General features: G+C 62.2%; 56 protein-coding genes, 2 tRNA genes and 1 pseudogene (2 of these 59 only partly in view). 29 read left to right on the top strand and 30 right to left on the bottom strand.

Annotated features, from left to right (window positions below):
• Positions 1-217, bottom strand: the 5' end (the start) of a protein-coding gene (locus Har1131_RS03980) for a DUF6789 family protein (RefSeq protein WP_014041413.1). It extends 308 nt beyond the left edge of the window; 217 of the gene's 525 nt are visible here — the first part of the coding sequence; it begins with the start codon at positions 215-217; its stop codon lies beyond the left edge, outside the window.
• A gap of 117 nt (positions 218-334) precedes the next feature.
• Between Har1131_RS03980 and coxB the strand changes: the two genes are divergently transcribed.
• The 3 genes from coxB to Har1131_RS03965 are packed head-to-tail and all read left to right on the top strand — an operon-like array spanning position 335 to position 3,952.
• On the top strand, positions 335-1,114 hold the full coding sequence (gene coxB, locus Har1131_RS03975; RefSeq protein ID WP_064288672.1) for a cytochrome c oxidase subunit II: 780 nt from the start codon (positions 335-337) through the stop codon (positions 1,112-1,114).
• Entirely contained in the window at positions 1,111-3,681 is a 2,571-nt protein-coding gene (locus Har1131_RS03970) for a cbb3-type cytochrome c oxidase subunit I (protein WP_151145174.1), read from the top strand. Before coxB ends, Har1131_RS03970 begins: the two co-directional genes overlap by 4 nt.
• Positions 3,682-3,685: 4 nt before the next feature.
• Positions 3,686-3,952, top strand: coding sequence for a cytochrome C oxidase subunit IV family protein (locus tag Har1131_RS03965; RefSeq protein ID WP_014041416.1), 267 nt, complete (start codon positions 3,686-3,688; stop codon positions 3,950-3,952).
• A 20-nt stretch (positions 3,953-3,972) separates the two neighbouring features.
• Here Har1131_RS03965 and Har1131_RS03960 read toward each other — a convergent pair whose 3' ends face one another.
• Complete coding sequence (locus Har1131_RS03960) at positions 3,973-4,413, bottom strand: hypothetical protein (RefSeq protein WP_151103864.1); 441 nt, start codon at positions 4,411-4,413, stop codon at positions 3,973-3,975.
• A 179-nt stretch (positions 4,414-4,592) separates the two neighbouring features.
• Between Har1131_RS03960 and Har1131_RS03955 the strand changes: the two genes are divergently transcribed.
• Entirely contained in the window at positions 4,593-5,024 is a 432-nt protein-coding gene (locus Har1131_RS03955) for a hypothetical protein (protein WP_225306785.1), read from the top strand.
• A gap of 237 nt (positions 5,025-5,261) precedes the next feature.
• On the opposite strand, the gene Har1131_RS03950 is transcribed toward Har1131_RS03955, so the two are convergent.
• The gene (locus Har1131_RS03950; protein ID WP_050037135.1) at positions 5,262-7,184 is read right to left on the bottom strand and encodes an ABC transporter ATP-binding protein; all 1,923 of its coding nucleotides are present in this window, start codon (positions 7,182-7,184) and stop codon (positions 5,262-5,264) included.
• Positions 7,185-7,223: 39 nt separating this feature from the next.
• Positions 7,224-7,811 (bottom strand): DUF192 domain-containing protein, encoded by a 588-nt coding sequence (locus tag Har1131_RS03945; protein WP_050037136.1) that lies wholly within the window; start codon positions 7,809-7,811, stop codon positions 7,224-7,226.
• Between the two features lie 97 nt (positions 7,812-7,908).
• Between Har1131_RS03945 and Har1131_RS03940 the strand changes: the two genes are divergently transcribed.
• A tRNA-Val gene (locus Har1131_RS03940) sits at positions 7,909-7,982 on the top strand.
• A gap of 524 nt (positions 7,983-8,506) precedes the next feature.
• Positions 8,507-8,580 (top strand) — tRNA-Phe (locus Har1131_RS03935).
• Between the two features lie 296 nt (positions 8,581-8,876).
• Here the strand turns inward: Har1131_RS03935 and Har1131_RS03930 are convergent.
• Positions 8,877-10,076 carry a glycosyltransferase family 2 protein gene (locus Har1131_RS03930; protein WP_050007334.1) on the bottom strand — a complete coding sequence of 400 codons (1,200 nt, stop codon included), beginning with the start codon at positions 10,074-10,076 and terminating at the stop codon, positions 8,877-8,879.
• A gap of 157 nt (positions 10,077-10,233) precedes the next feature.
• Between Har1131_RS03930 and Har1131_RS03925 the strand changes: the two genes are divergently transcribed.
• Positions 10,234-10,803 carry a hypothetical protein gene (locus tag Har1131_RS03925; protein ID WP_151145171.1) on the top strand — a complete coding sequence of 190 codons (570 nt, stop codon included), beginning with the start codon at positions 10,234-10,236 and terminating at the stop codon, positions 10,801-10,803.
• 96 nt (positions 10,804-10,899) lie between these two features.
• Positions 10,900-11,145, top strand: coding sequence for a hypothetical protein (locus Har1131_RS03920; RefSeq protein WP_014041423.1), 246 nt, complete (start codon positions 10,900-10,902; stop codon positions 11,143-11,145).
• On the opposite strand, the gene Har1131_RS03915 is transcribed toward Har1131_RS03920, so the two are convergent.
• Together Har1131_RS03915 and Har1131_RS03910 are read right to left on the bottom strand one after the other, a co-directional pair.
• A complete protein-coding gene (locus Har1131_RS03915) occupies positions 11,146-11,820 on the bottom strand; it encodes a class I SAM-dependent methyltransferase (RefSeq protein ID WP_151145167.1) in 675 nt (224 codons plus the stop codon). It abuts the gene before it with no gap.
• A 155-nt stretch (positions 11,821-11,975) separates the two neighbouring features.
• On the bottom strand, positions 11,976-12,500 hold the full coding sequence (locus Har1131_RS03910; protein WP_129755651.1) for an Hsp20/alpha crystallin family protein: 525 nt from the start codon (positions 12,498-12,500) through the stop codon (positions 11,976-11,978).
• Positions 12,501-12,721: 221 nt separating this feature from the next.
• Between Har1131_RS03910 and Har1131_RS03905 the strand changes: the two genes are divergently transcribed.
• A complete protein-coding gene (locus Har1131_RS03905) occupies positions 12,722-15,787 on the top strand; it encodes an FAD-binding and (Fe-S)-binding domain-containing protein (protein WP_151145165.1) in 3,066 nt (1,021 codons plus the stop codon).
• Here the strand turns inward: Har1131_RS03905 and Har1131_RS03900 are convergent.
• Positions 15,779-16,306 carry a hypothetical protein gene (locus tag Har1131_RS03900; RefSeq protein ID WP_014041427.1) on the bottom strand — a complete coding sequence of 176 codons (528 nt, stop codon included), beginning with the start codon at positions 16,304-16,306 and terminating at the stop codon, positions 15,779-15,781. The two genes, Har1131_RS03905 and Har1131_RS03900, sit on opposite strands and share 9 nt — an antisense overlap.
• A 52-nt stretch (positions 16,307-16,358) precedes the next feature.
• Positions 16,359-17,555 carry an ATP-binding protein gene (locus tag Har1131_RS03895; RefSeq protein ID WP_225306786.1) on the bottom strand — a complete coding sequence of 399 codons (1,197 nt, stop codon included), beginning with the start codon at positions 17,553-17,555 and terminating at the stop codon, positions 16,359-16,361.
• Between the two features lie 223 nt (positions 17,556-17,778).
• On the opposite strand from Har1131_RS03895, the gene Har1131_RS03890 reads away from it, so the two are divergent.
• Together Har1131_RS03890 and Har1131_RS03885 are read left to right on the top strand one after the other, a co-directional pair.
• Complete coding sequence (locus Har1131_RS03890) at positions 17,779-17,973, top strand: cold-shock protein (RefSeq protein ID WP_004515390.1); 195 nt, start codon at positions 17,779-17,781, stop codon at positions 17,971-17,973.
• Positions 17,974-17,975: 2 nt separating this feature from the next.
• Positions 17,976-18,170 (top strand): cold-shock protein, encoded by a 195-nt coding sequence (locus Har1131_RS03885; RefSeq protein ID WP_004515391.1) that lies wholly within the window; start codon positions 17,976-17,978, stop codon positions 18,168-18,170.
• Positions 18,171-18,291: 121 nt separating this feature from the next.
• Here Har1131_RS03885 and Har1131_RS03880 read toward each other — a convergent pair whose 3' ends face one another.
• The 3 genes from Har1131_RS03880 to Har1131_RS21630 all read right to left on the bottom strand — a co-directional run bounded on the left by Har1131_RS03880 (position 18,292) and on the right by Har1131_RS21630 (position 19,532).
• Positions 18,292-19,035: a DUF429 domain-containing protein gene (locus Har1131_RS03880; RefSeq protein WP_050037138.1), complete on the bottom strand. Its 744-nt coding sequence runs from the start codon at positions 19,033-19,035 to the stop codon at positions 18,292-18,294.
• Positions 19,036-19,146: 111 nt separating this feature from the next.
• Entirely contained in the window at positions 19,147-19,332 is a 186-nt protein-coding gene (locus Har1131_RS03875; protein ID WP_005537226.1) for a hypothetical protein, read from the bottom strand.
• 41 nt (positions 19,333-19,373) lie between these two features.
• Positions 19,374-19,532, bottom strand: a complete 159-nt coding sequence (locus Har1131_RS21630) for a hypothetical protein (RefSeq protein ID WP_014041430.1) — start codon at positions 19,530-19,532, stop codon at positions 19,374-19,376.
• Between the two features lie 74 nt (positions 19,533-19,606).
• On the opposite strand from Har1131_RS21630, the gene Har1131_RS03870 reads away from it, so the two are divergent.
• Positions 19,607-20,314 (top strand): nucleotidyltransferase family protein, encoded by a 708-nt coding sequence (locus Har1131_RS03870; protein ID WP_151145162.1) that lies wholly within the window; start codon positions 19,607-19,609, stop codon positions 20,312-20,314.
• A gap of 80 nt (positions 20,315-20,394) precedes the next feature.
• Positions 20,395-20,992, top strand: a pseudogene (locus tag Har1131_RS03865) (DUF4864 domain-containing protein).
• Here the strand turns inward: Har1131_RS03865 and Har1131_RS03860 are convergent.
• The 3 genes from Har1131_RS03860 to Har1131_RS03850 are packed head-to-tail and all read right to left on the bottom strand — an operon-like array spanning position 20,989 to position 24,320.
• Positions 20,989-22,068 (bottom strand): sugar ABC transporter permease, encoded by a 1,080-nt coding sequence (locus tag Har1131_RS03860; protein WP_008307631.1) that lies wholly within the window; start codon positions 22,066-22,068, stop codon positions 20,989-20,991. The pseudogene Har1131_RS03865 and the gene Har1131_RS03860 sit on opposite strands and share 4 nt — an antisense overlap.
• Positions 22,068-23,030, bottom strand: a complete 963-nt coding sequence (locus Har1131_RS03855; RefSeq protein WP_014041434.1) for a carbohydrate ABC transporter permease — start codon at positions 23,028-23,030, stop codon at positions 22,068-22,070. The genes Har1131_RS03860 and Har1131_RS03855 overlap by 1 nt, the downstream gene beginning before the upstream one ends.
• Before the next feature lie 9 nt (positions 23,031-23,039).
• Entirely contained in the window at positions 23,040-24,320 is a 1,281-nt protein-coding gene (locus tag Har1131_RS03850) for an extracellular solute-binding protein (protein WP_191907464.1), read from the bottom strand.
• A gap of 211 nt (positions 24,321-24,531) precedes the next feature.
• On the opposite strand from Har1131_RS03850, the gene Har1131_RS03845 reads away from it, so the two are divergent.
• A complete protein-coding gene (locus tag Har1131_RS03845) occupies positions 24,532-26,631 on the top strand; it encodes an alpha-amylase family glycosyl hydrolase (protein ID WP_151145156.1) in 2,100 nt (699 codons plus the stop codon).
• Positions 26,632-26,723: 92 nt separating this feature from the next.
• Entirely contained in the window at positions 26,724-27,890 is a 1,167-nt protein-coding gene (locus Har1131_RS03840; RefSeq protein ID WP_050037144.1) for an ABC transporter ATP-binding protein, read from the top strand.
• 144 nt (positions 27,891-28,034) lie between these two features.
• On the opposite strand, the gene Har1131_RS03835 is transcribed toward Har1131_RS03840, so the two are convergent.
• On the bottom strand, positions 28,035-30,053 hold the full coding sequence (locus Har1131_RS03835; RefSeq protein WP_151145153.1) for a glycoside hydrolase family 15 protein: 2,019 nt from the start codon (positions 30,051-30,053) through the stop codon (positions 28,035-28,037).
• Between the two features lie 172 nt (positions 30,054-30,225).
• Here Har1131_RS03835 and Har1131_RS03830 point away from each other — a divergent pair, with 172 nt between their 5' ends.
• The gene (locus Har1131_RS03830) at positions 30,226-31,278 is read left to right on the top strand and encodes a TrmB family transcriptional regulator (RefSeq protein WP_014041439.1); all 1,053 of its coding nucleotides are present in this window, start codon (positions 30,226-30,228) and stop codon (positions 31,276-31,278) included.
• A 36-nt stretch (positions 31,279-31,314) separates the two neighbouring features.
• On the opposite strand, the gene Har1131_RS03825 is transcribed toward Har1131_RS03830, so the two are convergent.
• Entirely contained in the window at positions 31,315-31,788 is a 474-nt protein-coding gene (locus Har1131_RS03825) for a type IV pilin (protein ID WP_014041440.1), read from the bottom strand.
• Between the two features lie 108 nt (positions 31,789-31,896).
• Entirely contained in the window at positions 31,897-32,895 is a 999-nt protein-coding gene (locus tag Har1131_RS03820) for a glutathione S-transferase family protein (protein WP_014041441.1), read from the bottom strand.
• 222 nt (positions 32,896-33,117) lie between these two features.
• Here Har1131_RS03820 and Har1131_RS03815 point away from each other — a divergent pair, with 222 nt between their 5' ends.
• Both Har1131_RS03815 and Har1131_RS03810 read left to right on the top strand, forming a co-directional pair.
• Positions 33,118-33,651, top strand: coding sequence for a 50S ribosomal protein L16 (locus Har1131_RS03815; RefSeq protein WP_023843429.1), 534 nt, complete (start codon positions 33,118-33,120; stop codon positions 33,649-33,651).
• Between the two features lie 252 nt (positions 33,652-33,903).
• The gene (locus Har1131_RS03810) at positions 33,904-34,101 is read left to right on the top strand and encodes a hypothetical protein (protein WP_146416846.1); all 198 of its coding nucleotides are present in this window, start codon (positions 33,904-33,906) and stop codon (positions 34,099-34,101) included.
• A 54-nt stretch (positions 34,102-34,155) separates the two neighbouring features.
• Here Har1131_RS03810 and Har1131_RS03805 read toward each other — a convergent pair whose 3' ends face one another.
• Entirely contained in the window at positions 34,156-34,587 is a 432-nt protein-coding gene (locus tag Har1131_RS03805) for a universal stress protein (RefSeq protein ID WP_050037147.1), read from the bottom strand.
• A gap of 189 nt (positions 34,588-34,776) precedes the next feature.
• Between Har1131_RS03805 and Har1131_RS03800 the strand changes: the two genes are divergently transcribed.
• Positions 34,777-35,640: a RimK family alpha-L-glutamate ligase gene (locus tag Har1131_RS03800; RefSeq protein ID WP_146416845.1), complete on the top strand. Its 864-nt coding sequence runs from the start codon at positions 34,777-34,779 to the stop codon at positions 35,638-35,640.
• A gap of 55 nt (positions 35,641-35,695) precedes the next feature.
• On the opposite strand, the gene Har1131_RS03795 is transcribed toward Har1131_RS03800, so the two are convergent.
• Positions 35,696-36,082, bottom strand: a complete 387-nt coding sequence (locus Har1131_RS03795; RefSeq protein WP_004590910.1) for an Hsp20/alpha crystallin family protein — start codon at positions 36,080-36,082, stop codon at positions 35,696-35,698.
• A gap of 200 nt (positions 36,083-36,282) precedes the next feature.
• Here Har1131_RS03795 and gap point away from each other — a divergent pair, with 200 nt between their 5' ends.
• Together gap and Har1131_RS03785 are read left to right on the top strand one after the other, a co-directional pair.
• Positions 36,283-37,287, top strand: coding sequence for a type I glyceraldehyde-3-phosphate dehydrogenase (gene gap / locus Har1131_RS03790; RefSeq protein ID WP_008307604.1), 1,005 nt, complete (start codon positions 36,283-36,285; stop codon positions 37,285-37,287).
• Between the two features lie 327 nt (positions 37,288-37,614).
• Positions 37,615-38,820 (top strand): phosphoglycerate kinase, encoded by a 1,206-nt coding sequence (locus Har1131_RS03785; protein ID WP_050037149.1) that lies wholly within the window; start codon positions 37,615-37,617, stop codon positions 38,818-38,820.
• Here the strand turns inward: Har1131_RS03785 and Har1131_RS21625 are convergent.
• Entirely contained in the window at positions 38,817-38,963 is a 147-nt protein-coding gene (locus Har1131_RS21625; RefSeq protein ID WP_008307600.1) for a hypothetical protein, read from the bottom strand. The two genes, Har1131_RS03785 and Har1131_RS21625, sit on opposite strands and share 4 nt — an antisense overlap.
• 128 nt (positions 38,964-39,091) lie before the next feature.
• Here Har1131_RS21625 and Har1131_RS03780 point away from each other — a divergent pair, with 128 nt between their 5' ends.
• On the top strand, positions 39,092-39,670 hold the full coding sequence (locus Har1131_RS03780; protein WP_014041448.1) for a riboflavin synthase: 579 nt from the start codon (positions 39,092-39,094) through the stop codon (positions 39,668-39,670).
• Here Har1131_RS03780 and Har1131_RS03775 read toward each other — a convergent pair.
• A complete protein-coding gene (locus tag Har1131_RS03775; RefSeq protein ID WP_014041449.1) occupies positions 39,667-40,701 on the bottom strand; it encodes a PrsW family glutamic-type intramembrane protease in 1,035 nt (344 codons plus the stop codon). The two genes, Har1131_RS03780 and Har1131_RS03775, sit on opposite strands and share 4 nt — an antisense overlap.
• Positions 40,702-40,864: 163 nt before the next feature.
• On the opposite strand from Har1131_RS03775, the gene pdxT reads away from it, so the two are divergent.
• From pdxT to Har1131_RS03760, 3 genes are all read left to right on the top strand, one after another.
• A complete protein-coding gene (pdxT, locus tag Har1131_RS03770) occupies positions 40,865-41,458 on the top strand; it encodes a pyridoxal 5'-phosphate synthase glutaminase subunit PdxT (RefSeq protein ID WP_008307597.1) in 594 nt (197 codons plus the stop codon).
• A 36-nt stretch (positions 41,459-41,494) separates the two neighbouring features.
• On the top strand, positions 41,495-41,791 hold the full coding sequence (gene hisE, locus Har1131_RS03765; RefSeq protein WP_014041451.1) for a phosphoribosyl-ATP diphosphatase: 297 nt from the start codon (positions 41,495-41,497) through the stop codon (positions 41,789-41,791).
• Between the two features lie 63 nt (positions 41,792-41,854).
• On the top strand, positions 41,855-43,792 hold the full coding sequence (locus Har1131_RS03760; protein ID WP_050037151.1) for a response regulator: 1,938 nt from the start codon (positions 41,855-41,857) through the stop codon (positions 43,790-43,792).
• Positions 43,793-43,815: 23 nt separating this feature from the next.
• Here Har1131_RS03760 and Har1131_RS03755 read toward each other — a convergent pair whose 3' ends face one another.
• On the bottom strand, positions 43,816-44,133 hold the full coding sequence (locus Har1131_RS03755) for an ASCH domain-containing protein (protein ID WP_151103874.1): 318 nt from the start codon (positions 44,131-44,133) through the stop codon (positions 43,816-43,818).
• A 94-nt stretch (positions 44,134-44,227) separates the two neighbouring features.
• Here Har1131_RS03755 and Har1131_RS03750 point away from each other — a divergent pair, with 94 nt between their 5' ends.
• Positions 44,228-45,223 (top strand): GTPase, encoded by a 996-nt coding sequence (locus tag Har1131_RS03750; RefSeq protein WP_050037152.1) that lies wholly within the window; start codon positions 44,228-44,230, stop codon positions 45,221-45,223.
• 218 nt (positions 45,224-45,441) lie between these two features.
• Here the strand turns inward: Har1131_RS03750 and Har1131_RS03745 are convergent, their stop codons facing one another.
• A complete protein-coding gene (locus tag Har1131_RS03745; protein WP_151145150.1) occupies positions 45,442-46,155 on the bottom strand; it encodes an SIMPL domain-containing protein in 714 nt (237 codons plus the stop codon).
• Positions 46,156-46,216: 61 nt separating this feature from the next.
• Positions 46,217-47,497, bottom strand: a complete 1,281-nt coding sequence (locus Har1131_RS03740) for a TIGR00341 family protein (protein ID WP_014041456.1) — start codon at positions 47,495-47,497, stop codon at positions 46,217-46,219.
• Between the two features lie 147 nt (positions 47,498-47,644).
• Here Har1131_RS03740 and engB point away from each other — a divergent pair, with 147 nt between their 5' ends.
• On the top strand, positions 47,645-48,262 hold the full coding sequence (gene engB / locus Har1131_RS03735) for a GTP-binding protein EngB (RefSeq protein WP_058990855.1): 618 nt from the start codon (positions 47,645-47,647) through the stop codon (positions 48,260-48,262).
• Positions 48,263-48,547: 285 nt separating this feature from the next.
• Here the strand turns inward: engB and Har1131_RS03730 are convergent, their stop codons facing one another.
• The gene (locus Har1131_RS03730; protein ID WP_151145147.1) at positions 48,548-49,570 is read right to left on the bottom strand and encodes a site-specific integrase; all 1,023 of its coding nucleotides are present in this window, start codon (positions 49,568-49,570) and stop codon (positions 48,548-48,550) included.
• Positions 49,567-49,689 carry a hypothetical protein gene (locus Har1131_RS22470; protein ID WP_255359480.1) on the bottom strand — a complete coding sequence of 41 codons (123 nt, stop codon included), beginning with the start codon at positions 49,687-49,689 and terminating at the stop codon, positions 49,567-49,569. Before Har1131_RS22470 ends, Har1131_RS03730 begins: the two co-directional genes overlap by 4 nt.
• 357 nt (positions 49,690-50,046) lie before the next feature.
• Between Har1131_RS22470 and Har1131_RS03725 the strand changes: the two genes are divergently transcribed.
• Positions 50,047-50,295 (top strand): winged helix DNA-binding protein, encoded by a 249-nt coding sequence (locus Har1131_RS03725; RefSeq protein WP_151145144.1) that lies wholly within the window; start codon positions 50,047-50,049, stop codon positions 50,293-50,295.
• 7 nt (positions 50,296-50,302) lie between these two features.
• Here Har1131_RS03725 and Har1131_RS03720 read toward each other — a convergent pair whose 3' ends face one another.
• From Har1131_RS03720 to Har1131_RS03710, 3 genes are all read right to left on the bottom strand, one after another.
• A complete protein-coding gene (locus Har1131_RS03720) occupies positions 50,303-50,527 on the bottom strand; it encodes a hypothetical protein (RefSeq protein ID WP_151145135.1) in 225 nt (74 codons plus the stop codon).
• Positions 50,528-51,195: 668 nt separating this feature from the next.
• Positions 51,196-52,260, bottom strand: coding sequence for a Cdc6/Cdc18 family protein (locus Har1131_RS03715; RefSeq protein WP_151145124.1), 1,065 nt, complete (start codon positions 52,258-52,260; stop codon positions 51,196-51,198).
• Positions 52,261-52,320: 60 nt separating this feature from the next.
• Entirely contained in the window at positions 52,321-54,369 is a 2,049-nt protein-coding gene (locus tag Har1131_RS03710) for a P-loop NTPase fold protein (protein WP_151145116.1), read from the bottom strand.
• Between the two features lie 99 nt (positions 54,370-54,468).
• Here Har1131_RS03710 and Har1131_RS03705 point away from each other — a divergent pair, with 99 nt between their 5' ends.
• On the top strand, positions 54,469-55,765 hold the 5' portion of the coding sequence (locus Har1131_RS03705) for an ATP-binding protein (protein WP_151145113.1). Its footprint extends 1,190 nt past the window's final position; only the first 1,297 of its 2,487 coding nucleotides appear in the window; the start codon lies at positions 54,469-54,471; the stop codon falls past the right edge of the window.

Raw genomic sequence — 55,765 nt, 5'->3', positions numbered from 1 at the left:
CGAGTTCGGTGAGGATTGCGAAGTCGTCGAGACTGAACGCGCCCAGTGACTGGGCGATGAGGAAGACGACGGACATCATCGCGGTCCCGACCAGCCCGCCGGCAGCACCGACGACACCGTCGGCGAGAATCCCGGCGAGGCTATCGAACTCCTCGACCTCTGTGAGGCCGTCGTCGTTGATAGGCGGGTCCTCGACGCCGGGTGACGTGTCTTCCATGGTGTGTTGTAACATGGCAGTAGATAAAAAAGTTCCCGCACACGTTAGGCCAGCGAAGGACATATGTCAGAAATCTGTCCGCAATACCTATTACAAGGTGGGAAGAATCATGAAGAAATGGCGGTATCCTTGATAACATACGCCACGGTTGTGTTCCCCTTGCACGGTGGCGACGTCAGGGCACCCAGTGCGGTGTTCGACCAGATCTTCGAGGTGTTCCTGCTGCTGGGAACGGCCGTCGGGGTGGTCGTCGTGGCGTACACGATGTACCACGCGCTCAAGTACCGCGACGACGGGGGCGGAACGGACCCGTACGCCGACAAGGTCGAACGGCCCGAAATGGGGGAGATGCCGACCGGCGGCGCGGGTGGCCGGAAGGTGTTCTACTCGTTCAGCATCAGCGCCATCATCGTCGTCTCGCTCATCGCCTGGACGTACTCGCAACTGCTGTACATCGAGCAGGGGCCCGATCTGGCTCAAGAGGAGGCGCTGGAAATTGACGTGGAGGGATACCGGTTCGGCTGGGACTTCGTGTACCCGAACGGGCACACGACCAACACGCTCTACGTGCCACAGGACCGGGTGGTCAGGTTACAGGTGACCTCGACGGACGTGTTCCACAACTTCGGGATACCGGAGTTGCGAGTCAAGACCGACGCCGTTCCGGGCCAGTACACGTCGGCCTGGTTCACGGCCAACGAGACGGGGACCTACGCCGCCAAGTGCTACGAGCTGTGTGGCAGCGGCCACTCGCTGATGACGACGGATGTGGTTGTGATGCCACAGGACGAGTACGAGGAGTGGTACGCGGAGACGAACGGGACGGCGGCGAGCGGCAACGAGACGGACCAGCGAATCGCGACTGAGGCGACCGCCCTCGGAGGTGCGCCCGCATGAGCCACGACCACGAACACGGATTGCCGCCCAAGTCGTCGGTCAGCCGGTGGTTCCTCACGACCAACCACAAGGACATCGGCGTGCTGTATCTCATCACCGCGCTGTTTTTCCTGATTTTCGGCGGCGTCCTCGCCCTGCTGTTCCGCCTCGAACTGATTTCCTCAGGCGCTGACTTGCTGGGGTCAATGGGGTACAACCAGGCAGTGTCGACCCACGGCCTCCTGATGGTGTTCTGGTTCATTTCGCCGTTTGCCTTCGGCTTTGCGAACTACCTCGTCCCGCTACAGATCGGCGCGGACGACCTCGCCTTCCCGCGGTTGAACGCCCTGTCGTACTGGCTGTACCTGTTCTCGGGCATCCTGATGGGCGTCTCCTTCTTCCAGGGGACTACCTTCGCGGGCGGGTGGACGATGTACGCCCCGCTGAACACGCCGGCGTACATCCCCGGCGAGGGCCTGGGCGCGACTTCCGTCGTGCTTGCGCTCATCATGTTCACGGCGGCGGTGACGCTGGGGTCGGTGAACTTCCTGACGACGATGTACCGCATGCGCGCCGAGAACCTCCGGATGCGGGATATCCCCATCTTCTCGCTGTCGATCAATCTCACCGTCTGGATGATGCTCTTTGCCTTCGCGGCACTGCTGGCCGCGCTGATGATACTCGCCTCCGACCACATCCTCGGGACGACCTACTTCCAGTACTCTATCGACGGGACGACGATGGCGACCGACGCGGACAACCCGGGTGCGTCGCTTTTGTGGGCGCACCTGTTCTGGTTCTTCGGCCATCCGGAGGTGTACATCGTCTTCTTCCCCGCGCTCGGCGTGATGGCCGAGTGCTTCCAGACCTTTACCGGCCGGCGGCTGGTCGGCCGCAAGTGGTTCATCATCTCGATGGTGCTGGTGGCGCTCCAGAGCTTCGTCGTCTGGATGCACCACATGTTCCTGACCGGCATCAACCTCCCAATCAAGACCATCTTCATGGCGACGACCATCGGTATCTCGCTACCCTTCGACCTGATGGTGTTCTCGCTCATCTACACGATGGCGAAGGGGCGGGTCCGGTTCACGACGCCGTTCCTCTTCTCGCTTGGCGCGCTCATCCTGTTCATCATCGGCGGCATCACCGGCGTCTTCCTCGGCGCAATCGTGCTCGACTACCAGTTCCGGGGGACATACTGGGTCGTCGCCCACTTCCACTACGTGATGGTGGCGGGCGCGACGGCTCTCTTTGGCGGCCTCTACTACTGGTATCCCAAAATAACGGGGAAGATGTACAACCAGACGCTGGGGAAGATACAGTTCGGCGTCTACTTCCTCGGGTTCAATCTGCTGTACTTCCCGATGTTCATCGCCTGGGAGACGCCGCGGCGAGTGTTCGTCTACCCCGATGGCCTGCAGATCTGGCACACGATGGCCACTGTCGGCGGGTTCATTCTCGGCGCGAGCTTCCTCCTCATGTTCTACAACCTCTTTGTGAGCCTCTGGCGCGGGGAGGATGTCGGGCCGAACCCCTGGGAGTACGCCACCTCCGCCGAGTGGGCCGCCGCCTCGCCGCCGCCGCTCGAAAACTTCCCCGGTGTACCGAGCTACGCCACCGGGAAACTGGAGTTCCTCGACGAGGAGACGGTCGCCGAGCGGACCGAAAGCATGCCCGGAGCCGCGGCCCACGGCCACGCGGCGACCGACGGCGGGACCGCGACGGACGGCGGCGCGGTGACAGCGAGGGCCGCGGCGACGGCCACTTCGGTGGAGCCGGCCCACGAGGTCGGCGGCGAGGAACACGCCAGCCACGCCAGCTTCTGGCCGTTCCTCGTCAGCCTCGGCGGGTTCATCGCCTTTCTCGGGCTCTCGGGCGTGCGGACGGGGAGCGTGTTCTACCTGTCGATGGCGGCCATCGGCGGGGTGGCGACGTTCGGGTCGCTTGTCGGCATGACCCGCGAGCCGTTCCACGCGCCGGAGATGGCCATCGCCGAGCGGTGGCCTTTCGAGCGCGTCGAGAAGATGAAACTCGGGATGTGGACGTTCCTCGCCAGCGACATCGTCCTGTTCGGGGCCTTCATCGGCTCCTACGCCTTCGTCCGGGTCGCGTACGGCTGGACGGCCTGGCACCACGACCTCATCCCGGCCGAACATGTGACGATGCCCGGCCTCATCAACACGTACCTGTTGCTCACGTCGAGTTTCCTCGTCGTGCTCGCGATGGTCGCCGCAGAGCGCGAGAGCAAGCGTGGGACCGTCGCCGCGCTCGTCGGGACGTTCGCGCTCGGAGTCGGCTTCCTCGTCAACAAGGGACTGGAGTGGCAGCACCTGTTCCACATCAGCACAGAGGCGTTCCCGAACGGCTGGAACCTCTCGACGAACATCGCGTCGTCGACGTTCTACCTGACGACGGGGCTACACGGGGCCCACGTCATCATCGGGCTCATCATCTGTGCGTACATGACCGTCCGGGCCTGGAACGGGGCCTACCAGGGCGACGACAGGGCCATCGAGTACTTCGGCCTGTACTGGCACTTCGTCGACATCGTCTGGCTGTTCCTGTTCCCCCTCTTCTACATCCTCTAGAACAATGGACTGGAAAGGCTACACCGTCATATACGTCGTGTTGTTCGTGTTCGCGACCGCGCAGGCCGTCGTCGAGTTCGCCGGCCTCGTCGACAGCGCCTACTGGGCCGCCTTCGCGCTCATCATGGTGCTGTCGGTGATCAAGGCCGTCGGCGTCGCCGCGTACTACCAGCACCTGCGCTGGGAACCACGGGCCGTCACGTACCTCGTCCTCGGCGGGACTGTCGCCGCGCTCGCGCTGACCGGCGCAGCGGCGTACTCGATACTGTGACCGGCCAAGCAACCTGAAAGTCAGGCCACCAACTGGAAGCCAATGGCGATGAGGAAGAGCACGCCGGCGACGGTCGCGGACTCGGCGACGGCCAGCGAACGGGGATGCCCTCGTCGCGTCGCCGACAGGTAGACGCCAAACAGCAGGTAGCCACAGAGACCCGCCCCGCCGACGACAGCGACCGCCAGCCCGGCTATCGACTGGGTCTCGACGGGGCCGGAGATGGACGCGACGACACCGATGAGGAGCCCGACGACCAGCACCGCGAACGCGGCGACCCAGACCATCGGCTCGTCAGCGTACGTCTCGAACCGACTCTCAAGGTCGCCCGCCTGGGACCGGCCGCTCGTCGACGCCCCCGGACTGTACTGATACCAGCCGCGCCCGCGGACCATCCATGCGACCACCGCCATCACCAACACGCCCATTAGTGCCGTGCTAGCGAGGTACGTGGTTGACATGTGATAGCATTACAACACAATGCGTAATAATCGTTTGTGCCCGGCCGACGAGAAACCGGTGTTCTCGTCGCTGTTGTCGTCGGCAACCGCTGCTAACGGACAGATGTTGCTATTTGGCCAGCGGACGGTGTCTATCCTTTCACAGAAAGTCTATGCGTGTCTAAGAACAACTTGAATCTGTGCAATTCGCCCCGTTCGCCGGTGAACAGCCGTTTATGGGTGCTGCTTTCGCGCTTTCGGTCGCCATCATCCTTGGAAATCTGATCGCACTGGGCTACTGGGCCCGTGCGGAGGCCAGCGCACGTAACGGCTCAACTCTCTGGACGTTCCTGTTTCTGTATACGGGTTTTGGCCTGGTCTACTATGTCTGGGTCCGCTACGTCCGAAACGACTGGGAGCCGCGCACGGAGCCAGCCGACCGGCGTGAACGGGTGGTCACTGCCTACTCGCTGGCCGTCCTTCTGGCGTTCGTGGTCGGCGCGTTCGTCACACCGCCAGACCCGATGATGCAAGTTCTGGCTCTCCCGCCGCTGTTTGTGGTCTCGTTCGTCGTTTCGTATCTGTTTGTCACGCGAGGGTCGGTCGGCGATAGCGGCGGAACTGCTGCCTAAGCTGTGAGAGTGTGCTGTAGCCCATCGTATGGCCCAGCTGGCACTGTCAAGCTAAAGTGACAGGATAGAGGTTGAGTCTGGGAGGATACACCCTTCAGCGACCGGCTGTTTCAGCCCATTTTAGGTCTGGAGAAGCGGCTGTTAACAGAGCCAAACGGCTCAGACATGGCGTCCTCACCGCTTCAGTCGTCGGCAACTGCTGATAACTGACGGTTCGAACATTGCGTTCTCACCGTTTCAGTCATCAGCATCCGTCCGCGCCCGTCGCTGAATCGCACGCTCGACGAACTCTTCGGGGAGTTCGTCGATTTCGCCGGCCTGAACCGCCCAGAGGTTGGCGTAGAGGCCGTCCGCGGCGAGCAGGTCGTCGTGACTCCCCCGTTCGACGATACGGCCGTCCTCGACGACGAGAATCGTGTCGGCGTCTTTCACCGTCGAGAGACGGTGGGCGATGGCGAACGTGGTCCGGTCGGCGGTCAGGTCGTCAAGCGACCGCTGGATGAGCATCTCCGTCTCCGTGTCCACGTCGCTGGTCGCCTCGTCGAGGATGAGAATTTCGGGATCTTTCAGAATCGCCCGGGCGATAGCGATGCGCTGGCGCTGGCCGCCCGAGAGCTTGACGCCGCGCTCGCCGACCATCGTGTCGTAGCCGTCCGGGAGATTGCGGACGAACTGGTCGGCTTCGGCGGCTTTCGCAGCGGCGACGATTTCCTCGTCGGTCGCGTCGAACGTCCCGTAGGCGATGTTCTCGCGGACGGTGCCGTAGAACAGGAACGTCTCCTGACTGACGTAGCCGATGGCGCGACGGATGCTCTGAATCTGGACGTCCTGAACGTTCTGGTCGTCGATGCGGACCGTGCCGGAATCCACGTCGTACATCCGGAGCAGGAGCTTCAGGACGGTGGATTTCCCCGCACCGGTCGGGCCGACGAGGGCGACCGTCTCGCCGCCGTCAGCCTCGAAAGAGATGTCCGAGAGCACCGACTCGTCGTCGCTGTCGTAGCTGAAGGACACGTCGTCGTACTCGACCCGTCCCTCGGTCACGTCGAGCGGCGGCGCGTCCGCGGCCTCTTCCAGGCGGCCGGGGGTGTCCATCAGCCCGAACACGCGCTCGGCGGAGGCGTAGGCCCGCTGGTACATGTTGATAATCTGTCCGAATTGGGCCATCGGCCAGACGAAGCGCTGGGTGTAGATGATGAACGCGACGAACTGCCCGCGGGAGAGACTCGCCGTGAGCGGCCCCGGAGCCTGACCGGTCACCATCAGCCCGCCGACGATGAAGGTGACGACGAAGCCGATGCCAGAGACCAGCCGGAGGCCAGGGAAGAACGTGATTCGCGTCTCGATGGCGTCCCAGTTGGCGTCCAGATAGTCTTCGGAGGTGTCCTCGACCCGGTCGGCCTCGTAGGGCTCGGTGTTGGCGGTCTTGATTATCTGGATGCCGCTGAGGTTGTTTTCCAGTCTGGAGTTGAGCTTGCCGACCGTCGACCGCACCTCGGCGTACTTGGGCTGGATGACGTCGATGAATCGCTTCGTGAACACGGCGATAATCGGGACCGGCAACAGCGCGACCAGCGCCAGCTGCCAGTTCATGTAGAACAGGTACGTGGCGATGCCGACGACCATGATTATCATCCGGGAGGCGGAGTTGAGGCCGTCGTTGAGGAACTTCTCCAGCCGGTTCACGTCGTTCGACAACACCGACATCATCTCGCCGGTCTGCTTGTCGGCAAAGAAGTCCATGTTCAGCCGCTGCATCGTCTCGTAAGTGTCCGTCCGGACGGCGTGCTGGACGTGCTGGGCGAACTTGTTCCAGCCCCAGTTCCGACTCCAGTGGAAGACGGCCCCGATACCGAACGACGCGGCGATGATGCCGGCCGTGAGCCATAGCTGTGGGCCTTGCCCGCTGGGAATCCATGCATCGGGAACCAGAAAGAGCCCGTATTCGACCTCCTGCAGAAAGATAGCGTCGATAGCCAGCGCCAAAAGAATCGGCGGCAGCAGGTCCAACATCCGAGCCACGATAGAACTGCAGAGGCCGACGACGAACGCTCCCCACTGTCCTCGGCCGTAGCCGGTGAACAGTCGAAGCATCGGCTGGTCGACGCGTTCCCTGGCGTCTTCGAACACGTCGTCGTCCGAACCCGCGTCGAAATCCATTGTCGAATCCAAGGGTTGAGCCCGCAAAAGGCCGTCGGGCTACGTGGCTTCGGGCGGCAGGTCGACCCGGTCGCCGACCGCAACGCCGGTCCGGTTTGTCCACCCGCGGTTCACTTCGAGGACGTACTTGCCCCGCCCCGCGTAGCCTGTCAGGCCGTTCTCGGAGGTCCCCTCCGGCGGGAGCGCCGCGTGGTGGATGGTCGTGATAGTGCCGTTGGCGTCGATGAAGATGATGTCAAGCGGGAACGACATGTTCCGCATGACGTAGGTGTGCTGGCCCGCCTCGTCGTGGACGAACAGCATTCCTTCGTTGGGCCCAAGCGACTCGGTGTTGCTCAGGCCGACGTACCGCTGATCGAACGTCTGTGCGATGCGAACCTCGACCGTGCCCAGCGGTTCCCCAGCCTCTTGTTCACGGGCCGCGATGGTCGTCTCCGGCATCGAAGTATCCGTCGAAGGCTGTGTCGCGGTCGGTGTCGCCGCGTCCGAGGCTTCCCGAACCGTCACTGTGCCCTCCTCGTACTCGCCGGTCCCGAGTACCTCGATCCAGAGGCCAGTCTGGAGAACGACGGCAGCCGCGACGAGGAGGCCGACGAGTCCGAGAACAATCACAGCGGGGCGCTGCATACCCCGTGTGAGGGGCAGGCCGTGGGTAATACTGTCGGTGCCCACTGTCGACCGAGAGAGAAAGCGTTATTCCTGCCGATGGAAAACGGTGGCATACGGGTCCGTGGTCTAGTTGGTTATGACGTGGCCTTTACAAGGCCGAGGCCGGTGGTTCGAATCCGCCCGGACCCACTGAACTTCTCGCGGCGCTCACCTCCGAGCGCCGCATGTGTGATTCGGCCGGGCGGTTCGAATCAGGGAACGAAGCAGCGCGGAGTGACCGTGGTTCGAATCCGCCGGGAGAGCACTGCTCTCCCGAGCCCTCGTTCGCTTCGCTCACGAGGACGCCCGGACCCATCCTGCGACGAACGGACGTGAGGAGCGGATGGTCCCTGTGGATTCGATTCCTGCGAGTCGCGCACGATATCATGACCCAGGTACCAGAGCGTCTATCTCGATTGATAGTCGCCCGTAATCCATATATCCGGAGTGGTGGTAGTGCGTGGCATGATAGATGGCTCGACGTGTCCGGCCTGCAGCGGGCACGTCTCGACGACTAACGGCACCGAATACGAATGCGACGACTGTGGCGAGACGTTCGACAGCGCGGACCTGTTCCTCCCGTAATCGGCGGTCGAACCGCCCGGCCGACCCCACAGAACCTGCGCCCGCTTTCGAAATGCTTTTTTCTACCCTCGTCATCGCTTGGAGTGCACGCCGCCTTAGCTCAGACTGGGAGAGCACTCGACTGAAGATCGAGCTGTCCCCGGTTCAAATCCGGGAGGCGGCACTTCTGTGGTTCTGACCGGTGAGCGGAGCGAACCGTCAGAATCCAGTGTGCGAACCGAGCGGATTTGAACGAGACGAGTCACAGCCCGCGCAGCGAAGCGAGCAGGAATGTCTCGGCGTAGTTCACAATTCGGGAGGCGGCATCCCGATTCTACGCGGTTTCCATTCGCGTAACTTTTATACTCGACTGAAGATCGAGCTGTCCCCGTCCCTGCGAGCGGGGAGCCGAGAGTTGCGTTACGACAGGCTGCCTGTAATCAAACACCGAGAGTACTAGATAGCGACTGAAGCGAGGGGTTACCCGTTGCCGACCTTCTCCGTGACGCGGAACCCTTCGGGTGGGTCGAGGATGCCGGCGACAGTACCCATCGAGTGGACGACAGTGATAAGCGGGGCAAGTGGGGCAGCCAGCAGCCACTCGGTTTTGTCCGGGCCGTAGTACTGAACGCCGCGAAGATACCAGAAGAACGTCAGCAGCCCAAGCGTAACCGAGGCAAGCGTAAACAGGCCACTAGAGCCAACGCCGACGCCGAGAACCGACAGCGGGACGACGATGAGCGTGACAATCGGTGAGAGCGCCCATGCGTAGTTCCGGACACGAGTGACTAGCTGGTAGCCCACAGGCAGATCTGTCGATGCTTCGAGGTTGCCGGCGGCCCAGCGGCGGCGTTGCTGAGTGATTTCGGTCAGCGACGGCGGAGCTTCGTTGCGGCAGGTGGCCGTCGCGAGCTCGAACGAGAAGTCCTCGAGTCGCTGGGCGGCCGCCCAGACGAACGCGGTGTCCTCGACGATAGTTTCGCGGTTCCAGGTCACGTCGTCCTCGACGGACTGCCTCACGGCGATGCCGCCGCCCCACGCGAACAGCGGGATCGAGAGGCGGGCGAAGGCGCGCTGTTCGACCTGGACGCCCATCCGATAGACGTCAGCGAGATAGGACAGTACCGACCCGGTGCGGCGGGGCTCCTCGCGGAGTTGGACGATATCCGCGTCCGGTAGCCCCTCGAAGGACTCGACGTGGCTGTCTTCGTCGAGATACAGCACGAACTCCCGGTCGTGGTCGAGCGTGCGACGGGCCCACTCGATGGCGCGACCCTTGCGGACGGCCGCACAGTCGAACCCGTCGGGGACGGCGTGGACGGTTGCGCCGTCGACGTCGATGTCCGTCTCGGCGATGACGCGGATGTCGTCGAAGGTCACGGGCAGTGAGTCCACGGTCGCCTGCACGACATCTGCGGCATCGACGGTGAGGATGCGGACCTGGATGTCGTCGCCACCGTGGACGGGCTCCGGCGGTTCATAGCCAGCACCGATGACGTAGGTGAGCACGAGCCAGATGAGCGCGGACGTGGCGAACAGGACCGTCGTTCCCCAAAGGAGGAGTTCGAACACGCTGTGCCAGTCGACGAGGCCGAGTGTCAGCGATGGCGTGAGGACGGCCACGGCCGTGAGGAGCAGGACCGCCCCGACTCCGGAGAGCGTGATGCGTTCGACTTTCATTGTGGTTCCATCCAGTGCCCCACGCCACTTCATGCAGGAACACCGTCAGCCCGTCTTACCGTCGTTTTTGGCCGAATTAAGCTGATTTACACGGGATTGAGGTCGGTTTGAATTGCGGCCGACCGCCGGAACAGGTAATTCCGTGGCGACAAGTAGCATGGGTATGACAGAGGAGCCAGCACACGAGCAGATGGAGCGCCATGCGACCCTGACAGACGAACTCGCGGCCCTCAGTGTGGAGCGGGACGCCGTCGCGGCGGCAGTGCAGGACCGGCTTGCCGACGCGGTTTCGGAGGCGATAGCAGAAGCGGGCGCGAACGTCGGGAATCTCGGGCAGTCCAAAGACGGTAAGCGGTTCCGGTTCGAGGCGCGACTCGACCGGGCGGCGCTGGTGGCGACGGTGACGGAAGCGCTGCCGGACGGATTCGTCGTCTCCCACGTCAACGAGGACGGGACGCTGAGCGTGGACTGGACCGGCGACAGCACCACGCCGTCGAAGCGTGAACATGGGGCCATCCTGAAGGCAATTATCGCAGAGGAAACAGAGACGGACAGCGACGGCTTCATTGAGTCTGTACCCAGCCGAGACCGCGTTCTGGCGCGGGCAGTGGAACTGGGCGTCGACGAGGGTGACGCGGCAGACCGCCTCAGTCGGCTGGCGACGCTGGATGTTGTCGATATCACCGACGAGGGGGTCTACCCCGACGAGAACTTCTCGCGGTACTAGCGCTTGGAACCGCCCGACAGCGGGCGTCGGTACGCAGGTAGACCGAGTGGCGCAACCGACGTTTATTACTTAGCCCGGCCAGAAATGTCACACAGAATGGCAGTACTATCGACAGAAGACGAGGGGAAGTTCCTCATGGACGCACAGGGAGAGCAGATCGGCATCGTGACCGAGGTCGACCCGAAGGGACAGGTCGCGTACGTCGAACCGGATCCGGACCTCACCGAGGCCTGGGTGCAGGGGCTCGGGTTCGGTGACGCCGACGAGGACGATATCGAGGTCGCCGCCGACGCCATCGGAACGATCACTGACAGCGAACTGCGCGTGACTGTCGACCTGTAGTCACGCTCCGGATTCGGGACGCTCGCCCACCACGAGCGTCCACCACTTGACGAACTGCGTCCGTTCGTAGAGGTTGAGCAGCCGCACCGACGCGTCCGACTCGGAGATGCTCGCGAGCATCAACGGCGATCCGAGCGTCCGTTTCTCGGCGACTTCGAACGATTCGGATACGAGGTCGGTGACGGCGGTCTCCGAGAGGTGGCCGTAGATGTCGGTGTCTTCCTCCAGCAGCCCCAGCCGGAACGCGGCACCCTTGGTGAGCTTGCGGTACAGCCCCGGCGTCCCTTCGAGCAGAGCGATACGGCCCGCAGGGCGGAGGACGCGGGCGGCTTCGCGAATGATTTCCGGACGGTCCGCGGGCGGGACGTGGTGGAGGAACCGGCGGCCGATGAGAGCGTCGAAGGAATCGTCGGCGAACGGGAGCGCTCGGGCGTCACCAGCCAGCGCTGGCTTGCGGACGGTTTCAACGTTCGACGGCCAGCCTTCCAGTCCGACATCGGCGCGGGGATGCATATGCTGGCCGAACGCGAGTTCGAGCGTCCGGCCGGGCGGGAGCTGTTCGGCTAGTAGCTCGTCGTGTCGCTCGTAGATTCGGTGCAACAGCGGGTGTTTCCGGACGTTCCGCGGCCGCTCGACGATTGCGCCGTCCTGAACGTCCCAGGTCACGTCGGACATATTACGGCCTCACAGCACGGAGTCCCCGGCGGTCGCACGAAACTATAGAGGCGATAATAGAGCGGCAGCTGACTAATACCGGAATAGTAGGTTGCTAAGGACGTTCTCACTGGGACAGTCGTGTAACGTCGGCAGACAACAGCCGAAAAGCGAGTCTATTCGATTTCGATCCGGTTCGAGTCGTCGGCGTCGTCCGCGCGCGGCAGCGTTATTTCGAGAACGCCGTTGTGGTAGGTGGCGGTGATGTCGTCGTCCACGACCGGTTCGGGAACAGTGACCCGTTCGGCGACCCGTCGGCTGTGGCGGCGAGCGCCGTCGCTGGTCTCTTCAGCGACCGTGCTCTCGCCCTGGATGCTGAGGACGCCGTCCTCGAAGCGGACGACGAGGTCGTCGCGCTCGAAGCCCGGGAGGTCGACCATCACGGCGTATCCGTCGTCGGTCTCGTCGACGTGGAGGTTCGTGTCGATACCGGGCCGGCGGTGGCCGCTCCGGCGTACGTCCGTGGACGGTCGGTCGGCGCGGAGTCCCGGACTGTCGTCCATCCGGTGTCTCGAATCGTCACCCATCCGGCGGCCCAAACTGTCGTCTGTCCAGCGACTCTGGCTGTCGTCCATCATCGACCGTCGCGTCTGTGCGAAGAGTCGGAGCATCGTCTCGAACGGATCGTTGCTGTGTGTCATAATCACCTTATATAGGCTAGTACTGATATTAACAGTTGCGTAACATGTGCTATCACAGGGAGACAGAAGCGCGTGCCCCGGGCAGACGCTCGACCGGGTCAAAAGTGCCTCATGGGCTACCGTAGCGGAACTGTTTTGGCAGGCGTACAGCTAGAACAGCCAGAGCAAACCGCCGAGTACCCGGTCCGTCGGTGGCCGGGCGACTGGAAACGAGACACACCATGGCAACCGATTCCGGCACCCGGATAGATCCTTCGGCTGACGAGGTATCGAACTACGACTACCAGAACGACACCGTCGCCCGGTCGGGCCTCGTCGACGACCTGCGAGCGCGCATTGACGGCGAGGTGCGGTTCGACGAGTACTCGCGACAGTTGTACGCGACCGACGCCAGCCTCTACGAGGTGCTGCCTATCGGCGTCGTCTATCCGCGGTCGACCGATGACGTAGCCGCGGTCATGTCCTACTGTGCCCAGCGAGAGATTCCGGTTCTTCCCCGGGGCGGCGGGACGAGCCTCGCCGGTCAGACGGTCAACGAGGCCGTCGTACTGGATTTCTCGCGGTACATGAACGACCTCGTCGAGGCCCGGCCCGACGACCGGCGAGCGCGAGCCCAGCCGGGCATCAAGCTCGGCGACCTGAACGGGGAGCTGGCCGACCACGGGCTGAAGTTCGCGCCGGACCCGGCGTGGGGCGACAAGAGCGTTCTCGGCGGCGCTATCGGTAACAACTCCACCGGCGCACACTCCCTGCAGTACGGCAAGACCGACGCCTACATCGAAGAGTGCGAGGTCGTCCTCGCAGACGGCACCGTCACCACGTTCGGCGAGGTCACCCGCGAGGAACTGCGCGACCGAGCGGACCCCGACGGTGACCTCGAAGCCCGGATTTACGCCGAAATCGAGCGGATACTCGCCGAGGAAGGCAAAGAAATTACGAGCCACTACCCGGACCTGAAGCGCAACGTCTCGGGGTACAACCTCGACTGGGTCCTCGGAGATGCACAGGACGGGACTGTCAACGTCGCGTCGCTGCTGGCGGGCAGCGAGGGGACGCTTGCCATCGTCACCGAGGCCGAGGTGTCCCTGGAGCCGATTCCCGAGACCAAGTCGATGGCCCTGCTCGCCTACGAGGGGCTCATCGAGGCCATGGAAGACGTTTCGGACATCCTCGAACACGACCCGGCGGCCGTCGAGGTGCTCGACGACGTGCTCATCGACCTGGCCCGGGACACCGCCGAGTTCGAGGACGTGGTCGGCATGTTGCCCGAGGGGACTCGCACGGTCCTCATCGTGGAGTTCTACGCCGACGACGCGGAGAGCGGCCGGCGGAAGGTCGCCGACCTCCTGGCAGACCGAACGAACGGCGTCGATTCGATCGCTGCCCCAACAGATGGCCGGACCGTCGTCGACGCGCCGGTGCGGGCGTTCGACGCCATGGAGGCCCACGACGAGGCAAAACGCGAGAAGTTCTGGAAGATGCGCAAGTCCGGCCTCCCCATCCTGCTCTCGCGGACGACCGACGAGAAACACGGCTCGTTCATCGAGGACACCGCCATCCCGCCCGAGAACCTCCCGGAGTACGTCGCCGACTTCCAGGAGATTCTCGAAGAACACGACACCTTCGCCTCCTTCTACGCCCACGCCGGCCCCGGTGTGCTCCACATCCGCCCGCTCATCAACACAAAGACAGTCGAGGGCGTCGAGACCATGGAGTCCATCGCCGACGCAGTGACCGACCTCGTGGTGAAATACGGGGGCAGCGTCTCGGGCGAACACGGCGACGGCCGCGCCCGCACGCAGTGGAACGAGAAGCTCTACGGCCCGGACCTCTGGGAGACGTTCCGGGAGCTCAAGTCCGCGTTCGACCCCGACTGGCTGCTCAACCCCGGCCAGGTCGTCGGCGTCGACGCCGCCGCTGTCGAGTCCGGCGAGAAACCCGAGCGGGCACGCACGGTCGACATGACCGAGAACCTCCGATTCGACCCGGCCTATGAGTTCGACGCCGGCTTCGACCCCGCGCTGGAGTGGGACAACGACAACGGGATGCAGGGGATGGTCGAACTCTGTCACGGCTGTGGCGGCTGTCGCGGCCCGCAGGAGACCACCGGCGGCGTGATGTGCCCGACCTATCGCGCATCCGAGGAGGAGATGACGACGACCCGCGGCCGCGCGAACATGCTCCGGCAGGCCATGAGCGGCGACCTGCCGGACGATCCCACCGACGAGGAGTTCATGCACGAGGTGCTGGACCTCTGTATCGGCTGCAAAGGGTGTGCGAAGGACTGCCCGAGCGAGGTCGACATGGCGAAGCTCAAAGCCGAGGTGACCCACGCCTACCACCAGGAACACGGCTCCAGCATCCGAGACAGAATCTTCGCCAACGTTGACGCACTGGCAGGTCTGGGCAGCGCCTTTGCGCCGCTGTCAAACCTCGCGACGAAAGTTCCGGGTGCTCGAACCGTGCTGGAGAAGGCGGTCGGCATCGCACCCGACCGGACGCTGCCGACCTTCCGGCGTACGACGCTACAGGACTGGTTCGACGAGCGCGGTCCGCAAGTCCCGGCGGATGAAGCCGAGCGGCAAGCCCTGCTGTTCCCCGACACGTACACGAACTACAGCCACCCCGAGGTCGGGAAAGCCGCCGTCCGCGTGCTCGAAGCCGCGGGCGTCCACGTCCAGCTAGCCAACCGGACCGACAGCGGGCGACCGGCCCACTCGAAGGGCTTTCTGGACCAGTCTCGGGCGACTGCGCGGGACAACGTCGACGCGCTCGTGCCCGCCATCGAGGAGGGCTGGGACGTGGTGCTGGTCGAACCCTCTGATGCCGTGATGTTCCAGTCGGACTATCTGGACTTGCTCTCTGGCGAGGACGCGGAGACGCTCGCGGCGAACGCCTACGGCGTCTGTGAGTATCTCGACACCTTCCGGCTGGACCAGGGGGCCGACTGGGACGCCCCTGGTGAGACGCTGACCTACCACGGCCACTGCCACCAGAAGGCGACGAAGAAGGACCACCACGCCGTCGGCGTCCTCCGGCGGGCCGGCTATGACGTCGACCCGCTGGACTCGGGCTGCTGTGGCATGGCCGGCTCCTTCGGCTACGAGGCCGAGCACTTCTCGATGAGCAAGGCCATCGGCTCGATCCTGTTCGACCAGATTGGAGAGAGTCGCGGCAACACCGTGGTCGCGCCCGGCGCGTCCTGTCGCACGCAACTGGACGACTGGGACGAAAGCGACGGCGAACCGCCGCATCCGGTGGAGAAGCTCGACGCTGCCTTAGCCTGAGTCAATCTCGTCTGGCTGGCGAACCGCCTGTGCGATACCGACTGTCTGGCCGACCAGCGCAAGCCCGATGCCGGCAAGCAACGCGGTTTCCGCCGGCGGGAACAGCGCACTGGCGTAGACCGCCCCACCGAGAACGCTCAATACTGCTCCGGCCATGTACGCCCGCTGGCCTGCTGGAACGCGCTTGCCAGTGTGGTAGAGACCCACGCCCGGAACGACCATCCATCCCAGTATCGTCGTCGTCAGGAACGGGATCCGAAGCGGAGCGTAGAGCAAGCCGACGATGCCGCCGACGGTCAGGAGGAGGCCGACGAGGAGAATGTCGCGCCAGACCCGGAGGACGCCCGTCTCCATCTCGTCCCACGAAAGGACGGCGAACGCAGCGATGAGGACGGCAGCGACGACGTGAAACACCAGCACCGTCCGGTCAGTGACCACATCGAGATGAGCCAGCCCCACGAGCAGCCACGCGAGCGGGATGAGTACGGTCGGGCCCTGTGCGCGCAAGCGAGGGAACATACGCCTCACTGTGCCTCCCACAATCAAGAAACGTCGGTCGTGCGGACTGGTGTCATGCCCGCGGGAGTTCGACGACGAAGTGCGCGCCGTCTAGGGCGGTGTCGGGGAAGGGCGCGTCGGTTTTGCTGGCGGTGTCGGCGAGGGAGATATCGCCGCCGAAGCTCGTAACGAGTGTCTCGACGAGATGGAGCCCACCGCCGTGCGTGTCGCCCGCCCGCGGGTCGAAAACGCTGTCACGCCGGTCGTCGGGAATCCCCGGTCCGTCGTCGACGACGTGGGTCTCGACATCGTCGTCGGTCTCCCGGATCGCGACAAACACCGATGGCTGATGATATCTGTCTCCCGTCAACTCTGTCGTCTCCGCCCGCTGTGCCTCGCTCGGCAGCGCTGCTCCGTCCGTCGCGGTCCCCTCGGCGGAGAGTTCTGCTGCCGGCGTCCCGTGTTCGATAGCGTTCTCGATGAGGTTCCGGAGAACCGGGCGAGCGGCCTCGTTGGTGTATGCCATTGCGCTGTCCGGGGCTTGAACTTCGATGGTGATGGGATGTGTTTGCTCGATTCGCTGTATCACCGCCTCGGCAATCCCGACGATGTCGGTCGGTTCGAATGCCGGGTCGGAACTGAGGGTCTCAACGACCGCCCCGGCGTTGTCGACCAAGCTATCGAGTTCGGTTACCTGCTCGTGGATCGCGTCCGCTGCCGTTTGAACCGTGTCCGAGTCGGCGTTCCGTCGAATGATCGTCGCGCGGCCATCAATAACGACGAGTCCGTTCGCGATATCGTGTCGAAACAGGTCGTTGACGAACGACAGCGTGTTCGCGGTTCGGGTCGCCCGACTGGCATCCTGACGGGCCCGAACCGCAAGCGTGCCCGCGATGAGTCCCGTGACAGCGCCCGTCTCCATCGCCAACAGGGTGACGAACACCGGTTCGGCGATTGTTCGACCCTCCATCATGCGGATAAAGACGCTCAAACCGATGATAGCCCCGACCGCAGCGCTGCCGACAACGCTCCAGACGAAAACTGTCCATATCTGCTCCCCCGGTGTCGACGACGAGACGAGGCGATAGCTGCCATACACTAGCACCAGCGGCAGTAGCCCGTCGAGGGCCAACGCGAGCGCAGGGCCGCCGACCTGTCCGATACGCTGTGTCTCGATACCGAGGTGCCAGACGATGGCCGCACCTGTGAACGCGAGTCCGAAGCCAGCAAGCAGCCACGGCGCAAGGCGGGCCCGGGCACCACGGTACATAATTATGACTTGTGCTCGAACGGCTAATTCCATTTGGTTAGTGATCCGGTAAGACCGAACGCGACGCCGTGGCGTCTATAGCCAGCCGGGAGAGCCGGCGGCGCATGTGCCATGACAGTATTACACACCCCCTAATCGCCAGACAGCGGTCGGATCTTTCTGTTTCCCACCAGAGCATCGTACCGACACTGTTATCCGTGGTGCTGGCATCTCTTTGGTTGCAATGGCGAAAGGAACGGTTGATTTCTTCAACGACACTGGCGGTTACGGTTTCATCGACACTGAGGACGCGGACGAGGACGTCTTCTTCCACATGGAAGACATCGGCGGCCCGGACCTCGAGGAAGGACAGGAGCTCGAATTTGACATCGAGCAGGCGGACAAGGGTCCGCGCGCCAACAACGTCACGAGGCTCTAACAATGGCGGAAGGCACTGTCGACTTCTTCAACGACACTGGTGGTTACGGCTTCATCGAAACCGACGATGCGGACGAAGACGTCTTCTTCCACATGGAAGACGTCGGCGGCCCTGACCTCGAAGAGGGGCAGGAAGTCGAGTTCGACATCGAGCAGGCGGACAAGGGTCCGCGTGCGACCAACCTCACGCGACTGTAAGACGGCTTCTGTCTACAGTCTAGCACTATAATCACTTGTCAGCGGTCGCGGTGTAGCGTACACGGCAGTGTCGCTGGCATGCACATAACCCACGACGAGCGACGGCGCTCGCCGGAACACGTCACGACGTGATCAGTGGCGACGCCGCCCGATAGACGATCTCCATCGGCAGCCCCGCCGCATCTCGCGGCGGCTCGGGCGGCAGCGTGTACAACTCCCTGTCGCCCGGTTGCGCCGTATAGGAGAGAGTGACGGCGTCCAGCACATCGTGAACGGCTACCGCCGCGCCGCCGGTCGCTTCGGCGGCTTTCTGGACCGTCGGGGCGGCGTCGCGGTCGTAATGTGCGAGAATCCGCATCCGCTCGGCATATCCCCCGGCGGTGCGCTTCGAGTAGCTAAGCGGCTCGCCGCCGAAGGCCCGAAAACAGACCTCTGGGTGGGATTCCCGAATGGCTGCGGCAGCCTCGGGCAGTTCCTGCAAGAGTTCATCGATCCGGGCGAGGCTGTCGCTACGTGCGAACGCCTGCTCAGAGAGTTCCTGTCCGGTCTTGCGCCTGTGGACGCGGTTGGCCGTCGAGTAGCGCTGTTTCCGGGTCGCTTCTCGTACCGGCGGCGTGCGAACTGCCGCGCTCCGCTCGCCGAGCACCGACCGGGCGAGTTCGTCACACCGGCGGTCCGGATCACCGGATTCCACGAGCCCAATCGGCACTCCGACCAGAATCAGCCGAGCGCGCTCCTCGTACGCTGACCAGCATTCGCCGATACTGTCGAACACCGACGCGTGGTCGAACCCGTCGCCGGTGAGCGCCACAGCGACCCAGGACTCGTCGCTCCGGTCGACACCGACGTACAGCGGTTCAGCCATTATCGATACTCGTTCGGATAGGCGCAAAAGTGTATCCCGAGGTGTTCGTTGTCCAACCGGTCCAGCGTCCGAGCTATCGGCCGCGGCGCAGACTGTTCCGGCGGCTGTTCATTACGACTGCCCGAACTTCGTGAGTTCCTTGAGCGGTACTAGCCGGTGTTCCATCGCTGGCTTCGTGTAGCCGGCCGACTCCTCGGAGACACCGCTTGTGAACACCAGCATCTTCTGTTGGAGGACGTGCGGTACGCCGTCGTTGTCCCGGATGATGTCGACCGAGCGCCACGCTTCGTCTTCCATGCGTCAGAGTCACACACTGCTGCTACCTGTCTCTTTCCCCGTCAGGAGTCCGGCCCGACGAATATTGTCCGGAGCCGCGCACCGCAGTCCGGACAGCACAGCGTCTGCCAGCGGTCGTTGTCGAGGTCACCGAAGGTCGCCCGGCGGACCGCCTCGTCGACGGTGACCGACCGGCCGCAGGTGTCACACTCCTCAGCCATGCGTCAAGGTTGGCGGCCACGGACAGAACCCGCTCGCCCACAGGCATTTAGCCGGCGCAAGCGTGGGGCCGGATATGGACGGCTTCGTACTCGCTGCCGGCGAAGGGACGCGGATGCGACCGCTCACTGCAGACAAGCCGAAGGGACTGGTCGAGGTGGCCGGAAAGCCGCTGCTGACACACTGTTTCGACACGCTGCTGTCAGTCGGCGTCGACCGCCTGGTCGTCGTCATCGGCTACCGCGGCGACGACATCGTGGCACACTACGGAGAGCAGTATCGGGACACGCCGATAGCGTACGTCCGGCAGGACGAACAGTTAGGACTGGCGCACGCGCTCGAACAGGCCCGCACAGCCGTCGACGGGACCTTCGTCGTGCTGAACGGCGACAACGTTTGCCGGGCAAATCTCGACGGGGCCATCGAGCACCACCTCGAGACCGACGCCAGCGCGACGCTGCTCGTCGAGGACGTGTCGCGGGCCGAAGCCAAGACGACCGGTGTCGTCACGACGGACAACGGGGGACAGGTGACCGGCCTCGTCGAGAAGCCGTCGGACCCGGCGTCGACGCTGGTCACGCGGGGCTTTTTCGTGTTCGAGCCGGCCGTCGGCCACGCCTGCGCGCTGACGCGACCTTCCGAGCGGGGCGAGTACGAACTCCCCGACGCAATCGACCTGTTACTGAGCGCCGGCCACCGCGTCGAGGCGGTCGAACTGGAGGGCTGGTGTCACAACGTCAACGAACCGAGCGACGTCGACGCGGTCGAGGAACGGCTCGGCTGACGGCATCGACCGCTGCCAAGCGAAACAGCGCACGGACGCGGCGACGGAACATCGAAGGAGCGTCACCCCAAGACAGGGGTATGACAGCCGTTCGGTCGCTGGCGCTCGTCGCGCTCGCCGTTCTCGTTTCGCTGGCGGGCTGTGGGGCGTTTTTCGGCGGTGGCGACTCGGTAGGGTCGGAAGCGACGATAACGCCCGCGGAAGTTCCGACAGAGGACGCGAAAGCGGTAGAACCGGCAGCGGGCGGGCGGGAGTACTGGGGCAACGTCTCCGTCGACACCAACAGATCGGCGGTGACACAGCCGCGGGTCCTCGAACTGCGACCGAACTGCGAGCGCCCGCCGGGGCTCGTCGTCCACATCCAGGTGCTCGCACTGCAGAACAACGACCCGGCGACGAACGAGGGCATCAACACGACCTGGCAGTTCGCGTCGCCGTCGAACCGGGGCCTGACGGGGCCGTACTCGAACTTCGTCCGAACCATTCGAAGTGGGTTCGAACCGCTGTTGAACGCGACCGGCGTGCGGTACGGACCGCTCGACCGCGACGGCCGCGTCACAGCCGGTGACGGTCGTCGATGGGAACGGAACGACGACGAGCTACCAGTGGACGGTCGAAAAGCAGAGTGACGCGCCGTATGAGGGGTGCTGGATGACGGCGGGCGTCGCGCCAGCTTAGCCTTCCATCCCGCTGAAGGAGAGGCCGCCCTCGATGTAGCGCTGCGCGAACAGATAGGCCAGCATAATCGGCGAGGCGAAGGTGAGCGCGAACGCGGAGAAGCGCGCCCACGGGATGGAGTACTCGTCGACCATCGCGTACAGGCCGACCGGCAGCGTGTAGTTCTCCGTCCCCAGCAGCGTCTGGGCGACGACGAACTCTGTCCACCCGGTGAGGAAGACGAAGATGAACACCGTTGCCAGCCCGGCGGTCGACATCGGGATGATGACCTCGGTGACGACCCGCCACGGCGGCGCGCCGTCGACGACGGCGGCCTCCTCGTAGGAGACCGGGATGCCGTCCATGTAGGTCTTCAGCAGCCAGGTGTTGAACGGCACGGCGGTCGCCGCGTAGTACACCGCAAGCGCCAGTTTGCTGTCGTTGATGCCGAACTGGACGTACAGTGCGTACATCCCGATGAGCAGGGCAACGCCGAGACCGCCCCCGACCTGTGTCATCAGGACGTAGAGGAACAGGATCTTCCGGCGGAAGAGGAACTCCCGCCGCGAGAGGGCATAGGCCGCCGGAATGATGAGCGACATCGCGATCAGCACGGTGGGAATCGCCACCATGAGGCTGTTCCAGAGGAAGTGCTTGAACTCCGAGGGGCGGTCGACGCCGTAGTCGGAGGCGTCGAGAATCTCGATCCCCGGCGTCTGGAACACGAAAGCGAGGTCGGTGAACGGAATGGCGGCGGATATCGAGTACGACGGCACGATGAGGTCACCGATGACCCAGATGAACGGTTTGACCGTCGGATTAGTGGGAAACAGCGAGAAGCTCTCGGACGTGTACAGCGAGCTTCCGGAGCCGGAGAGGGCCGCCATCAGAATCCAGTAGATCGGGAAGAGCAGTGCCAGCACGACCAGCGTCGCGCCGATGGTCGAGAGAATGACCTTCAGGACTTCGGACGCGGGCAGTTCGCCCCGACGGACGGCCTGCACAGTGTAGGACCACTTGCGGACCGTCCGTGCGGGCATCGTCGCGAACGTCTTGATGTCGTTGCCGAGCTTTCTGGCGATTGCACCGAGGAGCATTAGTCGTTCACCCCGTCGGCGAGTTTGCCTTTCTTGACGTTGAGCCACATGAACGCGCCGATGAAGGCGAGCGCGATGATGCTGATGGCCGCACCGCGACCGTACTGCTGGAACGACAGCGCCTCACGATAGCCGTAGACGACGATGAGTTCGTTCGCCCGTGCCGGGCCGCCCTGATTGAACACGAACGGGATGAGGAACTGCTGGAACGAGGCCGCGGAGGTCAGAATAGACGCGAACAGCACGGGCCGTTTGATCGACGGCAGCGTGATATGAGCGAAGCGTGCGAGGAATCCCGCGCCGTCGACGACGGCCGCCTCGTGGAGTTCCTCGGGTACGTCCTGTAGCGCGCTGACGGTGATGATGACCATGAACGGGTACGCCAGCCACGCCTCCGTGACGTTGTACGCGACGAAGGCGGTCCAGCGGCCCGACAGCCACGCGACCGAACTCGCGCCGAACGCGGTCAGTAGCTGGTTCATCAGCCCGAACTCGGCGGAGCTGAAGATGCCACGCCACACGGTGATAGTGAAGATCGGCGGCAGGCCCATCGGGAAGATGATGAGCGAGCGCAGGACGCGCTTGCCGCGGACGAGTTCACTGGTCACGATAAGCGCGATAGCCAGGCTCGCCCCGATCTTGAGCGTGACGCTCGTGGCGACGAACAGCCAGGTGACGCCGAAGGAGTTCCAGAACTGGCCGTCGGTCAGCACGTCGGCGTAGTTCTCCAGGCCGACGAACAGCGCGTCGCCGAACGTGAGCACGGCGACGACGCCCTCGCCGGCGAACAGGTTCGCCGGCTCTGCGTTCGTAAAGGAGATTCCCAGCAGGTAGAGGACCGGGAACAGCATGAACGCCGAGAAGACGAACAGCCCCGGGAGCACTAGCAGTAACGACGCGTCGTCCCGCGTCAGAAACGGGACCGACTCGATGCGGTCCGCCGCCCGTGAAACCGTACTCATGGGCGTTTCTCACTCCCAGTTGCTTCGGATTTCTTCGGCGGCGGTCGTCAGTGCGTCTTCGGCGCTCGCGTCGCCGTTGAACGCCTCGATGAGCGCGTTCTCCAGTGGCGACCACACCTTGTTCATGCGCGGGTCGGTCGGCATCGGGACCCCCTGGCTGACGGTCTGGGAGTACGTCTGGACGTGGTCGGGGAGTTCGTCGCTGCCGACGAGGCTGTCGAGCACCGGAATCGCGCCCTGCTCCTTAGCGAGTCGCGTGGCGTGGTCTTCGTTGGTGGCGAACCACTCGACGAAGTTCCGGGCGGCCGTGGCGTCGGCCCCGCCCTCGCTCATCGCGTCCGCGAAGTACCACATCGAGATGCCGGTGTACGGCGTCACCTCGCCGCCGTTGATATCGGGGAACGTCGCCACTTCGTAGTTCACGTCGCTCTGGTTCAGCGTCGCCAGATACCACGGTCCGTTGACCGCGAAGGCGGCGTTCCCCTCGGAGAACGTCGCAGCCTGCGGTTCGTAGTTCGGGTCGTCGGGCATGTACGGACGGAGGGTGTCGAGAGCGAACTGGAGCCCCTCGATAGCTTCGTCGGCATCCAGCCCGAGCGCCGGGTCCTGCTCCGGGTCGAAGTAGTAGCCACCGAAGGCCTGTATCCACCCGCTCGTGAAGTACGGGTCAAACGGCGCGGCGAGGCCGTACTGGCTGCTGCTCGGGTCGTGGTACGATTCCATGGCCGACACCATGTCGTCGATAGTCTCGGGCGCTTCGTCGACGATGTCCGTGTTGTAGATGAGCGTCACCGTCTCCGCCGAGTGCGGGAGGCCGACGACGGCGTCGTCGAACTGGACGGCGGAGGCGGCGGCGTCCGTGAACTGGTCTAAGCTCACGGAGAGTTCGTCGGACTGGTCGACGACGAACTCCCGCTGGTAGTAGTCGCCCACCCAGTCGTGTGCCCACTCGAAGACCTCCGGCCCCTGCCCGGCCGGAATCGCGCTCGTGGTCTTCTTTTCCATATTGGAGATGTCCGACCCGTCGACGCCGAACTCCGTCTCGCTCGCGAACGTCTCCATCGCGGCCTCGCGTGCGGGTATCTCCGAGTCCTGAAGCTGGTACCACGCCGTCGCGGTCCCGCCGGACTGTTGACTCCCGCCGCCTGACCCATCGCCCGAACCATCACCGGAAGCCGTTTCGCCATCCGAGCCGCTACTGCCCTGCTCTTGCACACTACAGCCAGCCAAGGCTGTAGCCGCCCCGACACCGCCGATCCGCTTGAGCACTGTCCGTCGTTCCATTGTCATGGATAGATATGGGATGAAATAGTCCTTCATAACTTAAATCATTCGGAAATAGAAGGAGACAATGATGATAGATTCCGAGACCCGGCGAGAATTTGCCTCGCCGTGTATCGGTTTCAACAGATCGGATAGGGGAGAATAAGCGAAGTAATATCTTTTCTAAAATTCAACCGGAAGCGTAACACTCACAGTACCGACCCCGTACCGTAGGCGTATGCACCATCCAGGCCCGCCACGGTTCGCCACCGTCGGCGAATCGGTCGAACTGGCCCCGCGTCAGCCCGACCCCGGCATGGCTGCCGAGTGGCGGTTAGTCGAGCGGCCAGCGGCGAGTACGGCAGCGCTCGGCGACGGCCCGGTCTGTCACCTCGAACCCGACGTGCCGGGCGTCTACCGAGCGGAGGTAACCGCACCGGACGGCACACACGAGCAAGTCGTCCGGGCGTTCCCGAGCATCACCGAGACGGCCCGGTTCAGCGTCACGGCGGAGGACTTCGACTGCGACGGCGGTACCGACGACCTCACCGTCGCCGACCGCGCCATCGTCATCGGGACGTTCAACGATTTCACGATGGGGACACACTGGGCCGAGCGCGACGGCGACGAATGGGTCATCGAAACCGACCTCCCACCGGGGACCCACCACGCGATCTTCAGTTTCGACGGCTCCTTCGAGTCGACCGCGACAGACGAGGTCACCGTCGAGGGACCGGGTCGCCCCCGGGTCGAACTCACCGGTGAGACGGTGAACGGAGACTTCGTCGTCTCGGCGGACGCCCGCGCGGCCCCGTCGGGGAGCGAACCGGAAGTCGAGTTCTATCTCGACGGCCGCGACGCGCTGGAAGAGTCGGCCGTGACCATCGACGGCGACGAACTCCGGGTGCCACACGAAGCCCTGCCGGAGATGGCCCGCGTTCACGCGGTTGCCGTCGCCGAGCGCCACAGCGTCGCGGACACGCTAGTCGTGGAACGCGACAGTGGAACCGGAAACGCGACCGCAGGCGGCACAGTGCCCGTCACACGGCCGGCCGACCCGCCGGCCTGGGCCGGCGACGCCACCATCTACGAGATATTCGTCCGGTCGTTTGCCGGCGAGACCGTCGACACGACCTTCGAAGCCATCGAGCGGCGGGTCCCCTACATCGAGTCGCTGGGCGTCGATGTGGTGTGGCTCACCCCTATTCAGGCGAGTCCGACCCGGCACGGTTACCATATCACGGACTTCTTCGACACCGCCACAGACCTGGGAACGCGCGACGAATTCGAATCGCTGGTCGACCGGCTCCACGACGCCGGGATTCGGGTCGTCTTCGACCTGGTAATAAACCACAGCTCGCGGGACCATCCGGCCTTCCAGCTCCACCGGGCCGGCGTCCCCGAGTACGCCGACTACTACGAGCGGATTCCGGTGTCACAGGACGTCTCCGATATCGACTGGGCGGGCGAGGACGCGCCGGGCTACTACTTCAACTGGACGCGAATCCCGAACCTCAACTACGACTCGCTCGCGGTGCGGCGCTGGATGCTCGACGTGGTAGACGAGTGGCGCGACGTGGTCGACGGGTTCCGCTGTGACGTTGCCTGGGGCGTGCCACACGGGTTCTGGAAGGAAGTCCGGGAGCGGGTGAAAGCCGACGACCCCGAGTTCCTGCTGCTCGACGAGACGGTCCCACGCGACGCCGCCTTCGCCGAAAACGAGTTCGACGTTCACTACGACACGGACCTGTTCGACACGCTCCGCGACATCGGGACCGGCGAGGAACCAGCGTCGGCGCTGTTCGAGGCGCTCGACGCGACGGCCGAGCACGGCTACCCCGACCGTACCGCCCACATGCGGTACGTCGACAACCACGACGAGGACCGCTATCTCGACGAGTGCGGAGCCGCGTCACTGCGGGCGGCCGTCGGGGCCACGTTCACGCTCCCCGGAACGCCGATGGTTTACGCCGGCCAGGAACGGGGCGTCGAACAACAGCGCGGGACGATGCGCTGGCACGACGGCGACAACGCACTGACCGACTTCCACCGGCGACTGGTGGCGCTGCGAGCGGACCACGGGGCACTGCGCGCGTCCGGGGTACGTCCGGTTCCTCACACCGTCGAATCGGGCGATGCGAACAGCGTCGTCGCGTACGAGCGCACCGACGGCGATGAAACGCTCGTGGTCGTGCTACACTTCGGCGACGGGACGGCGAACGTCTCGCTCGACACCCCGGTCGGGGACACCGACCTTCTCAGCGGCGACCCGGTCGATAGCAGCGGGACGGTCGAGGTCGGAGATATCGTTGTGGTACCGGCGACGAGAGAGCGCTGACAGCGCTCGGTTCCACAACCGAACCGACTCTGCTAGAACTTCTATGAAAAATCCCATCAAACTTATTAGCGATGGGTGTGAGACTCTGTGTAATGGCGAGTCTCGAACTAGACGGTCTCCGGAAGGAGTTCGACGGTGGCTCCATCGTGGCGGTCGACGATGTCGACCTGTCCATCGACGACGGGGAGTTCGTAACGGTGGTCGGCCCGTCGGGGTGTGGGAAATCGACGACGCTACGGATGATTGCCGGGCTTGAGCGGCCGACGAGCGGTCGTATCCGCATCGGCGACGAGGACGTGACGGACGTTCACGCCCGCAAGCGCGACGTGGCGATGGTGTTCCAGAACTACGCGCTGTACCCACACAAGTCCATCCGGCAGAACATGGCCTTCGGCCTCCGGATGAGCACGGACCTCTCGAAGGAAGAACGGCAGGAGCGAGTCACTGAGACGGCGGAGATGATGGGCATCGGGGACCTGCTCGATGACACGCCGGACCAGCTCTCCGGCGGGCAGAAACAGCGGGTCGCGCTCGGGCGCGCCATCGTCCGGGAGCCGGACGTGTTCCTCTTCGACGAGCCACTCAGCAACCTCGATGCGAAGCTCCGGACGACGATGCGGACGGAGATCCAGCGCCTGCAGGAGGAACTCGGCATCACGGCCGTCTACGTCACCCACGACCAGGAAGAAGCAATGACGATGGGCGACCGCATCGTCATCCTCAACGACGGGAAGCTCCAGCAGGCCGGCCGGCCGAAGACGGTGTACGAGAACCCGACCAACCAGTTCGTCGGCGGCTTCGTCGGTTCGCCCTCGATGAATTTCCTCGACGTGACCGCGGAGCCACTCGGCAGCGGCATCCGGCTTACCGGCGCTCACGACGACTTCTCCTACGACCTCACGGGCGGCCGTGCCAGTGCCTTCGGCGACATCGAAGGCGGTTCGTACGTGCTGGGTATCCGACCGGAACACGTCTCCGTCAGCGACGGCGGCGACCAGAACGCTGTTCCGGCGACGGTCGACGTGCTCGAACCCATCGGTAGCGACAACTACCTCTACCTCGATCTGGGCGAATCGAAAACCGGGTTCGAGGGCGACGGCGCACCGGATTTCATCGCCAGGGTAAGTACTGACGTGGAGCCGGCCATCGGCGACCGCGTGCAGGTGTCGTTCGACGAATCCGCCGTCCACCTGTTCGACCCGGAGACCGGCGAGACGGTTACGGCCGGCGAGGACGCGCCCGTCGCAGCACCGCAGTAGGACGATAGTCAGTGATCCGCGTCCGGGCGTAGTCACTGTTTTCGATCAGTTATAGAGTCCCTACGGCCATCTACTACGTTTGCGAGTGCGCGAGCAGCACGGTCCGTACAAAAACCACTCGCGGGCACTCAGCGGCTCGGCAGTTCACTCGCGGGCGCTCAGCGGCTCGGCAGTGAGCGCCTCGGCGTCAGCGAGGTGGGCGACGGTTGCCAGCCGGAGCGCGTGGGGCCAGCCGAGCGGCGTACCACAGTCCGGCGTCCCGTCGTCGAACAGTTGCTCGGGGAGGTAGCCGCTGGACTGGACGAGCGAGCCACCGGGAAGGATCTCGTCCAGCAGGTCCCGGGACCGGGCGTAGGCCGCCGTCGCTCGGCTGTCGTCGGCGTCACGCAGGAGCGCACCCAGCTGGGCGGCACTGTTTGCGCCCCACGCCGTCGAGACGGTCCAGACTTTCTCGCGGTCCTGCGAGCCGCGCCGCCAGTCGTCGCCCTCGAAGCGGATGAGACCACGGATGTCGCCGGTGTCCCGTTCCAGCCCGTCGAGTGTCGTCTCGACGTGGGTGTAGAGCCGGTCACGGGTCGCCGCCGGCAGGTCGATGGCCTCGGCGGCGACGCGACAGGCGGCGGGGAGGGCCAGCGTCGCGGAGTCCAGTCGGTCGTCGATGGTCCCGTCGTGTTCGCGAAGGGCGTAGCGGTCACCGGTCCACAGCGCATCCAGGGCTGACAGCACTGTTTCGGCCTGTGAACGGGCGTGATCCCGGAGCGCGGCGGAGACGGGTGCGCGGGCGACGGCCGCGTAGGCGTGCAAGAAGGTCGCAGCGGTGTGCGTGAACCGCCCCTGCATGTTCTCCCAGGCGTTCTGGCAGGCGATGGGGAGGCCGTCGTCGGCCAGCGTGTCGTCGATGCTCTCGACGGCACGTCCGAGCGTGGCTTCGATGCACTCCGGGTCGGCCGGCTCGCCGGTCCGGAGATACGTCGCGAGGAAGGTGGTGACGCTTGCGGTCTGGTCGGCCTGGTAGTCGGCGTCAGAACCGCTTTCGAGCCGGGCGTTCGCCCAGCCTGGCGCGAGCGTCTCGTCGCCGGGCCAGACACGGTGGGGCCAGCTCCCGTCCGGTTGCTGCGTGCGACAGTAGAACGCGGCGGAACGCTGGTGCCACGGCGATAATCCGAGGTCGAACGTCCCGTCAGCTTCGAGCAGGAACGCCGAAATTTCGGCGTCGTCGCGGAACCACGTATAGCCGTACCCGCCGGAGGTGACGTAGTACGGGTCGAAGTCCGGCGCGGCGATTCTGGCCCCGTTCGCAGCCGAAAGCAGCGAGAGGACCCGGAGGTCGGCGACGACACTCTCCCGGTTCGGCGTCTCTGCGGGCACGCTCCAGCGGCGCTGTGCCTGCCCTGCTTCGAGCAGTGTCTCCGAAGTGTAGTGGTCGCTCACCAGACGGTCGATGGTCGACAGCGCCGTATCGCGGTCGGTGTCGTCCGCGTCCGTCAGCAGCGTCGTCAGCGTGACGCCACCGTCGACGAACGGCGCGGACAGCAGGACGCCGCCAGTTAGCGTCGTGTCCTCGTACCGTCGCTCCCCGGTCGCCCGTGGGAACGAGACTGGGTCGTCGTCGACAAGTTCGGGGAACCGCTCGGGAATCTGGCCCTGAACGGCGTCGAGTTCGGTAGAGACGCCGACGAAGTCGTGTTCGGAGCGATGGTAGGCCTCGACGGTGTTGCCGTGCATCAGCAGGCTCTGTTGGCCGTCCCGTCCGTCGGGTGCGAAATCGACAAACGCCCGAAGCGATACGTCGGCGGGGACATCGCCGCGAAGTTCGAACCGGGTGACGTGGGCCTGCTCGATAGTGCAGTCCGTCTGGACGACGGCCCAGTCGCCGCAGTCGTGGATAGTCTCGACGACGCCAGCGTCACCACGATACCGCTGGTCGGCGTCGGCGTCGAACCACGTCGTCGAACCCGTGTCGATACCGAACCGCGAGCGGTCGATCCCCGTGAGCCCACACAGCGGATAGGAGTAGTCCCGCAGTGAGCCATCGCTGTCGACGTGCACCAACCGGCTGTCGAGTCCGGAGAAAGTGCCCGTCGTAGAGCGGAACTCGCCCGGGAACTGGTGGCGGCGGTCCCGGGTCCGCTTGAAGTCGTTAAGTGCCGTCCGGAGCGTCATTGGTGAGAGACACCACTGCGGGGAATATAAAATATGGTGTAATAGTTTTTCATTCTTGTGAGCTCGGTGTGGGCCAGTCGACGATACGGCCCATTGGGGCGGCTTCGGAGGCGTTGGCGGGCCACATAGCACCGAAACACAGTTATCCGCCGCCGTTACCAGATGTGAACAGATGGACGATTCGACTCTCAGGGACAGGCTGGGGCAACTGGGCCTGTCGGAGAAGGAAGTCGACACGTACCTGTCGATTCTCGGCAGCGGCGAGGCCACGGCCAGCGAAATCGCCGACGACACCGGGGTCTCCAAACGGTACGTCTACAGCATCAGCGAATCGCTCGAAGACCGTGGGTTCATCGAGGTCAACGACCACGTCGTGCCCACGACGATACGCGCTCGGCCGCCCGAGGAAGTCATCGACGCCCTGACCGACCGACTCGAAGAGATGAGCGGTGCGCTCGATTCCAGATACTCGGCGAGTGCGCGGGAACCACAGCAGTTCGACGTCATCAAGTCCCGGGTGACAGTCATCAAGCGACTCACGGAGTACATCAGAAACGCGGAACGGGAGATCATGCTGTCGGTTCCCCAGCAGTACCTCCCGGAGATCTCGGAGGAACTGGTCGCAGCTGTCGACCGCGGCGTCCTCGTGATGCTGGTCGTCAGCAGCGCCGACGGCCTGGAACCGGACGACGTGCGCGGGCTGGCCTCCGTGGTCCGGTCCTGGAACCAGCCGATGCCGATAATGCTCACCGTCGACGCCCAGTTCGGCCTCGTCTCCCCGGCGGAGATGGTGACACGGACTAACTCCGACCAGCGGGCCATCGCCTTCGTCCAGCAACAGCTCGTCCCCGTGCTGTCAGGGTCGTTCCTCGGGAACTACTGGCTGATGGCCACCGAGGAGACCGTCACCGACCCGGCCCCGCTCCCAGCCACCTACCACGACTTCCGCCACGCCGTCCTCCAGGCGACGCTCCACCTGCGCGCCGGCCACGACATCCACGTCTCCGCCGAAGTACGGGCAGTACAGGCGGACGACGACACAACGACCATCGAAGGGACCGTCGTCGAGACGAAACAGGGCGTCGCCGAGCCACAGACCAACTCCTACCCCATCGAACACACGCTAGTCGTCGACGTCGGCGACCGGACTGTCTCGCTGGGCGGCTCCGGGTCGTTCATCGAAGATTACGAAACCGACGCGGTCACGCTCTCGCTGGCCGAGTGAGGAGAGCCGGTCCGACAGCGGGGCCGAAACGCCCGCTCAGTTACGCTGGCTCGGGTCCGGCCACCGGTAGATGACGTATGTTTCCGATTCCGGTTCGTCCGCTGGGTTCCAGACGAGTCGAAGCGTCGCGTCGCTCAGGTCCAGATGCTCCCCGCTCGTGATGCCGGCGAACTGTCCCTGATGTATCGTAATTTCTGTCCCCGACGTAATCCGCGTCGAGGCCTGTGCCTGTATCGGATCGGTGTCAAGCGTCACGTCGCTGCCGTCAGAACTCCTGGCATCGGAGACGACGACAGTGAGGTTGTCCCGGTAGACGGTTTCACCGCTGCTGAAGCTGAGGTTCAGATACTCCCCGTTGCCGGTGGTCCGCTCGCTGTAGTCGGCCACGATAGCGACCTGCGGTGCCTGCGTGGGTCGCTGCTCGCTGAAGCCGAGCGCGAACACACCGATGGTAGCAGCGAGAATTGCAGCAATTCCGACGAGGATAACGACACCGATGACTGGGCTCACGGCCCGACGTCGCCCGTCTACCCGACTCATTGAACACAGGTGAGAACTGGGTATATAAAAGGAACAGCGTCGACTCAGCGTTCGATATCCGGCCGCGAAACTGCCCGGTTACGCCGTCGGGAACAGCGTCTCGGGCAGGTCACCGGGGAGTTCGTCGCGGTCGTGGTCGGCCTCGAAGTCGGGGTCGGGTCCCATCGGGACGATTCGCTTCGGGCTCACGTCGGGGTGAGTGGTGTAGTAGTGCTCCGTGATGTGGTCCATGTTCACCGTCTCGGCGACGCCGGGGAGCTGGTAGAGGTCCCGGAGGTACGGCCAGAGGTTGTCGTACTCGCGGATGAGCTTGTGGTTGCACATGAAGTGGGTGTGGTACACTTCGTCGAAGCGCACGAGCGTCGTGAACAGACAGATGTCCGCCTCGGTCAGGCGGTCGCCGGCGAGGAAGCGCTGGTCTTCGAGGACGCTGTCCCAGTGGTCCAGCGCGTCGAACAGTTCCTCGACGGCCTCGTCGTAGGCCGACTGGCTGTTCGCGAAGCCACAGCGGTAGACGCCGTTGTTGATGGGCTCGTAGATGTCGTCGATGATCCGGTCGACCTCGTCCTGATAGCCTTCGGGGTAGAGGTCGACGTCGTTGTCGGCCACGTCGTCGAACTCAGTGTCGAGCATCCGAAGGATCTCCTCGGACTCGTTGTTGACGATGGTCTCTTCCTGTTTGTCCCACAGCACCGGCACCGTCACGCGGCAGGTCGCGTCGTTGTCGGCCGCGACGTAGACCTCGCGGAGGTAGTCCGATCCGTTGACCGTATCCGGCGTGCAGCCGTCCTTGTCGGGCGTGAACTGCCAGCCGTCCTCGCCGCGGAACGGGTCGACGTAGTCGACGGTGATGGCGTCTTCGAGTCCTAGCAGTTTCCGAGCGACCAGAATCCGGTGGGCCCACGGACAGGCGCGGCAGGCGTACAGGTGATACCGGCCGGCCTCGGGCTGGAACCGCGCGTCGGGGTCGTCCTCGACCCGGTCTCGGAAGGTGGTGTCCTGCCGGTCGAAAGCCCCGTCCTCGTCTGTCGTTTCGTACGCGTCAGTCCGCCACTCGCCGTCGACGAGCATATTCATGATAACCAATCGTACGCGCGCGAGTGGTAAAAGAGCGCGGTGACAGCGGTGTTACCGGACCAACACCGATGTTCCCGATGGTACCGAGAGCAGGGACTCCAGCAACGGTCAGTCCGGGGCCGCTGGCGGTCGCGCGCCAGTGTATGGGACACCACGGCACGCCGCCGGGCGGGTTCGAAGCCCTTATTGGGCCGCTCGGCGACGTATTCTCCAAGAGTACCTATGTCGGACAAACCCGCCTCAATGTACCGGGACATCGACAAGCCCGCGTACACCCGACGCGAATACATCACAGGCATTCCCGGGTCGAAGATCGCACAGCACAAGATGGGCCGCAAGCAGAAGGACGCCGACGACTACCCCGTCCAGATCAGCCTCATCGTCGAGGAGACCGTCCAGCTCCGTCACGGTTCGCTGGAGGCCTCCCGCCTGTCGGCCAACCGCCACATGATCAAGGAGCTCGGCGAAGAGGGTGACTACAAGATGACCCTCCGGAAGTTCCCCCACCAGGTCCTGCGCGAGAACAAGCAGGCGACCGGTGCTGGGGCCGACCGTGTCTCTGACGGGATGCGCGCCGCCTTCGGGAAGATCGTCGGCACCGCCGCCCGCGTCCAAGCCGGCGAACAGCTGTTCACCGCTTACGTCAACGTCGAGGACGCAGAGCACGTCAAGGAAGCGTTCCGCCGCGCATACAACAAGATCACGCCCTCTTGCCGCATCAAGGTCGAACGCGGCGAAGAGAAGCTGATCGCGTAAATCGGTCAACAACGTCTTTTGACCGTTCGCAGAACACGGCGAAGACCTGCTGGTCGCGTAAGTCAAACAGTGTTCGCTCGCCGTTCGCAGGGCGAGACGTCCGCAACTCGTCGCCCTTTGCCTCGTTCTCCGTGCCGCTCCGTAGAATACTGAGTCGTATCTCAATCGCGAACCCATACACTCGGAGCGTGCTTCTTGCTCTATGGTACCAGCACCCATAATGTTCTTGCACCCGTTCCACGTACCACCAGTATGGTACTCAGAGTCATACTCCTGGCCCTTGGCGTCATCGAACTGCTCCGCCCCCGGAAGGTCGTTGACTTCTGGATGGGGCTGGCGGCGACGAACGGTGACGAGATAGACATGCGCCCATGGGTGTACAGCGCCGCCCGCGTCGAGGGTGTCCTCCTCATACTGTGGGCGCTCCGGCGAGGGCGCGACGGCAAGTGAGCTATGCGGTGACTCACCGCGCCACGCGGACCGGGGCTGACTGCAGTTGCTCCGCTACGCCTCGTCGGACAGTCGGACCGTCAACACCGGCACATCCGCCGTCCGAACGACCTTCTCGGTGACGCTCCCCAGCAGAAACCGGTCCAGGCCGCTCCGGCCGTGGGTCCCCATGACGATCATATCGACGCCCGCGGTCCCGGCGTAGTCGAGGATTTCCTCGTACGGATCACCCATTCGGCGCTCTGCGACGACAGCCGTGCCGTGGTCAGCGATGTCCTCGACCGTCTCGTCGACGACCTGCTCGGTCTGTTCCTGCAGCGATTCGATGGTCGTCGCTTCTGCTGCGGCGCTTCCGAGATAGGTCGAGTCGACCACGGAAAGCACATGAATCGTCGCGTTGTGCGTCTCCGCCAGTTCGAGTGCGTGTGAAAGCGCTTCGTCCGCGCCGTCACTGCCGTCCGTCGGGAAGAGAATGTCGTCGTACACGCGTGGTCTATTATTCCCCGGCATACTTAGCGTTTATCTGTCATTTCCGCCAATAGTTGCGTATGCATCCATTATATGCCGCAATTCTGTGGCTGGCGAGAATAGGTACGCGACGCGCAGCAGAGTCCGGTCACCGTGTGCCGAGAGCGGCTGCGAGCGTGTTTTATCTCTCCACGACAACTGCAAGCTATGCACAGGCTGGCCGTCGCCACGAACGCCGAGACCTTCGAGCGGATGCAGGGGCCGCTGGCGGCCCGTGACATCGAGGTGGGCCACGTCGAGACGGCCGAGCGGACACTGGCGCTCGACGAGAGTCCCTTCGACGAGTACGACGTGGGCTTCGTCTACCCCTCCCGAATCATGGAGGGAGCGGTCGCCGACGCCATGCTGGACGTGCCATGGGTCAACGACCGCGAGGCTATCCTCCGCTCGCGGAACAAGGCCGACGTGCTGGCGCGTCTCGGCCGTGCGGACGTCCCCGTTCCCGAGACCGTCGTCGTGTCGAACCCGGCGAGCGAGGCCGAACTGACGGCGGCCTTTGAGCGATTCGACCCACCCGTGGTCGTGAAGCCGAACTCGACGACCCGCGGCGTCGGCGTGGCCAAGGCTCACGATCTGGATTCGTTTCTCGGCATCGTCGACTACCTCGATCTGGTCCACGACTACCGCGCGGTCGGCGATCAGTCGTTTCTCGTTCAGGAGTACGTCGCCGACGCCGCCGACTACCGCGTGATGGTCGTCGACGGCGAGTACGTCGGCGCGGTGGAGCGCCGCCTCCCCGACGCGAGCCGCGCGCAGGGCCGGTGGAAACACAACGTCCACCGCGGGGCCGAAGCCGAAGGGCAGGAACTGCCAGCGGCGCTACGGGAACTGGCCGAAGACGCGGCCGACGAACTGGAGATTCCGTACCTCGGCGTCGACCTGCTGGTGACCGAGGACCGCGCAGTCGTCAACGAGACGAACGCCCGCCCGACAATCGACTCGGCGACGAAGTACGAGGACGGCTTCTGGGACGACCTGGCGGCGTTGATACGGCAAACGGCTGAGCAGTAGCGAAGCAAGCGCACTGGAGTGGCGCGCGGAAAATCAGAACCGTGTGCCGGGCGTGCTACAGTTCGATGTCCGCGGAGTCCTCTTCGGGGTCGAAGGTGACTTCGAGGATGCCGTTGTTGTACGTCGCGGCGGCTGAGTGTTCGTCGACGCGGGTCGGCAGGGTCAGTCGTTCGTGGTACTCGCGCTCCGGACTTTCGGCGTTGATCGTGAGGACAGTGCCGTCGCACTTGAGGTCGATTGCGTCCTTGTCGACGCCCGGAACGTCGGCGACGACCCGGATCTCCTCGTCGGTTTCGTGAACGTCGACGTGGAGGTCGGCCCCACCGCCACCGGTGTCCCGGTCGATGTGGACGTCGCCTTCGGCCCCCATCATCTCGTCCATCATCCGCTCTATTTCCCGGAAGAACTCGTCGAACGGGTCGTCACTGTCATCGCGTCTCATTCCTACCAATCAGTACGTCCGTCCGTTTCAAAAGCCTTCGGACGAATATAGTACCTGTTACCAGACGCCGTCGAGGGGTACTCTCACACGAACGGCCACCTTCACTATTAATCATTCGCGCTCGAACGCGCATAAACAAACACAAATTTACAACAAATCCGAAAACACTTTACACTGACCGACTGCCTCTCTAGACACCAATGAGTGAGCCAGTCCGCGTCGGCCTCAACGGCTTCGGCCGTATCGGCCGCAACGTATTCCGCGCATCGTTACACAACGACAACGTCGAAGTCGTCGGTATCAACGATGTGATGGACGACTCGGAAATCGACTACTTCGCCCAGTACGACACCGTCATGGGTGAACTCGAAGGGGCCAGCGTCGACGACGGCGTCCTCACGGTCGAGGGGACCGACTTCGAAGCAGGCATCTTCCACGAAACAGATCCCACACAGCTCCCGTGGGACGACCTCGATGTCGACGTGGCCTTCGAGGCGACCGGCATCTTCCGCACCAAGGAGGACGCGAGCCAGCACCTCGACGCCGGGGCCGACAAGGTCCTCATCTCCGCGCCGCCGAAGGGCGACGAGCCGGTCAAGCAGCTCGTCTACGGCGTCAACCACGACGAGTACGACGGCGAAGACGTCGTCTCGAACGCCTCCTGTACGACCAACTCCATCACGCCGGTCGCGAAGGTCCTCGACGAGGAGTTCGGCATCAACGCCGGCCAGCTGACGACGGTCCACGCCTACACCGGCTCGCAGAACCTGATGGACGGCCCGAACGGCAAGCCCCGCCGTCGCCGCGCGGCTGCCGAGAACATCATCCCGACCTCGACCGGTGCCGCGCAGGCGACCACCGAGGTCCTGCCCGAGCTTGAAGGCAAACTCGACGGGATGGCTATCCGCGTCCCGGTGCCGAACGGCTCCATCACCGAGTTCGTTGTCGACCTCGACGACGACGTGACGGAGAGCGATGTCAACGCCGCCTTCGAGGAGGCCGCTGCCGGCGAACTCGAAGGCGTGCTGGGCGTCACGAGCGACGACGTCGTCTCCTCGGACATCCTCGGGGACCCGTACTCCACGCAGGTCGACCTGCAGTCGACGAACGTCGTCTCCGGGATGACGAAGATTCTCACCTGGTACGACAACGAGTACGGCTTCTCGAACCGGATGCTCGACGTGGCCGAGTACATCACTGAGTAAACGCAGAAACGATTTGCGGCGTCAGGAAGGTTTATAATTATTGTTCACTAAAGATGTTGCACACATAGAGTCCGAACCGGTGTTTGCCCACTGGTCGACTCTGTGTGTCAGCACAGACAGTTGTGCCCCCAGTCGGCATCCTGTGACCCGGTGCCGGCTGTGTGCGACAACGGTGTCCCCATCCCGACTCCCACCCCACCCTCACTCCCACCCCTCTCCCCATTTCTACGCTGGTAGCCAGTGCAAACAACGACGGTAGCTCCCGACAAGCCGCCCACTGTTCGGACTCGGAAACCGTTAAGCGGTCGGCAGGTTTCCTCCCGAGTGATGACCTTCCAGACGCTCGACGACCTCGACGACGGACAGCGCGTCCTCGTTCGACTCGATCTCAACTCACCGGTGGAGGACGGCACAGTACAGGACAACCGACGGTTCGACCGCCACGCGGAGACGATCAGCGAACTCGTCGACCGCGGGTTCGAGGTCGCGGTGCTGGCCCACCAGGGCCGTCCGGGCCGTGACGACTTTGTTTCGCTCGAACAACACGCCGACATCCTCGCGGATCACATCGACCACGACGTGGACTTCGTCGACGAGACCTATGGCCCACAGGCCATTCACGACATCGCGGCCCTCGACGGCGGCGACGTACTCGTTCTAGAGAACACCCGGATGTGTGACGACGAACTGCCCGAGGAGGACCCCGAAATCAAGTCACAGACGGAGTTCGTCCAGACGCTCAAAGACGAATTCGACGCCTACATCAACGACGCGTACTCGGCGGCCCACCGCTCGCACGCCTCACTGGTGGGCTTCCCGCTGGTCATGGACGCCTACGCCGGCCGTGTCATGGAAACCGAGTACGAGGCCAACACCGCTATCGCCGAAAAGGAGTTTGACGGGCAGGTGACGATGGTCGTCGGCGGGACGAAGGCCACGGACGTCATCGACGTCATGACCCACCTCGACGAGAAGGTCGACGACTTCCTGCTGGGCGGCATCGCCGGAGAACTGTTCCTCCGAGCCGCTGGCTACCCGGTCGGCTACGACATCGATGACGCGAACCTCTACGACGAGCAGTGGGAGCAAAACAGCGAGAAGATCGAGTCCATGCTCGAAGACCACCGCGACCAGATCACGCTCGCGGTCGACCTGGCCTACGAGGACGAGAACGGCGACCGCGCCGAGCAGGCCGTCGACGACATCGAGGAAAAGAGCGTCTCCTACCTCGACGTCGGGAGCGAGACCGTCATGGAGTACTCGCCGATCATCCGGGACTCCGAGGCCGTCTTCGTGAAGGGCGCACTGGGGATGTTCGAGGACGAGCGGTTCTCGGTCGGCACCGCCGGCGTGCTCGAAGCCATCGCCGACACCGACTGCTTCTCCGTCGTCGGCGGCGGCGACACCTCACGAGCTATCGAGATGTACGGGATGGAAGAAGACGAGTTCGGCCACGTCTCTATCGCGGGCGGGGCCTACATCCGGGCGCTGACCGGCGCGGAACTGGTCGGCGTCGAAGCGCTACAGCGTTAACTGCGGCCTTTCGTCTCCGCGTGTCGCAGGTCCCAGTCTTCGATTAGTTCGTCGGGCACCTCGACGATTCGCCCGGTTTCGGTCGGTTCCGTCCGTGCGTGACGGCCAGTCCAGTCGTGGTCAGCGTCGGGCGTAGCTGCCATACACCGCGCTACCAGCGGCGAGGATAAATTCCTTCCGCCAATACATTGTAAGTAATTACTCGGTTCCGAGTCTATATTACGTCTCCGGGAAGCCAAGTGCTTTCCGCCAGCCGTGCTGTATCTGGGGTATGTTCACCGGAATCGTCGAGACGACCGGCGAGGTGCAGGCGGTTATTGACGACGAGGGCGGGCGTCGGATGCGGATCGGCGCGCCGTTCGAGGGACTCGACCACGGCCAGTCGATCAGCGTCAGCGGCGTCTGTCTCACCGTCGAGAAGGCGGCCGACGGTGAGTGGTTCGAGGTGTTTCTCGCCCAGGAGACACTCGCCCGGACGTTCTTCGATGACCTCGACGGCGGTGACCGGGTGAACCTTGAGCGGGCGATGCCGGCCGACGGCCGGTTCGACGGCCACATCGTGCAGGGCCACGTCGACACGACGGCCGAGATCGTCGGTATCGAACAGGAGGGCGAGGACTGGACGTTCACGTTCTCCCTGCCCGAGGCCCATCAGGACTATCTGGTTCAGAAAGGGTCGATAACGGTCGACGGCATCAGCCTGACCGTCGCCGACCGTCGCTCCGAGGAGTTCGACGTGGCGATCATTCCGACGACGTACGCCGAGACGACGCTGTCGGAGAAGTCGGTCGGCGATCCAGTCCACTTAGAGGTCGACGTGGTCGCGAAATACGTCGAGCAGTTGGTCTAAGGGTCGAACTCGGTCTGTTCCGGGCGAAGCGCAGTCTCGTCCGGGTCCTCGTGAGCGCGCCTGTAGGCCCGCCGGTAGGCGTGAACCTTCTTCAGCAACAGCAGGCCGAAAAACGAGTCGTACACGATGACGAAGCCGAAGAACGCGACGAGGAAGTTGACGTTGTAGATGCCCGCCAGGATAGCTGTCACCGGGCCGGCCAGCGTGTTGTAGACGGCGTGGATGAGCGAAGCGATGAGCAGTCCCTTCAGCACGATTGGGCCGGCGTCGTCGGGGTTGAACTTCGCCAGACCGAGGTAGTAGCCGGCGAAGGCCGAGTAGATGACGTGGCCCGGCCCCGCGAGCGCTCTGATCGCGGTGATGTCGCTGCTCGCGGCGAGTAACTCGACCGTCCCGGTAGCCATCTCGGCGTTCTGTGTGATGTACAGCGCGTTTTCGATAGTCGCAAAGCCGAGACCGGCGACAGCGCCGTACACCGCACCGTCGACGACGGCGTCGAAGCGGTTGTCGCGGAAGGCGTACAGGCGTACCGCCAGCAGTTTCACGGTCTCCTCGACGGGACCGACGATGAGGAAGAAGACGAACACCTGACCGAGGAACGGCACGAGCCCGAACCCGGAGCCGATTGCCTGAACCGGCTCGCCGAGGAACCCGTTGAGAATACCGGCAAAGCCGGCAAACAACACTCCGAGCAAGAACGTTCCCACGAGCAGCGTCAGTGGTTCCTCCGTAGTCACATCAGCGTAGTAGATGTAGGCCGCGAGTCCGAGCGCCGGCACGGCAGAGAGGATGGCCATCCCGGCAAACAGCGGCTGGTCGCTGAGCGCGCCGAGGCTCCCGAACGCGACCTGCAGGAGGAGGATCAGAATGGCTGCAAGGATGACCAGATACCGCAGCGTCCGTATTCCGATGTGGTAGAGCCAGTGGGCGAACCGGTCCAGCCTCGACCGGGGCTCCCAAGTCGATATCTCATAGAGGTCTGCCGACCCGTCCGCGTTTACCTCGACCGGGTCCTGCCGTCGCTTTCCCATGTGCCACGTCTACAGGCCGCCTCACCTAACCGTTTGGTTCGACTATATCCGAACGGACACTGAGCGGCGTCGTAGACGACGCCGGAGGAGTCAAAGACGGCCCTGCTACCGGATCTTTGCAGGAGACGAGAGGCTTTTCGCACAGGCACACTAACGGGGACGTATGACGCTACGCGCGGGTGTACTCGCGGTTCAGGGCGATGTCTCTGAACACGGAGACGCGATCAGGCGGGCGGCAGCGGCCCACGACCAGACGGCGGAGGTCGTCGAGATACGCGAGTCCGGGGTCGTCCCCGACTGCGATGTGCTGTTGCTACCGGGCGGGGAATCGACCACGATATCGCGGCTCATCCACCGGGAGGGCATCGCCGACGAAATCCAGTCCCACGTCGAAGCCGGCAAGCCGGTGCTGGCGACGTGTGCCGGGCTCATCGTCAGCGCGAGCGACGCACAGGACGACCGCGTCGACACGCTGAACGTCATCGACGTCTCCGTCGAGCGCAACGCGTTCGGGCGACAGAAGGACAGCTTCGAAGCCCCACTGGCGGTCGAGGGTCTTGACGACCCGTTCCCGGCGGTGTTCATCCGCGCACCGGTCATCGACTACGTCGGCACGGACGTCGAAGTGCTGGCGACGTGGGACGACCACCCAGTCGCGGTCCGTGAGGGACCGGTCGTCGGCACGTCGTTCCACCCCGAACTGACCGAGGACCCGCGTATCCACGACCTGGCCTTTTTCGACTCGGTGGAGTCGTAGCGACGGCCTGAAGGCCCCGCTGACCGAACGGCGGCTATGAGCGACGACACCGGCGACGTTATCGACGAACTGTTCGCTGTCATCGAGGACCGCAAGGCGAACCTTCCCGAGGACTCCTACACGGCGTCGCTGTTCACCCACGAGAAGGGCGAAAATGCCGTGCTAGAGAAGTTGGGCGAGGAGACGACGGAGCTGATTCTGGCGGCCAAAGACGACGATACCGAAGAGCTCGCCCACGAATCGGCCGATATCGTCTATCACCTGCTCGTTCTGCTGTCGATGAAAGACATGGACGTCGACGATTTGCGTGCAGAACTGGCCAAGCGGCGGTAAGGCGACCCGTCACCAGGTGAGGGGCGCGATAGATTGACACTGACACAGTTCATATCAGGAGGCATGGGCCATGTGGCGTCGGGCATTACAGTCCTCTGTGTCGATGACGAACCGTCGTACGCAGACCTGATCGCGACACATCTCGAACGCAACGACGAGGCGATCGACGCCACCGGAGTCACGAGCGCTACGGACGGACTATCGTATCTGGATGCGCACGACGTGGACTGCATCGTCAGCGACTACGATATGCCCGGCATCGACGGGCTGGAGTTTCTGGAGGCGGTCCGTGCCAGAGACCCGGATATGCCGTTCCTGTTATTTACCAGTCAGGGGAGCGAGTCGCTCGCAAGCGAGGCAGTCACGGCCGGCGTCACCGATTACATTCAAAAAGTGCAGGGGTCCCAGCAGTACGCCGTGCTCGCGCAGCGGATCCGAAACACAGTCGAGCGAGTCAGAGCGAAAGCAACGGCCGATACCGCACAGGAACGGACGAAACGGATTCTCGACGCAACGAGCGATGCGGCCCTCATCAGCGTCGCCGACACCGTCGTATACGCGAACCCGGCGGCGGTGGAGTTTTTCGGCGCAGCAGACAGCGACGACCTCTGTGACCGGCCACTGACCGACCTCGTCGAACCGACAACGGACGGCGGGACCGAGACCGTTGAACGCGTCGTCGAGAACGGCCAGACGGCTGGCCAAGTCAGCCGGACGATACGGACCCTCGCTGGCAACAGCGTGCAGGCCAGCGTCACGGCGTGTGACGTGACCTGGGACGGCGAAGACGGCACAGTGTCGGTCATCAGCGACCGGGGCGATACGGACGAGCGCGAACAGCGGCTCGAAGCGCTGCACGAGGCCACCCGACAGTTGATGGCCGCCGAAGTCCACAACGAAGTTGCCGGGATCGGCGTCAACGCGGCCGCGGAGATTATCGGGCTTGACGCGAATGCTGTCCACCTCCTCAACGACGACGGGGAGTTAGAACCCGTCGCCGCGACCGCATCGGCTCGAGAGTTGGTCGGTGATATCCCGACGTTCGGGCCGGGCGACAGCATCGCCTGGCGGGTGTACGAGCGTGGCGAAGCGACCGCAGTCCCCGACGTGCGGCTGGAAGAGGACGTGCAGAACCCCGAGACACCGATACGCAGCGAACTGTATCTGCCGCTGGGGGAACACGGCATTCTCATCGCCGCATCGACGACCGTCGATGCATTCGACGAGGCAGACATCGTCGCTGGGCGGGTCCTCGCGGCGAACATGGAGGCGGCTCTCGCCGCCGTCGAGCGCGACAGACAGCTCCGTGACCGTGAGCAGGAACTATCGACGCAAAACGACCGTCTGGAACAGTTCGCGACAGTCGTCAGCCACGACCTTCGCAACCCTCTCAACGTCGCTATCGGCCGGCTGGGCGCGCTGAAAGAGGAGTGTGACGACGACAGCAATATGGCCGCGATAGAACAGGCTCTCGAGCGGATGCAGGCGCTGATTGACGACCTCCTGTTACTGGCCCGGACCGGCGACGACATTACAGAGATGGAAACGGTGGCACTGGCGACAGCAGTCGAGGACTGCTGGGAGGTCGTCGATACCGGCGACGCGACGTTGGTGGTCGACACCGACCGCAAGATACAGGCGGACATGACGCGGCTCAAACAGTTGCTGGAGAACCTGATCCGAAACGCCGTAGAGCACAGCGCTACGGACAGTCGGATTCAGTCCGGTGGTACCGATAAACACGACATACCAGGCGTGACAGTAACGATTAGCGAGATTCCGGGCGGGTTCGCAGTCTCGGATGACGGTCCGGGTATCCCCGAAGCCGACCGGGAGGCGGTGTTCGAAAGCGGCTACTCGACGACAACTGACGGCACCGGGTTCGGGCTCTCGATTATCTCACAGATCGCCGCTGCGCATGGCTGGACAGTCACCCTCACTGAAAGCGATGCCGGCGGCGCACGCTTCGAGTTTACCGGCGTCGACGTGGTATCGGAGTAATAGGGCGCTCAGTCGTCGGGGCGCTACTCGTCAACGGGCGCGAACCGATGCCGGACGACCTCGCTGTCGTCGTCCCACTCGAAACTGCCGTGGACTTTCTTCATTCGTTCCTTGTACGCGTCGAGGTCCTCCGACCCCTCGCGCTGTGCGTCCTCGTCGGTCATGTCGCCCAGTGTCCGGTGTGTTACGTCTGTCACCTCGAACTCGGTGCCGTCGATCTCGAAGGTGTCGCCTTCGTCGGCGTACTGGTGGCCGCGGTGCATCTGGGTGACCCGTCCCTCGGCGGCCATCTGCTGGACGTGGTCGTTGGACAGAATCTCGCCGGCGTCAATCTGTGCCATACCGGAACTGCGGTCGGGACGCTCAAAAGCGTGACTCGCAACAGTTTGGGGCGCGATTGAACGCGCTTTTACGCTCCGGCCGTCAACGTGACCTATGAGCCATCCCTTCGAGGGTCTGCCGACGACGCCTACCGCCGAGGAGCTCGTGGACAAAGCCTTCTCGCGGGCGTCGCGCGCCGGCGGGGCCAAGGACGGGAACGAAGCCCAGCAGTCGATGCTGATGACGGCGTCGAACATCGCCTCCGACAACATGGAGAACGTGGTGACGGCGTGGCCGACGATCGATGATCTGGACCCCTTCTATATCGAACTCGCCGACGCGGTCATCGGCGAAGCCTACCCCGCAGACAACGACCCCGGTATCGACGCGCTGAAACAGCACCTCGCAGAAGTTTCGTGGGCCGCCGACAAGGTCGTCGAGATCCGCCAGGAGTACGAGAGCCGCGTCGCACGCGGCGACATCGACACCGCCCGGAAGCTCCGCAAGCAGGCCTTTGCCCGTATCGCCGACGTGGTCGAGGAGGTCGAAGACAACCTCGCCGCCATCTCGACGGCGCACAACGCCCTCAAAGACATCCCCGACATCCGCCCGGACGAGCCGGCCATCGTCGTCGCCGGCTACCCCAACGTCGGCAAGTCGTCCTTTGTCAACCGCGTCACGCGGGCCGACAACGAGATCGCCTCGTATCCGTTCACGACGACGCAGATCCGGGTCGGGCACTTCGAGGACCAGCGCATCCGCTACCAGCTCGTCGACACGCCCGGCCTGCTCGACCGACCGCCGGAGGACAGAAACGAGATCGAATCACAGGCCGTGAGCGCGCTCGAACACCTCGCCGACGCCGTCCTCGTGTTCGTCGACCCAAGTGGCGAGTGTGGCTACCCGCTCGCGGACCAGCTGGAACTTCGAAACGCCATCGAAGCGCGCTTCGACGTGCCCGTTCTGACCATCGCAAACAAGAGCGACCTCTCGACGGATGTGGAGGCCGACCACTACATGAGCGTCACCGAAGACGACAACGTCGACGGCGTGTTGCAGGCCGCTATCGACGCGGTGGGGTACGAGATCGAACTGCCGTTTGACGAATAGCGAGACGCCGACCAACGGGAGGCGTCTCGAACACTCCGAGCGGGGAACGCAGTGACCCGCGAGGACTGCTGTCGCCATCGCGAGGATTGCGGTCACCAACGGGAGGCGTCTCGATGAACCCGAGCGGGGAACGCAGTGACCCGCGAAGAACGCGGTTACCAACGGGCAGTGTCTTTGAAAACGCCGAACAAGGAACCGCAGTAGCGAGTCAGAACGGCTTATTCTAGTTCGTACGAGACACTGACAGAGGCGTCGACGGTGACATCGCCGGGCTGGATGTTCGTCCGTCCGCCGGCGTCACTGGCGGCCATCGCTTCCGCGTACACGACGGGGCGGCCGTGGTCGCTGGTCTGGACCGTGACGGCGTCACCGACGGACCGATCCTCCGCAGCGGCGACGACTTCGGCGTCCGTTCGGGCGTTGTCCATCGCGGTCGTCAGGGCTTCTTCGCGTGCGGCCTGTCGCGTCTCCTCGCTCAGGGAGTAGCGCACGCCCTCGACGCGGTCAGCGCCGGCGTCGACTGCGGCATCGATGAGTGTCCCGGCAGTCGAAACGTTGCTCGTCTCGGCTTCGACGGTGTGGATCGCTACGTAGCCGACCTGTTCGCGGCCCTCTCGATTCTCCTCGTACTCGGGGCGGATCTGGAACCGCGAGGAGGTCACGTTCGCGCCCTCGTCTTCCAGCGCCGACGTAATGGCGTCAGCATCACCGCTGAGATTGTTGCGCGCCGCTTCGGCGGTCTCACCGCGGCCCACGGCGGCGACGGTGACGGTTGCACGGTCGGGCGCGCGTTCGACGGTCGCGTCAGCGTTGACGCTCACGGTCGAATTCGTCGACGGCGCGACGGCTCCGGTGTCCGCGAGTGCGAACCCGACGCCACCGGCGACGAGCAGTGCCAGGACGCCAGCGATTGCGAGTGGTCGTGATACCATATCGTCCCCGACACGCCCAACGGTATTTATGTCACCGAACGGTCAAAGTCGGTTTTGAGCGTCAGCCGTTCCGCTCGACAGTGACGTAGCGAACTTCCGTCGCAACGTCTCGGCCGGCCGCGTCATCAGCCAGAGCATCCAGTTGGTCGACAAGCAGTGGCTGCTCCGCGTCCGGCGGCAGACCGACAGTGACGATGACGCGGCGCGGCTGTTGGAAGATCGCAGTGTTGGTGTACTCGATTTCGACCGTCAGCACGCGAGCCGGCGAGTCGACGCTGCCCTGGATGGCGTCGCGGATGTCCGACTCCGTCGTCGCCTGCTGGTAGGAGTCGAAGGTGACGCCGCCCAGGAACGCCGACAGGACGAGTATCGACAGGACGAGGACGCCGATCCGTTTGACAGTCGCCGACCGTGCGTTGCTCTCCTGAAACCAGTGTTCCGGGCGGTAGCCCTGATACCAGAGCCCGACGAGCACTGCGAGGTTGATCGAGAGGACGTTCACAAGCAGCAACACGGCGGACCCGAGGCTGACGAGCGGTTGGCCCCACGCGATACCGATGCCGACCGTGGCCGCCGGCGGGATGAGCGCGACGGCGATCATGACGCCGACCAGTGCCGTCGAGACGCCGCTGGTGAGGCTGACGACGCCGGCCGCGCCAGCGCCGAGCGCGACGATCAGCGAGAGGAAGTCGGGGGCGACCCGCTCGCGTATCTGGCCGACTGTGGTCACATCGGCGAGCGGCGGGATGACGTTGGCGTACCGGACCAGCAGGGCAAAGACAGTCGCGCTTGCCACGGCGAGTCCGAGCCCGACGGCCTGGAGTTTGACGCCCTGAATGAACATCTCGTGGTCGTCGACGACGGTGCCGACGTTGGCGGTCATCGCCGGGCCGATGAGCGGCGCGATGACCATCGAGCCGACGACGACGGCCGGGGAATCGAGCAGGAGCCCGGCGGTCGCGATAATCGCGCTGATGATGGTCATGAGCGCGTAGTTCGACATCGAGGGAGCGAGGTCGTTTGCCTTCGAGGTGAGTTCCTCTCGCGCGATGCGGTCTTCGTCTTCCTCCTCAGCGTACTTCTCCTCTAGTTCGTCGAACTGGCTGGAGATGACGGTGTTCGCGTCCACGACGACCGTATAGCCGTCGTCGTTGATACCGACGTTCCGCAGCTCTTCGAGGACTGGTTCGAGTGCGTTGGTCGGGACTGGAAAGGTGACGACAGCGGTGAACTCCCGCCCGCTCGTCTCGTCGGTGAGCACGTAGTCGATGCCCTCCTCGGCCAACACGCCCAAGACGGCGTCTCGCTTTCCGGTCGGAATCAGTATCTGTACCAGCCGCACGGCTCCGGGTGGGACCCGCGAGGGTAAAAAAGCGGCTAGTTAGCGGGTCCCGGGTGCAAAACTGGAGCGAGACGCGGCCGTGAATCGCGAAACAGTCGGTCCTCGGGAAACGAACGCGCTTTTCCCCGCCGGCGGAGTACACGGGGTATGTTCGAATCACGACCGGACCGGGACGCCGAGGTGGTGCTCGTCGGTCGGTCAAACGTCGGGAAATCGACGTTGATGCGCGAGATAACGGGCCACACGTTCGACACGGGCCAGCGACCCGGTGTCACGCGTTCGCCCAACCACTTCGACTGGGCCAGCGCCGATTTCGTCATCAGTGACCTCCCCGGCTTCGGGTACATGAAAGGCGTCCCCGAAGACGTCCGCGAGGAAATCAAGACCGACGTGGTCCGGTACGTCGAGCGGAACGCCGAGCATATTCTCGTCGGTATCCTCGTCGTGGACGGCAAGTCGGTCATCGACATCATCGACCGCCACTCCGGCCCCGACGAGATCCCACACGACGTGGAGATGTTTCATTTCCTCCGGGAGGTCGGTGTCGAGCCGGTCGTCGCCGTCAACAAGATGGACAAGGTCGACGACAAGGACGACCGCTTGAACGAACTCTGTGACCGACTCGGACTGCACCCGCCATGGCAACAGTGGCAGGAGACTATCGCGCCGATCAGCGCGAAGCGCGGCTCCGTCGAGCCGCTGAACGAGGCCGTCCGGCACCACCTTCACGAGGCCCAGCGAGACGATCTGTTCCAGTTCTTCTGAACGACTCAGCGGGTCGACCCGCTGCTCATCCGAAACCAAGGCCGATACCGACACACCGGTGGTTTCGTCTATCCTCCTGGGACGGGTTTTCCCCTCCTGACAGCGTCTCGAATCACTACCGGCAAAGCTGCTGCAGCCAGAACGGAGACACAATTCGACGGTATGTCGATTATAAAGAAGCGGCGGCGTGTTGCGATTACCGAACAAGCGAAATTCGCATGGACTCGCCGGGTAGTAGTCTGAAATTTACACGACAACGGAGGGTTGTGTTTAGTAATGGTCATGTTAGATTCGCTCCAGTTGCTTCTTTCGAACCGCCATTTTCTCCTGATTCGTCCGCACGTCGTAGTGCTCGTAGAGCACTTCGAGCGACACGTCGCATCGCTCGCTGACGATCTCCGGAGACACGTCGCTGTTCAGGTGATACGTGATACTGCCACGCCGGAGCCCGTGAGGTGACCGGGAAGATGGGCACTTACTGTGGGCCGCACGCGAACCCAGTGCCTCGCAGGTCGATGGGTCCGACGGATCAGCGTCGTGTGGACACCCACCGAGAACGCACGGCTGGGTGAGCTTGTTCACCCACTTGTAGATGGTATCACCCGCTGGCCGACCGTGCTGCGAGGTGATGAGTGGCTTGCGGCCGTAGTCGTCGGTCCGCTCGTAGCGGTCGGGGTTGTCGAGGTAATCGTCGACGACCTGGTAATCGCTCGGGCCGAGATAGACCCACCGCTCGCCGTCTTCACCGTTCTTGAGTTTCGTTCCCTCGTCGATTCGGTGCTCCAGCACCAGCGCGTAGTCGTCGGGACGAAGGTCGTCAACATCCAGTGACCGAAGGGCCGACCGGCGCATCGCCGTCTTCCACAGAATCAGAAAGACGACGTGATCCCGGCTCGCGTAACGGTAGTCGTGAAGATAGTCAAGTATCCGGTGTGCCCGGTCTGCGCTCAGGTGGACCTCGCGGCTTTCGGCCCCGTCGGGCAGCTCGGGGGCATGGACCTTCTCGGCCAGCCCATCGTCAACGCCCTCGATGTCGGCCCAGTATCGGAGTGCTTCCCGAATCGTCGAGAGTTGCTTCTGGAGGGTCAGCGCCGCGATATCCCCCCGTCTCCATGCCACGAAGTCAGCCAAATCGCGGCCGGTGAGGTCGTTCAGGTTCTCGATATCTCGCTCCTCGCACCACTCGTTGAAGAACCGGAGCCGCGTCTTCGCGTTCCGCATCGTACTCTCGCGAACGGACGGTTCGCGATGTCGGAGGAACCGCTCGATGCCTTCCTCCGGCGAGAGATCCATCAGATCCTCGCTCATGCTTGCCCCCGCTTTCGCTTCCGGTAACAGCCCAGACAGCGGGACTCACCGGGATAGCAAAAGTTCTCGCAGCCGTCTGTTTCGCATTTGTCCACGTCTTCGATGACGCGGTCGCTCACGCACGCGCACCTCCAGACGGAACGTACCGGTCTCCGCAGGTTGGTGAACTGGCTATACCGCTGCTCATTGGGCTACTTTCAATAGCCCGCTCGTTCTCGTCTTTCATGGGTCGTCTAAGCCTCAAACGGGAAACGACCCACCCGGCGTGTACCAGCACGCCGGACCTTTCTGGTCCGATGGGCGGGTCACTTCACCTGTATAACGCCTCTACTGAAATACTTTTCTGTGAATTGCACAGATTAATCTGTGCTACTACGCTGAGATACAAGTGATTGCAAATAGATGTCTAATGCACCGATAAACCTATGAGTTCCACAGCCACACCGCTTGATGTGCCTAGGCAGCGTGCTGATTGGATGACTCAGACTGACGAAACCATTCTGGAAACGATTCGAGATGAAGGGAACATGACTCCCCAAGCTCTCGATGATACTTTCGACATAGCCGCTGCCAACTACGCCCGTGATCGACTCTCTGAGCTTACCCGGTACGGGCTGGTCGAGAAGATCGGGCGCGGTCTCTACCGTCTGACCGATGACGGGCGTGCATTCCTCAACGAGGAACTCGACGCCAGCGAACTCGATCCCGGCGAAGACGCTGACTGACATTCTTTTAGACCCTCGCGAGTCGTGCCGTCACGTCACCGGCCCACTCCGGCAATTCGAGATCGGCTAACTCGCCGCCGCGCCAGCTCATCACGATTTCCACGTCGCCGTCGCGGGTCACGTCGACTCGCCACTTCCGCCCGTCATCGGTTGTGATGTCGAAGCGTGCGCCACGGCTGGAGAGCGTCTTCATGTGCTCTACAGTTACCTCTTCACCAGTGTAGACCTGCATACAGACGGTTCGAGGGGCGGATTCGGGTTAAAAAGGTGCTAGATTTCCGAGAGAGATCGGCAATATATTTTACACATTTGTGTATGCGTCTTACGTACCGTAGAGCTACACGTAGGTGCGTTTTAGGCCTATGATGATATTGTGTCCGAATAGAACCGAGTATGATCCATATTATAACAACTGTGGATAAAATTGAAAGATATCGGAGGTGCCGACACATTTATATAATATGGTGTTTTTTCCGGTTGCTGGTGTAAGACGATCGTCTTACGGAAAGCGCCTTATTAGGGCCTGAAGTGCCCGAATTCCCAATAATTAAGTTAGTAGGGGATTAACACTGGGATGTACGCAGCACCGGGAGCGCCACCGAACCCAATGTTCTCCGCGGGCTGCGACAGTGAGCCACAGCTATGCCCAACAACAGCCATTCCCAAGATCAGAATGATGGGGACAATTCAGATACACCTCAAGATGACGGTGACGACCTGCAAAGCCGAGATACTATAGGATGGGTCAAACTGGTTCTGGAAGTCGCTGTCTTAGTTTCGAAGCTAATCAAGTCATTATAACAGGTGGTAGTCAGGCTATGACAGCCCGGACCGCCACCGAACCCAATCATATCTAGGGTGTTCTAAAACTTAAAACGAGTGGTATAGGTCTCCTATCAGTCAATTCCTATAATGGCAAGGAAGTCGTTTAGTCGAGGGGGTCTCTATTTCATCATCTCTGACGAGATATCGTCGATGCCGATTTTCACCCTCTACCTCAACTAACTCGTAATCCTCCAATTTCGAGAGTTTCAGCCGCCTCGACCGCTCCGAGATCGGTGTCAACTCACGTCCACGGTACACGTCGTCGGCCACCGATTCGTAGCGGTCGTGCAGCTCCCCGGCCTTCAGCCCACCGCCCACACGAATCAGTTCGTACAATAGCTGGTGGTGGAACGGCAGCGAGTCCAGATTCTTCTGTAGAATACACCGTTGCGCCCGCTCGTAGGAATCGGCCACATCGTCGCTTCTGATCTCGCTGTGGTCCCGTTCCTCGGCCAACAGCGACGCCTGTCGAAGCGACTGAATGCCCTTCCGGGCAACGCCGGCCACTTCGTCGGCGATCTCCTCCAACTGCTCGCGAGTGATCACGCCGGACGGCAGCCCACGCCGTGCCCGCGCTTCGAGGATGTCCGCCAACTCGTTCACGCCGAAGCGGTCCAGCGCCAGTTCCTTCAGCAACAGCCGCCGCCGAAGCTGGTTGTCCAACTGCGAAAGCCACTGCTCGTGATCGTGGCAGATCGCGACGATGGACAGGCCCTCTACGTCGGCCAGCCGGTCCAGTACGTCTGTGGCTGGCAGGTCATCCGCCTCGTCAAGGATGACGATCGTCGGCTGGTCGACGCACTCGCGCAGCTCGATGCACAGATCCTCGCGGGGCGTGTTCGTTGCTGGGTTACTGCCGGGGAGATCGTAGAGGATCGACCGAACGACGCCGGCTGTAGTCTTTCCGAGGCTCTCGACGTGGGCCGAGTAGATGTCTGCGTGTGTAGTAAGTTTCTGGAGGGTGAAGCGGGCGAGCGAAGTCTTCCCGACGCCGGAAGGGCCGTGAATCAGCACGTCATGGGCCTGCTCACCCTGGAGGGCTGGCTCCCACGCTCGGGACAGGTGGTCGACGGTGGCTTCTCGGTGGAGGAGGCGACGCGGCAACTGCTCATCGTCGAAAACAGCGGAGTCCGTGATCATCTCGGTTCAGCCTGACGGAAGACGGGGGTAAAAATTAATGCGGCATTTCCGGGAGAAATATCATAGTTGGTGGAGGTAGTCGTTTCTAGCGTCTTTTGACTTCTTAAGCCACGTATTCCATGACTCCGAATCTGAATTCTCCTCATCATAATGTAAACTGCGGAGTTTATTTAAAGCGCTATCTGTGATCTCGCTCACGGATTCTGCGATAATAACATTATGCCTATCCTCATATGGCAAATCTTCTTTATTCTCATAGCTCCCGACATGTATAATCAATGTGTCACTAGGTGTATAGGTAAGTAAATCAACCACTTTGTTTTGACCAGCCATGTCTTCATCAATAATCCAGACCGGACTTTGAAGAGCTCGTGATATTGTGGTGTCTGGCATATTTAACGGATCAATATCACGGAATTCAAGATCAATATCTGCATTGAATGTAAGTTGAGACTCTTCATAAATTGATTTTTTTATCTCTGTATGATGATCAATTGGGCCAAATACGGAGACTTGTACCTTTTTACCATTCAGTCCCGGTGAGCTGCTTTCTGTTGGTTTGTCGGTTCTAGGAGAGACTTTTATTAAATTGCTTATATTTTTGTCTTCGATGCTACTCTCAGCTCCAACGTCATATGTTAGTAGATTCATTAATGCGTTATCGGTGGCCCATTGATCAAGATCGGATATTTCACTAATCTCTGCATCACCATTTTTGAACTCAATCAGCCTTTCCAACGCTGTCGGATCTTTATACATCTTAGATATGAGCTGGGGCCACTGAATGCTAATTATTACAAATTTGGCTAACTGTTTTATAGAGACCTTTTCGGGGTTTCTTGGACTACTTTCAATAATTAAGACATTTTCTATACTGGCTAACACAGATCGAAGCTGGAACAGATTTATAAATCGCTTGATTTGTCTTGGATTGCTCCCCAGAGCTGGAGCAGCCATTTGTACGATCTCATCCATCTCTTGTTCAAGCCTCTCTGAAATTTTTCGCCAGTGATCTTTAACCATATCTTGGTCAAACGATTCATCGCCAGACTCCCCATTCACTAAACCTTTGATTTCTGACTCTTTTGGTTCTGGAACAAGGAATGGGATCTGTATGAATTTCTCTAAATATTGGTATCCAAAATCAAGGCCTGAAACATCGTTGGTCCCGTTCTCTCCGATTACTTCTAATACTTCATCGTGCCTTGCTGCCACTCCTGCTGCAACCCGACTTCGGTCTAATCCAAGTATAAAAATCAATCTGGTATCGTCAGAAATCAGTAGGTTAATCCCTTCCATCAGTTTAGCAGACTTTGGAACGGTACAACGATCAAGATCGTCAATAAAAATATAGACTCGATCACTATCTCCGGTTGCCTCAGAGAGTGTATCTAAGATCTCTTCGAAGTCTTCATGGAATGAATCGATGAACCCTACTCTTTCCTTATAATCGGGCCCTTTCATATGGGATATCAGGTTTTTTTCGAGAGAAGGTGTAGCATCTTTTCCAAGTAGCCTCAAAATCCGCAAATATGTAAATATAATACCTATCGAGCCGGCCAAGCCAATGAATATATTTGTAAGTATGTGTGCTGATGACTGGCCTAATACATTAGCAATGACAAATGAGGTACCTCTAGATAGCCATATGATCAAAAATACTATTAAAGGTATTGACAGGTATAAAAGACCGAGTACTACTTTGATCTCTCCCCACCCCGATCTATTTGAAGAATATCTCCTGAGCATTAACGAGATCTCACTCTTTCCCCTCTCAATGAACCCAAGATTAGACTTTAGATCTCGAATTATTTTTAATGCAAATGCTGCCCACAATTCTTCTTTCTCATCATGCCTCCATGGGCTGAATTCAATGACAGTCTCTCCCTCTTGTTCTAATTCACCCGATAACTGGCTCATAAATGACGACTTCCCACTGCCCCAGTCCCCCTCGATCGAAATCGCTAACGGCGGACTCGTTTCCTCAGAAGTTATAAATTCTTTTACAGCCTCAACATAGGGCTTAAATCCGATATGGTCTTCATCCGATGGCTGGTCATTCGTAGCTCCATAATCTCGAATATCAGAAAAACCATCGCTGTCACTCATTAACCCCAATCAACACAAGTACCTATATAATAGATTCGGACGAACGGAAACTGAGAGTCCCTCAACAACATTCAAGGGGGCTCTCAACTGTTTGTGACTATGGCGAACGACACTGGGGTCCAACCAAAGGGTGAAATTGCTAAACGTGCGAGGGAAGTAACGCAATCTAGCTCAGAGGTCAACATTGATATAAATTTTCAGATTATTGAACAATTCTCCGCAGAGCTGTATGATAATCCTCGAAGAGCAATTGAAGAGCTAGTTTGTAATAGCTACGATGCTGGTGCATCAGATTGCTATATTTCTACACCTCAGGACGACTCTGACCGATTATTGGTACTTGACAATGGTGAGTCAATGGATATGGAGGGGATTGAATGGCTTTGGCGAGTTGCCGAGAGTCCTAAAGCTCGCGACCTTGGCCCTGATCGAACTAATCATAATCGGCAACAGATCGGGAAGTTCGGTGTTGGAAAATTAGCTGCATTTGCCTTAGGCTCCAGACTAACGTATATTGCTAATAAGGGAGATACAACACGTATTATTTCTGTCGACCAAAGTCAATTAGAGGACAGAAAGGTCTCTGATTCTCCACCGTTCCCAGTCTATGAAATTAGCACCGATAAGGCACGAGAGAAGTTCTCTGATATTTTCGCGAAGGTCCCAAATCCTTGGGAACAGAATTGGGACACCTGGACGCTTGCACTTGTTGAGGATATTCAACCAGAGAATACAGGAAACCAGCTAATGCCCTGGCTTTTGGAGCGTATGATTAATTCTTCTATACCGATCTCCTCTAATTTCGAGGTCTATCTCAACGGTGAACAGATCTCAAAGTCTGAGCGTGATGCCGACCCCCTTGTGAGTATCGATGTTACTGATTCTGATGCAATAGAGGAGATTGAAGATGGCCTTAAATCCTACTGGAAGAACAATTCATCAGAATATGACTCTCGTGAGGATGTCCCAGAGACAAAATATCGGTGCCAAATCGAAGAATTTGATTTGCCTAATGACACAAGCAAGTCTATCGCTGGAATACATGTTCCGAACTTGGGTCCAGTGATAGGATCTGCAGAGATCTATGAATCAAAATTGGATACCAAAGATCAACAAGAGCGTGGCTTCCATGATCATGGGTTCAAGATTACCGTCCGCGGTAAGTTGTTGAATCGGCATAGTCCAAAATGGGGAATTGATGAAATTGGTTATAAGTGGTGGAAACAATTTACAGCAGAGTTGGAAATACCCGGTCTTGACCAAACTTTACTTGTTCAGCGGGATTCGACTAAACGAGATCGCCGAGAACCAGAAATAGCAAAAGAAGTCGCTCATAAATTGTATAATCTATCTCGCCGCGAAAGAGATCAACTAGAATCTGAAAGTGATTCCTCAG

This window comes from Haloarcula sp. CBA1131 (assembly GCF_008728975.1).
In the GTDB taxonomy this organism is placed as follows: Archaea; Halobacteriota; Halobacteria; order Halobacteriales; family Haloarculaceae; genus Haloarcula; species Haloarcula hispanica.
This window is presented reverse-complemented; position numbering and strand designations above follow the sequence as displayed.

Coding starts and splice junctions, on each gene's coding strand:
- Har1131_RS03920 (WP_014041423.1), top strand. CDS start 10,900: ATGGCAGTACTATCGACAGAAGACGAGGGGAAGTTCCTCATGGACGCA.
- Har1131_RS03915 (WP_151145167.1), bottom strand. CDS start 11,820: ATGTCCGACGTGACCTGGGACGTTCAGGACGGCGCAATCGTCGAGCGG.
- Har1131_RS03900 (WP_014041427.1), bottom strand. CDS start 16,306: ATGTTCCCTCGCTTGCGCGCACAGGGCCCGACCGTACTCATCCCGCTC.
- Har1131_RS03800 (WP_146416845.1), top strand. CDS start 34,777: ATGCACAGGCTGGCCGTCGCCACGAACGCCGAGACCTTCGAGCGGATG.
- Har1131_RS03775 (WP_014041449.1), bottom strand. CDS start 40,701: ATGGGAAAGCGACGGCAGGACCCGGTCGAGGTAAACGCGGACGGGTCG.
- Har1131_RS03925 (WP_151145171.1), top strand. CDS start 10,234: ATGGGTATGACAGAGGAGCCAGCACACGAGCAGATGGAGCGCCATGCG.
- Har1131_RS03850 (WP_191907464.1), bottom strand. CDS start 24,320: ATGACAATGGAACGACGGACAGTGCTCAAGCGGATCGGCGGTGTCGGG.
- Har1131_RS03960 (WP_151103864.1), bottom strand. CDS start 4,413: ATGTCAACCACGTACCTCGCTAGCACGGCACTAATGGGCGTGTTGGTG.
- Har1131_RS03720 (WP_151145135.1), bottom strand. CDS start 50,527: ATGCAGGTCTACACTGGTGAAGAGGTAACTGTAGAGCACATGAAGACG.
- Har1131_RS03855 (WP_014041434.1), bottom strand. CDS start 23,030: ATGAGTACGGTTTCACGGGCGGCGGACCGCATCGAGTCGGTCCCGTTT.
- coxB (WP_064288672.1), top strand. CDS start 335: ATGGCGGTATCCTTGATAACATACGCCACGGTTGTGTTCCCCTTGCAC.
- Har1131_RS03830 (WP_014041439.1), top strand. CDS start 30,226: ATGGACGATTCGACTCTCAGGGACAGGCTGGGGCAACTGGGCCTGTCG.
- Har1131_RS03755 (WP_151103874.1), bottom strand. CDS start 44,133: ATGGCACAGATTGACGCCGGCGAGATTCTGTCCAACGACCACGTCCAG.
- Har1131_RS03785 (WP_050037149.1), top strand. CDS start 37,615: ATGACCTTCCAGACGCTCGACGACCTCGACGACGGACAGCGCGTCCTC.
- engB (WP_058990855.1), top strand. CDS start 47,645: ATGTTCGAATCACGACCGGACCGGGACGCCGAGGTGGTGCTCGTCGGT.
- Har1131_RS03715 (WP_151145124.1), bottom strand. CDS start 52,260: ATGATCACGGACTCCGCTGTTTTCGACGATGAGCAGTTGCCGCGTCGC.
- Har1131_RS03875 (WP_005537226.1), bottom strand. CDS start 19,332: ATGGAAGACGAAGCGTGGCGCTCGGTCGACATCATCCGGGACAACGAC.
- Har1131_RS21625 (WP_008307600.1), bottom strand. CDS start 38,963: ATGGCAGCTACGCCCGACGCTGACCACGACTGGACTGGCCGTCACGCA.
- Har1131_RS03780 (WP_014041448.1), top strand. CDS start 39,092: ATGTTCACCGGAATCGTCGAGACGACCGGCGAGGTGCAGGCGGTTATT.
- Har1131_RS03910 (WP_129755651.1), bottom strand. CDS start 12,500: ATGACACACAGCAACGATCCGTTCGAGACGATGCTCCGACTCTTCGCA.
- Har1131_RS03945 (WP_050037136.1), bottom strand. CDS start 7,811: ATGCAGCGCCCCGCTGTGATTGTTCTCGGACTCGTCGGCCTCCTCGTC.
- Har1131_RS03710 (WP_151145116.1), bottom strand. CDS start 54,369: ATGAGTGACAGCGATGGTTTTTCTGATATTCGAGATTATGGAGCTACG.
- gap (WP_008307604.1), top strand. CDS start 36,283: ATGAGTGAGCCAGTCCGCGTCGGCCTCAACGGCTTCGGCCGTATCGGC.
- Har1131_RS03760 (WP_050037151.1), top strand. CDS start 41,855: ATGGGCCATGTGGCGTCGGGCATTACAGTCCTCTGTGTCGATGACGAA.
- Har1131_RS03820 (WP_014041441.1), bottom strand. CDS start 32,895: ATGAATATGCTCGTCGACGGCGAGTGGCGGACTGACGCGTACGAAACG.
- hisE (WP_014041451.1), top strand. CDS start 41,495: ATGAGCGACGACACCGGCGACGTTATCGACGAACTGTTCGCTGTCATC.
- Har1131_RS03860 (WP_008307631.1), bottom strand. CDS start 22,068: ATGCTCCTCGGTGCAATCGCCAGAAAGCTCGGCAACGACATCAAGACG.
- Har1131_RS21630 (WP_014041430.1), bottom strand. CDS start 19,532: ATGGCTGAGGAGTGTGACACCTGCGGCCGGTCGGTCACCGTCGACGAG.
- Har1131_RS03845 (WP_151145156.1), top strand. CDS start 24,532: ATGCACCATCCAGGCCCGCCACGGTTCGCCACCGTCGGCGAATCGGTC.
- Har1131_RS03725 (WP_151145144.1), top strand. CDS start 50,047: ATGACTCAGACTGACGAAACCATTCTGGAAACGATTCGAGATGAAGGG.
- Har1131_RS03835 (WP_151145153.1), bottom strand. CDS start 30,053: ATGACGCTCCGGACGGCACTTAACGACTTCAAGCGGACCCGGGACCGC.
- Har1131_RS03870 (WP_151145162.1), top strand. CDS start 19,607: ATGGACGGCTTCGTACTCGCTGCCGGCGAAGGGACGCGGATGCGACCG.
- Har1131_RS03970 (WP_151145174.1), top strand. CDS start 1,111: ATGAGCCACGACCACGAACACGGATTGCCGCCCAAGTCGTCGGTCAGC.
- Har1131_RS03810 (WP_146416846.1), top strand. CDS start 33,904: ATGGTACTCAGAGTCATACTCCTGGCCCTTGGCGTCATCGAACTGCTC.
- Har1131_RS03840 (WP_050037144.1), top strand. CDS start 26,724: ATGGCGAGTCTCGAACTAGACGGTCTCCGGAAGGAGTTCGACGGTGGC.
- Har1131_RS03950 (WP_050037135.1), bottom strand. CDS start 7,184: ATGGATTTCGACGCGGGTTCGGACGACGACGTGTTCGAAGACGCCAGG.
- Har1131_RS03795 (WP_004590910.1), bottom strand. CDS start 36,082: ATGAGACGCGATGACAGTGACGACCCGTTCGACGAGTTCTTCCGGGAA.
- Har1131_RS03895 (WP_225306786.1), bottom strand. CDS start 17,555: ATGTACCGTGGTGCCCGGGCCCGCCTTGCGCCGTGGCTGCTTGCTGGC.
- Har1131_RS03885 (WP_004515391.1), top strand. CDS start 17,976: ATGGCGGAAGGCACTGTCGACTTCTTCAACGACACTGGTGGTTACGGC.
- Har1131_RS03905 (WP_151145165.1), top strand. CDS start 12,722: ATGGCAACCGATTCCGGCACCCGGATAGATCCTTCGGCTGACGAGGTA.
- Har1131_RS03745 (WP_151145150.1), bottom strand. CDS start 46,155: ATGGTATCACGACCACTCGCAATCGCTGGCGTCCTGGCACTGCTCGTC.
- Har1131_RS03965 (WP_014041416.1), top strand. CDS start 3,686: ATGGACTGGAAAGGCTACACCGTCATATACGTCGTGTTGTTCGTGTTC.
- Har1131_RS03750 (WP_050037152.1), top strand. CDS start 44,228: ATGAGCCATCCCTTCGAGGGTCTGCCGACGACGCCTACCGCCGAGGAG.
- Har1131_RS03815 (WP_023843429.1), top strand. CDS start 33,118: ATGTCGGACAAACCCGCCTCAATGTACCGGGACATCGACAAGCCCGCG.
- Har1131_RS03880 (WP_050037138.1), bottom strand. CDS start 19,035: ATGGCTGAACCGCTGTACGTCGGTGTCGACCGGAGCGACGAGTCCTGG.
- pdxT (WP_008307597.1), top strand. CDS start 40,865: ATGACGCTACGCGCGGGTGTACTCGCGGTTCAGGGCGATGTCTCTGAA.
- Har1131_RS03930 (WP_050007334.1), bottom strand. CDS start 10,076: ATGAAAGTCGAACGCATCACGCTCTCCGGAGTCGGGGCGGTCCTGCTC.
- Har1131_RS03890 (WP_004515390.1), top strand. CDS start 17,779: ATGGCGAAAGGAACGGTTGATTTCTTCAACGACACTGGCGGTTACGGT.
- Har1131_RS03730 (WP_151145147.1), bottom strand. CDS start 49,570: ATGAGCGAGGATCTGATGGATCTCTCGCCGGAGGAAGGCATCGAGCGG.